The organism is Actinomadura sp. B10D3 (genome assembly GCF_039871695.1).
In the GTDB taxonomy this organism is placed as follows: Bacteria; Actinomycetota; Actinomycetes; order Streptosporangiales; family Streptosporangiaceae; genus Spirillospora; species Spirillospora madurae.
Genome location: NZ_JBDPLY010000003.1, coordinates 112,715 through 168,435, shown reverse-complemented (window position 1 = coordinate 168,435; position 55,721 = coordinate 112,715). Strand labels below are relative to the sequence as shown.

At 73.6% G+C, this 55,721-nt stretch carries 54 protein-coding genes and 1 riboswitch (2 of these 55 running past the window's edge); of the genes, 15 read left to right on the top strand and 39 right to left on the bottom strand.

Going from position 1 to position 55,721, the window contains the following annotated elements:
• Positions 1-229 carry the 5' portion of an FAD-dependent oxidoreductase gene (locus ABGB11_RS06900; protein ID WP_347629970.1) on the bottom strand. 989 nt of this gene lie to the left of the window's left edge, so the window shows 229 of its 1,218 coding nt (coding positions 1-229); it begins with the start codon at positions 227-229; the stop codon falls past the left edge of the window.
• A 94-nt stretch (positions 230-323) separates the two neighbouring features.
• Positions 324-436: riboswitch (TPP riboswitch) on the top strand.
• On the opposite strand from ABGB11_RS06900, the gene thiO reads away from it, so the two are divergent.
• The 6 genes from thiO to ABGB11_RS06870 all read left to right on the top strand — a co-directional run bounded on the left by thiO (position 426) and on the right by ABGB11_RS06870 (position 6,465).
• Positions 426-1,553: a glycine oxidase ThiO gene (gene thiO / locus ABGB11_RS06895; protein WP_347629968.1), complete on the top strand. Its 1,128-nt coding sequence runs from the start codon at positions 426-428 to the stop codon at positions 1,551-1,553. (Overlaps the previous riboswitch by 11 nt.)
• Positions 1,550-1,750 carry a sulfur carrier protein ThiS gene (gene thiS / locus ABGB11_RS06890; protein WP_347629966.1) on the top strand — a complete coding sequence of 67 codons (201 nt, stop codon included), beginning with the start codon at positions 1,550-1,552 and terminating at the stop codon, positions 1,748-1,750. Before thiO ends, thiS begins: the two co-directional genes overlap by 4 nt.
• A 2-nt stretch (positions 1,751-1,752) precedes the next feature.
• Positions 1,753-2,532, top strand: a complete 780-nt coding sequence (locus ABGB11_RS06885; protein ID WP_347629964.1) for a thiazole synthase — start codon at positions 1,753-1,755, stop codon at positions 2,530-2,532.
• Between the two features lie 145 nt (positions 2,533-2,677).
• Positions 2,678-3,646: a DMT family transporter gene (locus ABGB11_RS06880; protein ID WP_347629962.1), complete on the top strand. Its 969-nt coding sequence runs from the start codon at positions 2,678-2,680 to the stop codon at positions 3,644-3,646.
• A 36-nt stretch (positions 3,647-3,682) separates the two neighbouring features.
• Positions 3,683-5,596 (top strand): Stk1 family PASTA domain-containing Ser/Thr kinase, encoded by a 1,914-nt coding sequence (pknB, locus tag ABGB11_RS06875; RefSeq protein WP_347629960.1) that lies wholly within the window; start codon positions 3,683-3,685, stop codon positions 5,594-5,596.
• Positions 5,597-5,616: 20 nt separating this feature from the next.
• Positions 5,617-6,465, top strand: coding sequence for a deoxyribonuclease IV (locus ABGB11_RS06870; protein ID WP_347629959.1), 849 nt, complete (start codon positions 5,617-5,619; stop codon positions 6,463-6,465).
• 628 nt (positions 6,466-7,093) lie between these two features.
• On the opposite strand, the gene ABGB11_RS06865 is transcribed toward ABGB11_RS06870, so the two are convergent.
• The 5 genes from ABGB11_RS06865 to ABGB11_RS06845 all read right to left on the bottom strand — a co-directional run bounded on the left by ABGB11_RS06865 (position 7,094) and on the right by ABGB11_RS06845 (position 12,157).
• Positions 7,094-8,806 (bottom strand): cation acetate symporter, encoded by a 1,713-nt coding sequence (locus ABGB11_RS06865; RefSeq protein ID WP_347629957.1) that lies wholly within the window; start codon positions 8,804-8,806, stop codon positions 7,094-7,096.
• The gene (locus tag ABGB11_RS06860; RefSeq protein WP_347629955.1) at positions 8,803-9,216 is read right to left on the bottom strand and encodes a hypothetical protein; all 414 of its coding nucleotides are present in this window, start codon (positions 9,214-9,216) and stop codon (positions 8,803-8,805) included. The genes ABGB11_RS06865 and ABGB11_RS06860 overlap by 4 nt, the downstream gene beginning before the upstream one ends.
• Entirely contained in the window at positions 9,206-10,003 is a 798-nt protein-coding gene (locus tag ABGB11_RS06855; RefSeq protein ID WP_347629953.1) for a LytTR family DNA-binding domain-containing protein, read from the bottom strand. Before ABGB11_RS06855 ends, ABGB11_RS06860 begins: the two co-directional genes overlap by 11 nt.
• A gap of 79 nt (positions 10,004-10,082) precedes the next feature.
• Positions 10,083-11,432, bottom strand: a complete 1,350-nt coding sequence (locus ABGB11_RS06850) for a histidine kinase (RefSeq protein WP_347629951.1) — start codon at positions 11,430-11,432, stop codon at positions 10,083-10,085.
• 101 nt (positions 11,433-11,533) lie between these two features.
• Entirely contained in the window at positions 11,534-12,157 is a 624-nt protein-coding gene (locus ABGB11_RS06845; protein WP_347629949.1) for a sulfite oxidase-like oxidoreductase, read from the bottom strand.
• Positions 12,158-12,414: 257 nt separating this feature from the next.
• Here ABGB11_RS06845 and aroF point away from each other — a divergent pair, with 257 nt between their 5' ends.
• From aroF to ABGB11_RS06830, 3 genes are all read left to right on the top strand, one after another.
• Positions 12,415-13,461: a 3-deoxy-7-phosphoheptulonate synthase gene (gene aroF / locus ABGB11_RS06840; protein ID WP_347629947.1), complete on the top strand. Its 1,047-nt coding sequence runs from the start codon at positions 12,415-12,417 to the stop codon at positions 13,459-13,461.
• Positions 13,462-13,698: 237 nt separating this feature from the next.
• Positions 13,699-14,637, top strand: a complete 939-nt coding sequence (locus tag ABGB11_RS06835) for an EamA family transporter (RefSeq protein WP_347629945.1) — start codon at positions 13,699-13,701, stop codon at positions 14,635-14,637.
• Between the two features lie 53 nt (positions 14,638-14,690).
• Positions 14,691-15,584 carry a DUF5954 family protein gene (locus ABGB11_RS06830; RefSeq protein WP_347629943.1) on the top strand — a complete coding sequence of 298 codons (894 nt, stop codon included), beginning with the start codon at positions 14,691-14,693 and terminating at the stop codon, positions 15,582-15,584.
• Between the two features lie 42 nt (positions 15,585-15,626).
• On the opposite strand, the gene thiI is transcribed toward ABGB11_RS06830, so the two are convergent.
• The 8 genes from thiI to ABGB11_RS06790 all read right to left on the bottom strand — a co-directional run bounded on the left by thiI (position 15,627) and on the right by ABGB11_RS06790 (position 23,172).
• Positions 15,627-16,859, bottom strand: coding sequence for a tRNA uracil 4-sulfurtransferase ThiI (gene thiI, locus ABGB11_RS06825; protein ID WP_347629941.1), 1,233 nt, complete (start codon positions 16,857-16,859; stop codon positions 15,627-15,629).
• 118 nt (positions 16,860-16,977) lie between these two features.
• Positions 16,978-18,003, bottom strand: coding sequence for a 6-phosphofructokinase (locus ABGB11_RS06820; RefSeq protein WP_347629939.1), 1,026 nt, complete (start codon positions 18,001-18,003; stop codon positions 16,978-16,980).
• A 170-nt stretch (positions 18,004-18,173) separates the two neighbouring features.
• Positions 18,174-18,623 carry a hypothetical protein gene (locus tag ABGB11_RS06815; RefSeq protein ID WP_347629937.1) on the bottom strand — a complete coding sequence of 150 codons (450 nt, stop codon included), beginning with the start codon at positions 18,621-18,623 and terminating at the stop codon, positions 18,174-18,176.
• On the bottom strand, positions 18,620-19,447 hold the full coding sequence (locus tag ABGB11_RS06810) for a DUF692 domain-containing protein (protein WP_347629935.1): 828 nt from the start codon (positions 19,445-19,447) through the stop codon (positions 18,620-18,622). Before ABGB11_RS06810 ends, ABGB11_RS06815 begins: the two co-directional genes overlap by 4 nt.
• Positions 19,434-20,420, bottom strand: coding sequence for a TIGR04222 domain-containing membrane protein (locus ABGB11_RS06805; protein ID WP_347629933.1), 987 nt, complete (start codon positions 20,418-20,420; stop codon positions 19,434-19,436). The genes ABGB11_RS06810 and ABGB11_RS06805 overlap by 14 nt, the downstream gene beginning before the upstream one ends.
• Positions 20,421-20,492: 72 nt before the next feature.
• The gene (locus tag ABGB11_RS06800; RefSeq protein ID WP_347630539.1) at positions 20,493-21,131 is read right to left on the bottom strand and encodes a response regulator transcription factor; all 639 of its coding nucleotides are present in this window, start codon (positions 21,129-21,131) and stop codon (positions 20,493-20,495) included.
• 33 nt (positions 21,132-21,164) lie between these two features.
• On the bottom strand, positions 21,165-22,367 hold the full coding sequence (locus ABGB11_RS06795; protein WP_347629931.1) for a DUF5931 domain-containing protein: 1,203 nt from the start codon (positions 22,365-22,367) through the stop codon (positions 21,165-21,167).
• Between the two features lie 70 nt (positions 22,368-22,437).
• The gene (locus ABGB11_RS06790; protein ID WP_347630537.1) at positions 22,438-23,172 is read right to left on the bottom strand and encodes a lysophospholipid acyltransferase family protein; all 735 of its coding nucleotides are present in this window, start codon (positions 23,170-23,172) and stop codon (positions 22,438-22,440) included.
• 369 nt (positions 23,173-23,541) lie between these two features.
• Between ABGB11_RS06790 and ABGB11_RS06785 the strand changes: the two genes are divergently transcribed.
• Entirely contained in the window at positions 23,542-24,414 is an 873-nt protein-coding gene (locus tag ABGB11_RS06785; RefSeq protein ID WP_347629929.1) for a hypothetical protein, read from the top strand.
• Here ABGB11_RS06785 and ABGB11_RS06780 read toward each other — a convergent pair whose 3' ends face one another.
• The 6 genes from ABGB11_RS06780 to ABGB11_RS06755 all read right to left on the bottom strand — a co-directional run bounded on the left by ABGB11_RS06780 (position 24,415) and on the right by ABGB11_RS06755 (position 28,740).
• A complete protein-coding gene (locus tag ABGB11_RS06780) occupies positions 24,415-25,116 on the bottom strand; it encodes an endonuclease/exonuclease/phosphatase family protein (RefSeq protein ID WP_347629927.1) in 702 nt (233 codons plus the stop codon).
• 2 nt (positions 25,117-25,118) lie between these two features.
• Positions 25,119-26,087: an ROK family glucokinase gene (locus ABGB11_RS06775; protein WP_347629925.1), complete on the bottom strand. Its 969-nt coding sequence runs from the start codon at positions 26,085-26,087 to the stop codon at positions 25,119-25,121.
• Positions 26,088-26,140: 53 nt separating this feature from the next.
• Entirely contained in the window at positions 26,141-26,650 is a 510-nt protein-coding gene (locus ABGB11_RS06770) for a hypothetical protein (protein WP_347629923.1), read from the bottom strand.
• A 72-nt stretch (positions 26,651-26,722) separates the two neighbouring features.
• On the bottom strand, positions 26,723-27,157 hold the full coding sequence (locus ABGB11_RS06765) for an SRPBCC family protein (protein WP_347629921.1): 435 nt from the start codon (positions 27,155-27,157) through the stop codon (positions 26,723-26,725).
• Between the two features lie 61 nt (positions 27,158-27,218).
• Entirely contained in the window at positions 27,219-27,986 is a 768-nt protein-coding gene (locus tag ABGB11_RS06760; protein ID WP_347629919.1) for a metallophosphoesterase, read from the bottom strand.
• A 58-nt stretch (positions 27,987-28,044) separates the two neighbouring features.
• A complete protein-coding gene (locus tag ABGB11_RS06755) occupies positions 28,045-28,740 on the bottom strand; it encodes a copper homeostasis protein CutC (protein ID WP_347629917.1) in 696 nt (231 codons plus the stop codon).
• Between the two features lie 204 nt (positions 28,741-28,944).
• Here ABGB11_RS06755 and ABGB11_RS06750 point away from each other — a divergent pair, with 204 nt between their 5' ends.
• On the top strand, positions 28,945-30,735 hold the full coding sequence (locus tag ABGB11_RS06750) for a long-chain fatty acid--CoA ligase (RefSeq protein WP_347629915.1): 1,791 nt from the start codon (positions 28,945-28,947) through the stop codon (positions 30,733-30,735).
• Here ABGB11_RS06750 and ABGB11_RS06745 read toward each other — a convergent pair.
• The 12 genes from ABGB11_RS06745 to ABGB11_RS06690 form a co-directional block, all read right to left on the bottom strand.
• Positions 30,723-31,397, bottom strand: a complete 675-nt coding sequence (locus ABGB11_RS06745; RefSeq protein ID WP_347629913.1) for an NAD(P)H-binding protein — start codon at positions 31,395-31,397, stop codon at positions 30,723-30,725. The genes ABGB11_RS06750 and ABGB11_RS06745 overlap by 13 nt on opposite strands.
• Positions 31,398-31,470: 73 nt before the next feature.
• On the bottom strand, positions 31,471-32,910 hold the full coding sequence (locus tag ABGB11_RS06740; RefSeq protein WP_347629911.1) for a DUF1996 domain-containing protein: 1,440 nt from the start codon (positions 32,908-32,910) through the stop codon (positions 31,471-31,473).
• Positions 32,911-32,940: 30 nt separating this feature from the next.
• Entirely contained in the window at positions 32,941-33,573 is a 633-nt protein-coding gene (locus tag ABGB11_RS06735) for a DUF4142 domain-containing protein (RefSeq protein ID WP_347629909.1), read from the bottom strand.
• Positions 33,574-33,701: 128 nt separating this feature from the next.
• A complete protein-coding gene (locus ABGB11_RS06730; RefSeq protein ID WP_347629907.1) occupies positions 33,702-35,213 on the bottom strand; it encodes a ferredoxin in 1,512 nt (503 codons plus the stop codon).
• Positions 35,210-36,199, bottom strand: a complete 990-nt coding sequence (locus ABGB11_RS06725; protein WP_347629905.1) for a hypothetical protein — start codon at positions 36,197-36,199, stop codon at positions 35,210-35,212. The genes ABGB11_RS06730 and ABGB11_RS06725 overlap by 4 nt, the downstream gene beginning before the upstream one ends.
• 16 nt (positions 36,200-36,215) lie before the next feature.
• Complete coding sequence (locus ABGB11_RS06720) at positions 36,216-38,177, bottom strand: peptidoglycan DD-metalloendopeptidase family protein (RefSeq protein ID WP_347629903.1); 1,962 nt, start codon at positions 38,175-38,177, stop codon at positions 36,216-36,218.
• Between the two features lie 471 nt (positions 38,178-38,648).
• Complete coding sequence (locus ABGB11_RS06715; RefSeq protein ID WP_347629901.1) at positions 38,649-40,178, bottom strand: penicillin-binding transpeptidase domain-containing protein; 1,530 nt, start codon at positions 40,176-40,178, stop codon at positions 38,649-38,651.
• A gap of 808 nt (positions 40,179-40,986) precedes the next feature.
• Positions 40,987-42,111 (bottom strand): glycosyltransferase family 4 protein, encoded by a 1,125-nt coding sequence (locus tag ABGB11_RS06710; protein WP_347629899.1) that lies wholly within the window; start codon positions 42,109-42,111, stop codon positions 40,987-40,989.
• 62 nt (positions 42,112-42,173) lie between these two features.
• Complete coding sequence (locus ABGB11_RS06705) at positions 42,174-43,808, bottom strand: ubiquinol-cytochrome c reductase cytochrome b subunit (RefSeq protein ID WP_347629897.1); 1,635 nt, start codon at positions 43,806-43,808, stop codon at positions 42,174-42,176.
• On the bottom strand, positions 43,805-44,923 hold the full coding sequence (locus tag ABGB11_RS06700; RefSeq protein ID WP_347629895.1) for a Rieske 2Fe-2S domain-containing protein: 1,119 nt from the start codon (positions 44,921-44,923) through the stop codon (positions 43,805-43,807). The genes ABGB11_RS06705 and ABGB11_RS06700 overlap by 4 nt, the downstream gene beginning before the upstream one ends.
• On the bottom strand, positions 44,920-45,831 hold the full coding sequence (locus tag ABGB11_RS06695) for a c-type cytochrome (RefSeq protein WP_347629893.1): 912 nt from the start codon (positions 45,829-45,831) through the stop codon (positions 44,920-44,922). Before ABGB11_RS06695 ends, ABGB11_RS06700 begins: the two co-directional genes overlap by 4 nt.
• 40 nt (positions 45,832-45,871) lie before the next feature.
• Positions 45,872-46,528, bottom strand: coding sequence for a heme-copper oxidase subunit III (locus ABGB11_RS06690; RefSeq protein WP_347629891.1), 657 nt, complete (start codon positions 46,526-46,528; stop codon positions 45,872-45,874).
• 92 nt (positions 46,529-46,620) lie between these two features.
• Here ABGB11_RS06690 and ABGB11_RS06685 point away from each other — a divergent pair, with 92 nt between their 5' ends.
• Positions 46,621-47,043 (top strand): hypothetical protein, encoded by a 423-nt coding sequence (locus tag ABGB11_RS06685; RefSeq protein ID WP_347629889.1) that lies wholly within the window; start codon positions 46,621-46,623, stop codon positions 47,041-47,043.
• A 56-nt stretch (positions 47,044-47,099) separates the two neighbouring features.
• The gene (gene trpD / locus ABGB11_RS06680) at positions 47,100-48,149 is read left to right on the top strand and encodes an anthranilate phosphoribosyltransferase (protein WP_347629887.1); all 1,050 of its coding nucleotides are present in this window, start codon (positions 47,100-47,102) and stop codon (positions 48,147-48,149) included.
• Positions 48,150-48,192: 43 nt separating this feature from the next.
• Here the strand turns inward: trpD and ABGB11_RS06675 are convergent, their stop codons facing one another.
• From ABGB11_RS06675 to ABGB11_RS06660, 4 genes are read right to left on the bottom strand one after another with little or no spacing between them, the layout of a single operon-like run.
• On the bottom strand, positions 48,193-49,002 hold the full coding sequence (locus tag ABGB11_RS06675) for an ABC transporter permease (RefSeq protein WP_347629885.1): 810 nt from the start codon (positions 49,000-49,002) through the stop codon (positions 48,193-48,195).
• Positions 49,002-49,916 carry an ABC transporter permease gene (locus ABGB11_RS06670; protein ID WP_347629883.1) on the bottom strand — a complete coding sequence of 305 codons (915 nt, stop codon included), beginning with the start codon at positions 49,914-49,916 and terminating at the stop codon, positions 49,002-49,004. Before ABGB11_RS06670 ends, ABGB11_RS06675 begins: the two co-directional genes overlap by 1 nt.
• Complete coding sequence (locus tag ABGB11_RS06665; RefSeq protein WP_347629881.1) at positions 49,913-51,121, bottom strand: ABC transporter substrate-binding protein; 1,209 nt, start codon at positions 51,119-51,121, stop codon at positions 49,913-49,915. Before ABGB11_RS06665 ends, ABGB11_RS06670 begins: the two co-directional genes overlap by 4 nt.
• A gap of 45 nt (positions 51,122-51,166) precedes the next feature.
• On the bottom strand, positions 51,167-52,204 hold the full coding sequence (locus tag ABGB11_RS06660; protein ID WP_347629879.1) for an ABC transporter ATP-binding protein: 1,038 nt from the start codon (positions 52,202-52,204) through the stop codon (positions 51,167-51,169).
• Positions 52,205-52,282: 78 nt separating this feature from the next.
• Between ABGB11_RS06660 and ABGB11_RS06655 the strand changes: the two genes are divergently transcribed.
• The gene (locus ABGB11_RS06655) at positions 52,283-52,999 is read left to right on the top strand and encodes an FCD domain-containing protein (protein WP_347629877.1); all 717 of its coding nucleotides are present in this window, start codon (positions 52,283-52,285) and stop codon (positions 52,997-52,999) included.
• A 15-nt stretch (positions 53,000-53,014) separates the two neighbouring features.
• Positions 53,015-53,710: a hypothetical protein gene (locus ABGB11_RS06650; protein ID WP_347629875.1), complete on the top strand. Its 696-nt coding sequence runs from the start codon at positions 53,015-53,017 to the stop codon at positions 53,708-53,710.
• A gap of 19 nt (positions 53,711-53,729) precedes the next feature.
• Here the strand turns inward: ABGB11_RS06650 and ABGB11_RS06645 are convergent, their stop codons facing one another.
• The 3 genes in view from ABGB11_RS06645 to ABGB11_RS06635 are tightly spaced (at most 53 nt apart) and all read right to left on the bottom strand, a layout consistent with a single transcriptional unit that may run on beyond the window.
• Positions 53,730-54,017 carry an Lrp/AsnC ligand binding domain-containing protein gene (locus ABGB11_RS06645; RefSeq protein ID WP_021597607.1) on the bottom strand — a complete coding sequence of 96 codons (288 nt, stop codon included), beginning with the start codon at positions 54,015-54,017 and terminating at the stop codon, positions 53,730-53,732.
• A gap of 53 nt (positions 54,018-54,070) precedes the next feature.
• Positions 54,071-54,820 carry a rhomboid family intramembrane serine protease gene (locus ABGB11_RS06640; protein ID WP_347629872.1) on the bottom strand — a complete coding sequence of 250 codons (750 nt, stop codon included), beginning with the start codon at positions 54,818-54,820 and terminating at the stop codon, positions 54,071-54,073.
• A gap of 4 nt (positions 54,821-54,824) precedes the next feature.
• Positions 54,825-55,721 carry the end of a DEDD exonuclease domain-containing protein gene (locus ABGB11_RS06635; RefSeq protein ID WP_347629870.1) on the bottom strand. Its footprint extends 924 nt past the window's final position, so the window shows 897 of its 1,821 coding nt (coding positions 925-1,821); its start codon lies beyond the right edge, outside the window; its stop codon occupies positions 54,825-54,827.

Here is a 55,721-nt window from a genome sequence, read left to right as displayed (position 1 = left end):
TGGCGCGCTCGCCGAGCAGCAGCTCGCAGCGCAGCGCGTCCCAGTCGGCGTCGACCGTCGTGTCGTCGGAGTCGCCCGCGAGGACGGCCTTCGACAGCGGCGGCCGGTCGTAGGGGCGGTGCCGCTCCGCCGAGACGAGGGTGAGCGCGCCCTCGTAGCCCCTGCTCCTCAGGGCCTCCACGGCGCGCACGCCGGCCAGCCCGCCACCCACGACGATGACCCTCTGCATGAAGGCAACCCTAACCGGCGCCGGATTCCGGGTGGACACCTGTCCAGGCGAAGGCGCGCGGCCTCAAGGTCGTAAGGTAGGAGGCGGACACAAGAGCACAGACCGCGGGAGTCCGGTACGACCGGGCTGAGAGGGCGGCTGAACGGGCCGCCGACCGCCAGACCTGATCCGGATCATGCCGGCGAAGGGAGCGCGTATGGAGATCGTCATCATCGGCGCCGGGGTCATCGGCCTCGCCACGGCCTGGCGGGCCGCCGCGGGCGGCGCCGCCGTCACCCTGGTCGACCCCGAACCCGCCGGAGGCGCCTCGTCGGTGGCCGCCGGGATGCTCACCCCGGTCAGCGAGCTGACCTACGGTGAAGAACCATTGCTGCGGCTCGGCCTCGCGTCCCGCGACCGCTACGGCGCGTTCGTCGCCGAACTGGAGGAGCAGACGGGCCTGGAGACCGGCTACCGCGCCGACGGAATCATCGAGGTCGCGTTCGGCCCCGACGACCTGGCCTACCTCGACGACCTCCGCCGCTTCCAGGAGAGCCTCGGCATCCCCGTCGAGACCCTGTCCGGCCGGGAGTGCCGGCGGGCGGAGCCGATGCTCGCGCCCGGCGTGCGCGGGGGGCTGCTCGCCCCCGAGGACGGCTCGATCGACCCGCGCCGCCTCACCCCGGCGCTGCTGGCCGCGGGCGAGCGGCTCGGCGTCCGGCTCGTCCTGCGGCGGGCGGCCGGGATCGTGATCGAGCACGACGCGGCGACCGGGGTGCGGCTGGACGACGGGACGGTCCTCCGCGCGGACCGGGTGCTGCTGGCCGCGGGCCCGTGGTCGGACGGCCTCGACGGCCTGCCTCCCGGGACCGTTCCACCCGTCCGCCCGGTGAAGGGGCAGGTGATCCGGCTCCGCGGCCGCACCCCGTTCCTCCGGCGGTCCACCCGCGGGCTCGTGAAGGGCTCGTCGGTGTACCTCGTCCCGCGCGCCGACGGCGAGGTCGTCCTCGGCGCCACGCAGGAGGAGCTGGGCTTCGACACGCGCGTGACCGCCGGCGGGCTCTGGGAGCTGCTGCGGGACGCCCGGGAGCTGCTGCCCGGCATCACCGAGCTGGAGTTCGCCGAGGTCTCCGCCGGGCTGCGTCCCGGCTCCCCCGACAACGCGCCCGTGATGGGCCCGACCGCGCTGCCCGGCCTCTTCGTGGGGACGGGGCACTTCCGCAACGGCGTCCTGCTCACCCCGGTGAGCGCCGACATCCTGTCCGCGATGCTGCTGGACCGGCCCGTCCCCGAGGTCGCCGGGCCGTTCGCCCCCGACCGCTTCTCCCCCGAGGTGACCGCATGAAGGTGATCGTCAACGGTGAGCCGCGCGAGCTGCCCGACGGCGCGAGCGTGGCCGAGGTCGTCGCGACCGTCACCGCCGCCGCGACCGGCGTGGCGGCGGCGCTGAACGACGAGGTCGTCCGGCGCGCCGAATGGGAGGCGACCGCGCTGCGCGACTCCGACCGCATCGAAGTGCTGACCGCCGTGCAGGGAGGCTGACCATGGCGACGACCACCGACCCGCTCGTCATCGCGGGCACCGAGCTCGGCTCCCGGCTGATCATGGGCACCGGGGGCGCGCCCAGCATGCAGGTGCTGCGAGAGGCGCTCACCGCGTCCGGGACGGAGCTGACCACGGTCGCGATGCGGCGGGTGGACCCGTCCGCGCGCGGCTCGGTGCTGGACGTCCTGTCGGACTGCGGGATCCGGGTCCTGCCGAACACGGCGGGCTGCTTCACCGCCGGGGAGGCCGTCCTGACGGCCAAGCTCGCCCGCGAGGCACTCGGCACGACCTGGGTGAAGCTCGAAGTGATCGCGGACGAGCACACGCTGCTGCCCGACCCGATCGAGCTGGTGGAGGCCGCCGAGCAGCTCGTCGCCGACGGGTTCACCGTGCTGCCGTACACCAGCGACGACCCGGTCCTCGCGCAGCGCCTGGAGCAGATCGGCTGCGCCGCGGTGATGCCGCTCGGCTCCCCCATCGGCTCCGGCCTCGGCATCCGCAACCCGCACAACATCGAGCTGATCGTCGAGCGGGCGGGCGTGCCGGTGATCCTGGACGCGGGGCTCGGCACCGCGTCCGACGCCGCTCTGGCCATGGAGCTCGGCTGCGACGCCGTGCTCCTCGCGACGGCCGTGACCCGCGCGCGACACCCGGCTCGGATGGCCGCCGCGATGCGGCACGCGGTGGAGGCCGGGCGCCTCGCCCGGCTGGCCGGCCGGATCCCGAAGCGCCGCTACGCCCAGGCGTCCTCCCCCTTCGACGGGCTCGCCACCTCTTAGAAACGCTAAAGGTTCCCCTGTAGAAGTATTCGCTGGACCTGAACACTCCGCACCGTGAGACTGGGCCCGTCCACCGGTGGCCGTGCCGCAACCCGGCAGGTCGCTTCGGTGTTCATGGAAACGACCCGAACCTAAGGTGCGAGACATGCAGCAGGAAAGCGGACGCGTCGACAAGCTCGCGATGGCGGCCGCCACGATCACGGTGGTGTGCTGGGCGTCGGCGTTCGTCGCGATCCGCAGCGCGGGCGCCGAGTACAGCCCAGGCGCCCTTGCCCTCGGCCGGCTCCTCGCCGGGTCGGTGGTGCTGGGCTCGCTCCTGCTCATCCGGCGCGAAGGGCTGCCGCCCAGGGGCGCGTGGCCCGGCATCGTCACGGCGGGCATCCTGTGGTTCGGCGCCTACATGGTCGCCCTGAACTGGGGCGAGCAGCTGGTGGACGCGGGAACCGCCGCCCTCGTCGTCAACAGCGGGCCGATCCTCATCGCGCTCCTCGGCGGCTGGCTGCTGAACGAGGGCCTGCCGCCCCGGCTGCTGGCCGGCATGGCCGTCTCCTTCGCCGGCGCCGCCGTGGTCGGGCTGTCGATGTCCGGCGAGGGGCGCTCGTCCGTCGGCGGGGTGCTGCTGTGCGTGTTCGCCGCCGTCGCCTATGCGGCGGGCGTCGTGAGCCAGAAGCCCTCGCTGCGGCACGCCTCGCCGCTGCAGTTCACCACGTTCGCGTGCGCCATCGGCGCGGTGGCCTGCCTGCCGTTCTCCGGGCAGCTGGTCTCCGAGGCCGCGCACGCCCCGGCCGGCGCCACCCTCAACATGATCTATCTGGGCGTCTTCCCGACCGCGATCGCGTTCACGACCTGGGGGTACGCCCTCGCCCGCACGTCCGCCGGGAAGATGGGCGCCACCACCTACGCCTCCCCCGCCCTCGTCGTCGTGATGTCGTGGCTGTTCCTCGGCGAGGTCCCCGGCCTGATCACGCTGGCCGGAGGCGTCCTGTGCCTCGCCGGCGTGGCCGTCTCCCGCAGCACCCGCTCCCTGCGCCGCCGCGTCCCGGCCGTCACCCCGGAACCGGCCGTCCCGGCGGCGTCAGCCTCGGGGCTCATCGATGCTCATACTCGCGAGTGATGAGAACCTCGCCGATTCGGCCGTAAACTCGCACCGATGGACGCGACGGTTGCCGATCCACTCGTCGGGCGCGTGCTCGACGGGCGCTACCGCATTGAGTCCCGCATCGCACGCGGTGGCATGGCCACGGTCTACGTGGCGCGCGACGTCCGGCTCGACCGGACCGTCGCGATCAAGGTGATGCATGCCGGGCTCGCCTCCGACGAGGACTTCGTCGCCCGCTTCATCGGCGAGGCCAAGGCCGCGGCGGCGCTGTCCCACCCGAACGTCGTCGCGGTCTACGACCAGCGCACCGACGGCGAGCACACCTTCCTGGTCATGGAGTACGTCGCGGGCCACACGCTCCGCGACGCGCTGAACTCGCTCGGCCGGCTCGGGCCGCGCGCCGCGCTGGAGATCATGATGCCGGTGCTGGCCGCCCTCGGCGCCGCGCACCGCGCCGGGCTCGTGCACCGCGACGTCAAGCCCGAGAACGTGCTGATCACCGAGGACGGCCAGGTCAAGGTCGCCGACTTCGGCCTCGCCCGGGCCGAGACCGCGAGCAAGATGACCAAGACCGGCATGATCATCGGGACGGTCGGCTACCTGGCCCCCGAGCAGGTGCTGGCCGGCAGCGCCGACGTCCGCTCCGACGTGTACGCGGCCGGGATCATGCTGTTCGAGCTGGTCACCGGGCACCTGCCCCACCAGGGCGACACGCCGCTCGCCGTCGCCTACAAGCACGTGAACGAGATCGTCCCGCCGCCGTCCAGCGTCGTCCCTGCCCTGCCCCCGCAGGTGGACGCCCTGGTCACCGACGCGACGAGCCACGACCCGGCGCGCCGCCCGCAGGACGCGAACCAGTACCACGCCGAGGTCGCCGAGGTGTTCGGCGGCCTGCCCCGCGACTTCGACCGGCGCGTCGAGGAGGCCTCGCGCAACCCCACCAGCGTGTTCGAGGCACCGGCCCAGGGGCGCACCGCCGTCCTCGACGCGACCACGCTGCCGGCCGAAGCACCTCGGCGCACCCGCACCGACCGCGCCATCGGGGTGCTGACCGGCCGGTACGTCCTGGTCGCCATCGGCACGCTCGCCGCGGTGATCCTCGGCTGGGCGGTCTGGTACCAGACGTCCGGCCAGTACGAGCACGTCCCGTCGTCGATCATCGGGATGAAGGTCGCCGACGCCCGCGACCAGCTGGAGTCCTCCGGCCTGGAGGTGCGGACCGCCAAGGCGGTCTACGACGACCGCGTCCACAAGGGAGGCGTCGCCAAGTCCGACCCGCCCGCGGGCGCCCGCATCGCCAAGGGCGAGCCGGTCACGCTGACACCCTCGAAGGGCATCACGCCGATCGAGGTGCCGGACGTCCGGAACAAGACCCTCCCGGACGCCACGAAGACCCTGGAGGACAAGGGCTTCAAGGTGGGCCGGACGAGCAGGAGCCCGTCGCAGACGGTCGCCAAGGACAAGGTCATCAGCACCGACCCCGACGCGGGCGAGAAGCAGTCCCCCGACGACCCGGTCGCCGTCGTCGTCTCCACCGGCATGTCGATGCCCGACCTCGTCGGCGAGAACGGCGACGCCGCCGCCAACCAGCTGCGCTCGATGGGCCTGGACGTCACCGTCCAGAAGAGGCAGGTGGACGGCAAGGAGCCGAACACGGTGGTCGAGCAGGCCCCCGCCGAGGGGACCGGCGTCTCCCGCGGCGACGACGTCACCATCGTCGTCAACAAGCGCGACTGCATCGTCGACGCGGGCCCCTTCCAGTTCGGCTGCGACGACGGCGAGGAGAAGAAGGTCCCCGTCCCGGACATGACGGGCCGCAGCGTGGACGACGCGAAACGCGCCCTGGAGGACTCCGGCTTCCGGGTCACCGTGGCGGGCTTCGGTGGCGACCGGGTCCGGTTCCAGTCCCCGAACAGCGGCGAGGCGCCGCGCGGCTCCACCGTCACGATTTTCCGGGGCCCCTGACCGGCTAGGCTGAACCGGCCATGACCTCACCGAAGAGCCCCGTCGGGGCGCATGTTCCCGTGGCCGGCGGCCTCGCCACCGGCGGCCTGAAGTACGCCGCCGAGATCGGCGCCGAGGCGATCCAGGTCTTCGTCGCCAACCCGCGCGGCTGGGCCCTCCCGGAGGGCAAGCCCGCCGAGGACGCGAAGCTCCTGGCGCAGGACGTCCCCGTCTACGTCCACGCCCCGTACCTGGTGAACTTCGGCTCCCCCACGCCCGAGACCCTGGCCAAGTCCATCGCCACGGTCCGCCATTCCCTCACCCGGGGCCGCGCCATCGGCGCCCGCGGCGTCGTCGTCCACACCGGTTCCGCGGTGACCCAGACCTACGACGCGGCCATGGCGCAGATCCACGAGCACGTCCTCCCCCTCCTCGAAGAGATCCCCGAGGACGGTCCCGACCTCCTCCTGGAGCCCATGGCCGGCCAGAACAACATGCTCTGCGCCAAGGTCCAGGACCTCGGCCCCTTCTTCGAGAAGCTCGAAGACCACCCGAAGCTCGGCGTCTGCTTCGACACCTGCCACGCCTTCGCCGCGGGCCACGACCTGGCCGCCCCCGGCGGCGTCAAGGACACCCTCGACGCCCTCGTGGCCACCGTGGGCGAGGGCCGCCTCAAACTGATCCACGCCAACGACAGCAAGGACGCCTGCGCCTCCGGCCGGGACCGCCACGAGAACATCGGCGCCGGCCGGATAGGCGAACCGCCGTTCGCCGACCTCTTCCGCCACCCCGCCGCGGCCGGCCTCCCCTTCATCATCGAAACCCCGGGCCGGGCCCCCGCCCCCCACGCCGAAGACATACAAACCCTGAAACACCTACGCGACACCTGAGATCGCGAAGCCAGGTTCGAGCGAAGTAAGAACAAGATCGCGAAGCGAGCCGCAAGGCGAGCCGAAGCAGATCGAAAAACCCGCACCCGCGCGCCAACCGGCACCCACTACTCCGCCGACCCAAGCCACCACCGCGACCACACGACAACCTGGGGACCGCGATCGCGTCCGAAGGCAGGTTCAAGCGAAGCGAGAACCTGATCGCGCAGCGAGCCGCTAGGCGAGTCGGAGCGATGCCAGCGATCGCCCGCTTTTGTCGACGATGGAGGGCGCCCAGCGCCCGAAGGAGGAGAAAAAGCAATAAATACGAGCTCGGGCGCCGCTGGACAACCCCCCGACTGTTCAGCGACGCCCGAGCCACAGGCCGCCGGATCCCACCCCCCCGGTACGGGATCCCGCGACTCACGATCCGGGTTGAACCGGATCTCCGGATTTGCTCTTGTGGGAGGGTTCGCGGCCGGGGGCCGCCCGCCCCTCCGGAGCGGTGTGTCATTGAGAACACTAGAGGGGTGATTCCACGGTTGGACCCCTGGGAAGCACAAGGCTCGGTAAACGGTGCGTAGTCATAGACATGCGTAGCGTAGTCACGCGGTGAGCGGTCGGTTCGGGGGGACGAGCGGTCTCCCGCTCAGTGCGCGGCGGCGTCCTCGGGGAGGTGCAGTTTCCTCAGGGCGCGGTCGGTGCCGCGGGGGACGCGGTGGCGGGTCAGCAGGGACACCGCGACCATGGCGGTGAAGGCGGCCGGGACGACGATCAGGGCGGGCGCGGTGAGCAGGGCGGCCGTCCAGCCCGTTCCGGCGCCGTGCAGCAGGCGGACGATGCCCGCGGTGACGGCGGCGCCGGCGCCGAGGAGGAGTCCGGTGGCGGCGCCGGCGGCGGTGAGGCCGCGCCACCAGATGCCGAGGACGAGCAGCGGGCACAGGGTGCACGCGGAGACGCAGAGCGCGGTGGTGACGAGGGCGGCCGCGCTCTGCGGGCCGATCCTCGGCAGGAGGACGAGCGGTGCGCCGAGCGCGAGGACGACGCCGGCGCGGAAGGCGGTGGCGCCGCTGCGGCGGCGGACGCCCTGCGCGATCGTCCCGGCGATGGCGACGGCGAGCCCGCAGGACGTGGAGATGAACGCGGCGAAGGCGCCGGCCGTGATGAGGCCGGTGAGCAGGGCGCCGGCCGGTCCGGGGGCCATCCGCTGCGGGAGCAGGAGGACGGCCGCGTCGGTGTCGCCGGTCATCAGCAGTTCGGGCGCGTAGATGCGCCCGAGTGCCGCGTAGACGGTGGGGAAGACGTAGAACAGCGCGAGGAGGACCGGGATGAGGGCGGCCGTCCGGCGGGCGGCGCTCCCGCAGCCGTTGGTGTAGAAGCGCATCAGGATGTGGGGCAGGCCCATGGTGCCGAGCAGGACGCCGAGGAGCGCCGAGTAGGTGCCGAACAGCTCGTGGTCCTCGTCGCGGCCGAACGGGGTCGCCCACGCGTCGTGGGCTTGCAGGGGCAGGCGGTCGGCATGGGGCACGGCCGCGCCCTCCGGGAAGACCACCTCGGTCTCGCGGCCGATGGTGTGCGGGCCCTCGGTGAGGGAGACGGCCTCGCCGCGGCGGCGGACGCCGTCCAGCCGGCCCTGCGCGGTGACGGTGACCGGCACGGGGACGGTCACCGCGACGTCGGTGCGCACGTGGACGCGGGTCGTCCGGTCGAACCGCGGCGGGCCGTCGCCGACGGGGGTGGGGGCGCCGTGCAGCTTCCAGGCGCCGAGCAGCGCCGCCGCGGAGACGGCGACGACGGCCAGCTTCACCCAGAACTGGACGGCCTGGACGGAGGTGATGCTGCGCATCCCGCCGCCGGAGCCGACGAGCGGGAACGTGACCGCGACCACGACGGCCCAGCCGGCCCAGACCGGGGCACCGGTCAGCACGCGCAGGGTGACGCCCGCCCCCTGGAACTGCGGCAGGAGGTAGAACCAGCCGATGCAGCAGACGCAGCACGTGACGATGCGCCGCACGGCCGGGGAGCCGAGCCGCCACTCGGCGAAGTCGGAGACGGTGTAGGCGCCGGACCGGCGCAGCGGCGCCGACACGAACGCCAGGAGCAGGACGTACCCGGCGGTCGCCGCGACCGGGAGCCACAGCATGTCGGCGCCGTAGGCGAGCACCAGCCCCGCGGTGCCGAGGAACGCGGCGGCGGAGATGTACTCGCCGCCGACCGCGGAGGCGTTCCACCAGGGGCTGACGCCCCGCGAGGCGACCCGCAGGTCGGAGGTGGTGCAGGCCGAGCGGCGGGCGTGCGCGCCGAGGAGGGCGGTCATGCCGAGCAGGGCGGTGAGCGCCGCCGCCGCGGCCGCCGCGGTCACCGCCGTCCCGCCGTCCCGGTGAGCTCGCGTTCGGCGCGTTCGGCCCGTCTCAGCTGCCGGAACGCCACCGCGACCCACACCGGCTGGATGCCGAGCGCGAGGACGGCGCAGGACAGCGGAACGCCGCCCACGCGCGCCCGCGCGACCGCCGGGACGAGCGCGAGCAGCGCGGGCAGCCCCGTCACCACGGCCATGACGATCGCGGCGGTGCCGAGGGCGATCCGCAGCTGGGCGCGGATCAGGGCGCGCGCCTCCGCCTCCCCCGGCCGCGGGGCGGGCGGGGCGCACGGCCGGCCGGGATGGGACGGCTCGCCCGGGTCGGACCCGGGCGGTTCGGAGCCGGTCGCGGGGGCGTCCGGCGGCGCGGCGCCGGACGTCTCGGCGATCACGGCGCGGCGCTCATCGGCCATCGCGGGCCTCCCCCGCCGGGGCGCCGTCCTCGCCCGGCTGGTGGAACCGGCGGACCAGCAGGTCGCGCACCTCGCGGGTGTGGCGGCGACTGACCTGCAGCAGCTCGTCCCCGATCTGGACGGCCGCGCGGCCCCCGTCGAAGCGCAGCTCGGTGATGTGCGCGGACGCGACCAGCGTGCTGCGGTGGATGCGGATGAACCCGGCGCCCTCCCACCGCTTCGTCAGCACCGACAGCGGCATCCGCACGAGGTAGCCGCCGTCGGCGGTGTGCAGCCGGACGTAGTCGCCCTGCGCCTCGACGTGCGTGACCGTCCGGCGGGAGACGAGCCGGGTGCGCCCGCCGAGCTCGACGGGGATCATCTCGTCGGCGGGGTCGAGTCCGGCGTCCTCGGCGTGTGGGGCCGGGCGGTGCGCGGCCGCCGCCACCCGGCGGACCGACTCGGCGAGCCGCTCCGGCCGGACGGGCTTCAGCAGGTAGTCGAGCGCGCCCAGCTCGTAGGCGGTGACGGCGCAGTCGTCGTGCGCGGTCACGAACACCACGTGCGGCGGCGCGGCGAAGCCGGTGAGGAGCCGGGTGAAGTCGAGCCCGTCGAGGCCCGGCATGCGGATGTCCAGGAACACGGCGTCGAGGTGCTCTCCCTCCACGAGCATGCGGCTGAGGTCGCGCAGCGCGGACGAGGCGTCCCCCGCGCCAGTGACCCGCCCGATCCGGGAGTCCCTGCGCAGCAGGTACGTCAGCTCCTCCAGGGCGGGGCGTTCATCGTCGACCGCGAGGACGTGAAGCATGGGGGTGACTTTGCCGCGATTACCGTCTGTCCGCAATCGATTCCATGAAGTGAGTTCCGTACCGCCCGCGCGGCGGGCGTCAATCCGGGAACACGCCCGGACGATATTTCGGGATACGCAGATTGACCTTGGTCCCGGCGCCGAGAGCGGTCTCGACGGTGAGCCCGTACTCGTCGCCGTAGACCTGGCGCATGCGCTCGTCGACGTTCGCGAGCCCGATCCCGGGGCCGCCGTCCTGCCGGGCCCGGGTCGCCACGCTGCCCCAGCCGGTCGGGCCGGGACGGCCGAGCGGCGCGGAGAGGATCTCCTGGAGCCGCTCGGGGTCCATGCCGACCCCGTCGTCCTCGACGCTGATCGCGGCCTCGGCACCGGAGTCGCGGGCCACGATGGAGATGTGGAACGCCTCGCGCTCCCCCGCCATGCCGTGCCGGATGGCGTTCTCCACGAGCGGCTGGAGGGCGAGGAACGGGACGGCGACCGGCAGCACCTCCGGCGCGATCTCGACCCGGCAGCGCAGCCGGTCGCCGAACCTTGCCCGCTCCAGCAGCAGGTAGCGGTCGAGGGAGCGCAGCTCGTCGGCGAGGGTGGTGAAGTCGCGGGGGTTGCGGAAGGAGTAGCGGGCGAAGTCGGCGAAGTCCAGCAGCAGCCCGCGGGCCCGGTCGGGGTCGGTGCGGACGAACGAGGCGATCGTGGTCAGCGAGTTGTAGACGAAGTGCGGGGAGATCTGCGCGCGCAGCGCCCGCCGCTCGGCCTCCGCGAGCCGGACCCGGGCGGAGTCGAGCCCGGCCAGCTCCAGCTGCCCGGTGACGAGCCGGGCGGCCTCGCCGACCGCGCGGACGCGCGCCGCCGACGGGCCGTCCCAGTACGCGGCGAGCGCCCCCTCGACGCGTCCCTCGACGGTGAGCGGGGCGACCATCGCCGCCCGGACGCGGCACCGCGCGGAACCGCAGCCGAGCACCTCCGGCGCGATCACGCGGGGCCGGGCCGACGCGAGGACGGGCAGGACGTGCCCGACGGCGTCGGCGGCGTGGGCGGCGCGGCCCGCGCCGTCCCAGGCCAGCAGCCGGGGCGCGGCCCGCCCCGCGCCCTCGCCGGAGCCCGCGCCCTCGCCGGTCGCCGCGCCCTCATCGGAGCCCGCGCCGCCGTCCGGGACGGCAGCCGGCGCGCGCACCGCGACCAGCGCGACCGCCTCGGCGCAGAGCAGCACGCGGAGGCGCCGGGCCGCCGGGCGCGCCGCGTTCTCCGTCAGCCCGGCGCGCAGGGACGGGGCGGCGCGCGCCACCAGGTGCAGCGCGGCGAACGCCGCCGCCTCGCCCGGGTCGGCGTGCGCGCGGCGCGGCGGGGGGAGCCGGCGGCGCAGCGCCCCGACCCCGGCGGCACCGGCGGCCGTGGCGCACGCGACGGCGTCCGCGACGGACGGTATGACCATGGCAACGTACGGTAACGGCTGCCGCCCGCCCAGGTGCGGTCGTTGCTCATTTACGAAGGTCTCGGATGGGCCACGGCCCGCGCCCCCGGCGGGGGCTCACGTCACAGCGGCGGAGACTCGCCCTCGTCCTCCTGGTAGGAGTAGCGCTGCTCGTGCCACGGGTCGGCGACGTTGTGGTAGCCGCGCTCCTCCCAGAAGCCGCGCCGGTCCTTCACCAGGTACTCGACGCCGCGGACCCATTTCACGCTCTTCCACGCGTACAGGTGCGGGACGACGATCCGGACGGGGAAGCCGTGGTCGGGGCTGAGGCGCTCGCCGTCGCGGTGGGTGGCGAACATCGTCCCGTCGGCGAGGAAGTCGCTCATCCGGATGTTGGCGCTGTAGCCGTACTCGGCCCAGACCATCACGTGCGTCACGTCCGGCGCGGGCGGTGCCATCTCCACGAACGCCGTGCCCGGGACGCCCTCCCACTCGTTGTCCGGGATCGTGAACTTGGTGACGCAGTGGAAGTCGGCGACCGACCGCATCCTCGGCAGGGCGTCGAACTCGTCCCAGGTCCAGCGGTGCTGCTCCCCCGACTCGGTCGCGCCGAAGACCCGGAAGTCCCAGTCCTTGGGACGGAACTTCGGCACGGGGCCGTAGTGCAGGACGGGCCAGCCCCGGGGGACGTACTGGCCGGGCGGCAGATCGCGCGGCCGCGGTGCGGGCTGTTCGGGGTCGCTCATGACGCGGCCATCCTGCCATCCGGAGTGAGCTGAGCCATATCCGGGGGTGCGTGCGGGCCCCCGTCCCGGCGATCGGCTACGCTGAACCCGTGCGCAACGTCGTGTATCTGTTTTGGTTCGACCAGCCCGGGCGGCTGGTCTGCCAGACGCTGCGCTGACAGACCACAGGCGAAAGCCCCGGGCCGGCCGGCCCGGGGCTTTCGTCGTCCCAGGGGCCGGAGCCGGGTTCCCGGGCGTAGAGGAGAGGCAGCACACCCATGGTCGTCGTCATGGCCCCGGAGGCCAGCGAAGCGGATATCAAGGCCGTCGTCTCACTGGTCGAGACGGCAGGGGGTGACGCCTTCGTCAGCCGCGGCGTGGAACGGACCATCGTCGGGCTGGTCGGCGACGTCCAGCAGTTCGGCACGCTGAACCTGCGCGGCATGCGGGGCGTCAGCGACGTCATCCGCATCTCGGCGCCGCACAAGCTGGTGAGCCGCGAGAACCACGCCGAGCGCTCGGTCGTCCGGGTCGGCGGCGTGCCGATCGGCCCCGGCACCATGACGCTGATCGCCGGCCCGTGCGCGGTGGAGACCCCCGAGCAGACCCTCGGCGCCGCGCAGATGGCGCAGGCCGCGGGTGCGACGCTGCTGCGCGGCGGCGCGTTCAAGCCGCGGACGTCGCCGTACGCGTTCCAGGGGCTCGGCGAGGCCGGGCTGCGCATCCTCGCCGACGTCCGCGCGGAGACCGGCATGCCGATCGTCACCGAGGTCGTGGACGCCGCCGACGTCGAGCTCGTCGCGTCCTACGCGGACATGCTGCAGATCGGCACCCGCAACGCGCAGAACTTCGCGCTGCTGCAGGCCGCGGGCGAGTCCGGCAAGCCGGTCATGCTGAAGCGCGGGATGAGCGGGACGATCGAGGAGTGGCTGATGGCCGCCGAGTACGTCGCGCAGCGGGGCAACCTCGACATCGTGCTGTGCGAGCGGGGCATCCGCACGTTCGAGCGGGCGACCCGCAACACCCTGGACATCTCCGCGGTGCCGGTGGCGCAGCGCCTCTCCCACCTGCCGGTCATCGTGGACCCGTCCCACTCGGGCGGCAGCCGCGACCTCGTCCTGCCGCTGACCCGCGCCGCCATCGCGGTCGGCGCCGACGGCGTGATCATCGACGTGCACCCGCACCCGGAGACCGCGCTGTGCGACGGACCGCAGGCCCTGGTGGACGGCGATCTGCGCGAGCTGGCGAAGGTGGTCCGCGACCTGCCCCCGCTCGTCGGCCGCACCCTCACCCAGGCCGAGAACTCGGACGCCGTCCCCGCCTGATCCGCGGTTCATTGTGGGGGGCCGACCCCCCACACCCCCCGGCAAGATCAGCGAGGCGGTATCGTCCCTTCCATGGCTTACTGGGCACCTGATTGCGGGCCGCCGCGCTCCTGACGGGGCGCGGCGACCGCGACTCTGCCGACGACCGGCACGGCCCGGCGCGAACCGCGCCCGGCCGTGTCGTCCTGCGCCCCGAATCCGGAGCCCCCTTCCGATTCGAGCCCAGGAGCCTTCTCCGTGTCACAGCGCACGTCCCTTCGGCATGCGTCCGAAGAGCACGCTTCCTCCCGTAACCGGCGCGGCGGCGCCGACGTCCTGCTCGCGGCGTCCCTGTGGGGGACGACCGGGACCGTCCGCACCTTCGCCGACGGCGCGTCCCCGTACTCGATCGCGGCGATCCGCATCGTCGTCGGCGGCCTCATGCTGCTCGCGCTCGCCGCGTCGAGGCGCCGCGGCGCCGGGCTGCGCCGGCTGCTGCGCGAGCGCCGCAACCTGCCGCTCATCGGGCTGGGCGCGGTCGCGATCAGCGTGTACCAGACGGCCTTCTTCGTCGCCGCCGGGCGGACCGGCGTGGCGGTCGGCACCGTCGTCACGATCGGCGGCGCGCCCGTCTTCGCCGGCCTGATCGGGCTGGCCGTCCGGCGGTCCGCGCCGGGAGGCCGCTGGATGCTCGCGACCGCCGGCGCCGTGGCGGGGTGCGCCCTGCTCGTGGGCGGCGGCCGGGACGCGGGCGCCGAGCCGCTCGGCATCGCGCTGGCCCTGCTGTCCGGGTTGTCGTACGCGGTGTACGCGACGGTGGCGTCCGTCCTCATCACCCGGGGCGAGGAGGACCGGGCCGTGGCCGGAGCGCTGTTCGGCACCGCGGCCGTCCCGCTCTTCGCGGTGCTGCTGGCCGGCTCGACGAGCTGGCTGGCGACGGGGACGGGCGCGCTCATCGCGCTCTACCTCGGCGTCATCACGACGGGCGGCGGCTACCTGCTGTTCGCCCGGGGCCTGCGCACGACCCCCGCCACCACGGCGACGACGCTGACCCTGGCGGAGCCGGCGGTGGCGGCGGTGCTCGGCACCGCCGTGCTGGACGAGCGTCTCGGCGGCCCGGCGCAGGCCGGTCTCGTGCTGCTCGCAGCGAGCCTGGTGGTCCTCGTCGCGCCCGTCCGATGGAAAACGCGGCGGTAACGAATTGGTCTGAACCATTGGCCGGGCCGGGCGCGGCGGGGATGATGGCCGGCATGACAACGGGCGATGGTGACGCCGGGGGGCGGCTGTTCCCGGAGGATCTGGACGGTGTCGACCCGGTCGCCGCCGTGATGCTGGCGGACGCGTGCCGAGCCGCGTCCGCCTACCCGGAGCCGGTGGTGGTCGGCGCGCTGTTCACGGCGGCCGAGCGCGTCCCCGGCGGCTGGCAGATCGTGTGCCCGTGCGACCCGCTGCCGCAGGGCGCGCGGGAGCTGCTGGCCGTCCATCTGGAGGACCTCGCCGCGCTGTGCGGCGGCGCCGAGGCGCGCGTCCTGCTCGACGCGGCCCGGACGCTGCAGCGCGCACCGTCCGACGACGTCGTCGCGGGCGCGCGCCGGTTCCGGATCGTGCGGATCGAGCAGCTGGTCCGCACGGGCCCGGACGGCCCGGAGCCGCCCCGCCCGACGGACCTGGACCCGCTGCCCGCCCGCCGCGTCCCGCCCGGCCGCCCGTACGAGCTGCTGCCCGACGACGACCCGGCGGCCGGCGGCGCGGCGGCCGAGCTGCTCCACCGGGTGCTGGAGGCGGCCGCCGGCGCCGAGCCGCCCGGCGCGTTCCTCACCCCGGTCGCGCTGGCGCCGGTCTTCACGGTCGCCGAGCGCGGCGAGAAGCGCTGGCGCCCCGTGGGGCGGCTGTACGACGCGCCGCAGCAGGCCCGCGACTCGCTGGTCACCTACTTCCGGCACGTGGTGCCGGCGGTGGAGAGCCCCGCCGCGACGGACCTCGAACGCTTCGCGGAGGCGGCGGAGCTGATGGAGGCCGAGACCCGCCGCAACGGCATCGCCGTCGCGGGCCGCCGCTTCCGCATCGTCCGCATCGAGCGCATCACCCTGATGGGCCACGACGGCCCCGAGGCCCCGCGCGCGTCGGACTTCGACGCCCGCTGATCTTGCCGCGGGCGTGGGGGCGCCCCCCACGATGAACCGTGGTCAGGCGGGCTGGTCGGCGTAGGCCGGGCGGTGCTCCTGGACGGACTCGGCGAGCTGGTCGGCGAGTTCGCCGACGTCGAGGCGCTTCTCGATGCGGTGCAGGTCGTCGATCTTGGCGCGGGTCTCGGCGCGGCGGGGCGCGAGGACGGTGCAGCAGTCCTCGTCGGGCAGCTCGGAGATCGACAGGGTGCGGATGCGGCGGGCCTGGTCCATGATCTCGATCTTGTCCATGCCGACGAGCGGGCGCAGGATGGGCAGCTCGACGGCGTCGTCCAGCGCGGTGATGTTGGCGAGGGTCTGGCTGGACACCTGGCCGAGCGCGTCACCGGTGATCAGCGCGGAGCCGCGCAGGCGGCGGGCGAGCACCTCGCCGGTGCGCAGCATCAGCCGGCGCTGCGCGATCACCGCGAGCCGGTCGGCGCCGGACGACTTGATCTGCTGCTGCGCCTTGCCGAACGGCACGACGAACAGCCGCGACCCGCCCTGGAACTTGTCCAGCTCGCGGACCAGCGCGTACGCCTTGTAGATCGACTCGGGGCCGGTGAACGGCATGCCGGAGAAGTGCAGGTAGTCCACGCGCAGGCCGCGCCGCATCATCCGGTACGCGGCGACGGGCGAGTCGATGCCGCCGGACATCAGCACGAGGGCGCGGCCGCTCATCCCGACCGGCAGGCCGCCCTGGCCCGGCAGGCCGCCGGAGTAGACGAACACCTCGTCCCGGTCGACCTCGATCGACAGGGTGTGCTCGGGGTCCTTGAGCCGGACGGGCTGGCCGTAGCGGGCGGTGAGGAGCGCGCCGACGTGCCGGTCCAGCTCGGTGGACGTCATCGGGAAGCGCTTGTCGCGGCGGCGGGACCGGACGGCGAACGTCCCGGTGCGGCCGTCCATCAGCTCCAGGGCGGCGCGCTCGACGCTGGGGAGGTCCTTGCCGACCCGCCAGGCGCGGTGCGCCCACACGATGCCCATGACGTCGGTGATCCGCTGCGCGACCCGCTCCATGGTGGCGAGGTCGGCATCGTGCTTGCGGACGATGAACACGCCGTGGCGGCGGACGACGTCGACCCGGGCGATGGGGCGGACGGCGTTGCGCACGTTGTCGGCGAGGCGGCGTTCGAACTGCTCGCGGTTCTTGCCCTTGAGGACGACCTCACCGAGCTTGAGCAGCACACACGGCTCGCCGTCCACCGGCGACTGCTCCCGGACGTCCGCCGGCGCGGTGTCGAGCGTGGTCATGCGTGGTCCTCCTGGCGGGAACAAGTCGGGGTCGAAGCCAGTGTCGCCCAAAAACGGCGACACCGCGAACGGGTAACGGCGCGCGCGAGGCGCGGCATTCCCGCCAGGAGGGCCGCGGTCAGCCGAAGAAGACCTCGGACTCGGAGTAGCGCTCCAGCGGGACGGTCTTCAGCTCCTTGGTCGCCTGGTCGAGCCCGACGCGGACGATGTCGGTGCCCTGCAGCGCGACCATCTTGCCGTAGTCGCCGTCCTTGACCGCGTCGATGGCCTGGAGGCCGAAGCGGGTGGCGAGGACGCGGTCGAACGCGGTGGGCGTGCCGCCGCGCTGGATGTGCCCGAGCACGGTGGCGCGGGCCTCCTTGCCGGTGCGCTTCTCGATCTCGTCGGCGAGGGCCTGGCCGATGCCGCCGAGCCGGACGTGCCCGAACGCGTCGCGCTCGCCGGTCTGCAACTGCATCTGCCCGTCGACCGGGTGGGCGCCCTCGGACACCACGATGATCGGCGCGTACCGGGTCTTGAACCGGCTCTCCACGTACTGGCAGACCTTCTCGATGTCGAAGGGCCGCTCGGGGATCAGGATGACGTTGGCGCCGGCGGCCATCCCGACGTGCAGCGCGATCCAGCCCGCGTGCCGGCCCATGACCTCGCAGATCAGCGCGCGGTGATGGCTCTCGGCGGTGGTGTGCAGCCGGTCGACGGCCTCCATGCCGATGTTCACCGCGGTGTCGAACCCGAAGGTGTAGTCGGTCGCGTTCAGGTCGTTGTCGATCGTCTTCGGGACGCCGACGACGTTGACGCCGTTGCCGTACAGCTCGCGCGCGACGCCGAGGGTGTCCTCGCCGCCGATGGCGATCAGCGCGTCCACGCCGAGCCCGGCGAGGTTGTCCTTGATCCGCTCGATGCCGCCCTCGACCTTGACCGGGTTGGTCCGGGACGAGCCGAGGATCGTCCCGCCGCGCGGCAGGATCCCGCGCACGGCCTGGACGTCGAGGGCCACGGTGTCGCCTTCGAGGGGACCGCGCCAGCCGGCCCGGAAGCCGACGAACTCGAAGCCGTACTCCTGCACGCCCTTCCGGACGACCGCGCGGATCACCGCGTTCAGCCCGGGGCAGTCGCCGCCACCGGTCAACACTCCGACGCGCATGCCGCCACCTTCTCCAGCCACCGGTCTCCTCCCTCGATCGACATGCTCAGACTAGCCGCCGGCATGCGGCGGCGCGGGTTTTCGCCGGGTGTCCCGGCGCGCCGCCATTGGTCTAGACCATAGCCCGTCCGCGGGGTGCCCGGCACACCCTTCGGCCGCACCGCCGGAGGTCAGCCCCGCGAACCCCCGCGGAACGTCCGGACCCGCCCCCGGAACTGCACCGCCACTCCCCCGCCGACCCTCCGGACGGCCGCCCGGCGCGGGCGCGGCGGGGAAGCGCCGTCGTACGACCACCGGATCTCGGCGAGATCGAGTTCCCGCGCCGCGTCCCCGGAGAGGCCGCCGCGGCGCGACCGCGCGAAGTCGAAGCCGTCCCGGAAGGACCCCTGAGTGGGCCGCTCGGCCGCCCAGCGCGCGAAGACGGCCTTCCAGGACGTCCCGTACGAGCCTGCCAGCGCGGGCCAGGAGCGGGCCACCTCCCCCGCCCGCTTGAGCAGGATCCCGTGCGCGGCCGCCCGGACCGCACCGGCGTCGAACCCGGCCGGCATCGGCCCGCCGGCCGTCATCGCCCGCACGAGCGCCTCCTGCGCCGCCGCCAGGTCCGCGTCGAAGCCGCTCATGTGACCGCCCGCGCCCCGGAGGCGGCGGCGATGGCGTCCAGTTCGGCCTGGAGCTCGCCGGCGGGCGGGTAGCGGCCGTCGCGCTCCAGCAGGAGGCCGGGCGGGCGGTGCCGGGCGCACAGCTCGCCGATCAGGTCCAGGACCTCCGGCGGGACGGCGGCGGCGTGCGTGTCGTGGTAGCGCCCGCCTTCCTCCGACCCGCCCGCGACGTGGCAGTACGCGATGCGGTCGAGGGGCAGCCGGTCGAGGAGGGCGGCGGGGTCCTCGCCGCGGTTGCGCGCGTTGGCGTACACGTTGGCGACGTCCAGCAGGAGGAGGGCACCGGTCCGTTCCAGTAGTTCGGTGAGGAAGTCGCCCTCGGTGTACTCGGCGTCCGGCCAGTCGAAGAGCGTGGCGATGGGCTCGACGGCCAGCGGGACGGGCATCTCGGCCTGCGTCCGGCGGATGTTGGCGGTGAGCGCGTCCAGCGCCGCCCGGGTGCGCGGCACCGGCAGCAGGTGCCCGGCCTCGATGCCGCCGGCCCGCACGAACGCGATGTGCTCGCTCACCAGCGGCGCGCCGAGCGCCTCCGCGCAGGCGGCCAGGTGCGCGACCCGCTCCGCGGCGACCGGCCCGGCCCCGCCCAGCGACAGCTTCACCCCGTGCGGGACGATCCGCACCCCGCGGTCGCGCAGCGCGAGCAGGTCGGGCGCCGGATGCGCCGGGTGCACGGACTCGGCGATCACCTCGGTGAAGCGCAGCCCGGGCAGCGCGCCGACGAACCCGGCGATCTCCGGCCGCCACCCGATCCCCACGCCGAGATCCGGCAGGTCAGCCGCCGCCACCGCAGCCTCCTCCCCCTCCGCCGCCTCCACAGCCCCCGCCTCCTCCGCCGCCGCAGCCGCTCCCGCCGCCGCACGAGCCGCCCCCGCCGCAGGACGACGAGGAGCACACCGAGGCGGTGGAGGAGCAGGACGAGCCCGAGTACCCGCCCGAGGTGGCCGCGACGCCGGTCAGCTCCAGGTACCGGCCGAGCCCGGCGGTCTGCGCGAACATCGGGTCGAACGCCATCAGCGCGGCCGTGCCGAACAGCGCGACGCCCATCAGCACCGACGGCGCGGCGAGCCCGACGTACACCGGCGTGAGCGCGGGGTCGAGGTGCGGATTGGCCTCCTTGATCCGGTCGACGGCGCGCGCCCCCTCCTCGGTCCGCTCGTCGCCTGATCCGAGGGCGGCGCCTCCCGCGATGGCGAGGCCGAGCAGCGCCGCGATGGGGAGGAGGACGCCCGGGAACCCGCCGAACACGCCGGTCACGACGAAGCTCCCGAAACCGATCAGCATCCATCCGTAGAAGACCGCCGAGAAGATCCGCAGCCGGCGCCGCGCGGCCTCCGGGACCACCATGCCCTGCGCGACCAGGCCGTCGCGGAGCTGGTCGAGCGCGGCGCGGACGCCGGCGTCGGCGGTGAGGCGGGCGAGCGTCGGGGCCCCGCCGCCGACGATCGCCGCGTAGACCGCCGCGTCCAGCGGCTTGCCCGCGGCCCGCGGACCGTCGCCGGCCGGCCCGGTCGCCACCAGCCCGCCGTCGGCGTAGGCGTCGACCGCCCGGTCGAGCCGCAGCGCCGTCACCGACGCGGCGATCGCGTGCCGCCCGCCGCCGTGCAGGTAGGCGACCTCGTACGGGTGCAGCTCCCGGCCCGGGGGCCCGCCCCGGACCAGCTCGGCCCGCATCCTCCGCAGGATCGCCAGCAGCACGATGCCGACCAGGATGTGGGCCGCGAGGAACCCGAGTTCGAGGCCCCAGATTTCGTCCATCATGGCGCGCTCCCGTTCCGACGAACGTTCCCACGATCAGACGCCCGCGCGGCCGTGCGGGTTCATCGCGGCCCGCTACTCCTCGTCGTCGAGGCCCTTCTCGATGGCGTAGCGGACGAGTTCGACCCGGTTGTGGAGCTGGAGCTTGCCGAGGGTGTTCTGCACGTGGTTCTGCACCGTCCGGTGGGAAAGGACGAGGCGCTGCGCGATCTGCTTGTACGTCAGGCCCTTCGCGACGAGCCGCAGCACCTCGGTCTCGCGCTCGGTCAGCCGGGGGGCGTCGTCGTCCTCGCGGGCGGGCGCGGCGGCGAGGCGGCGGTACTCGCCGAGGACGAGCCCGGCGAGCCCGGGGGTGAAGACGGCGTCGCCCTCGCCGGTCCGCCGGACGGCGTCCAGGAACTCCTCGCGGGCGGCGGACTTGAGCAGGTAGCCGGTGGCGCCCGCCTTGACCGCCTCCAGGACGTCCTGCTGCTCGCCGCTCGCCGACAGCACCAGCACCCGGACGGGCGGGTCGGCCGCGGCGAGGCGGCGGGTCACCTCGACCCCGCCGATGTCGGGGAGCTGCAGGTCGACGACGGCGACCTGCGGGCGCGCCGCGGCGGAGACGCGGACGGCGGCGCGGCCCTCCCCGACCGCCGCGACCACCTCGTGGCCGGCCTCGGCGAGGTCGCGGGCCACCGCCTCGCGCCACATCGGATGGTCGTCCACGACCATGACCCGGAGGGGAACGTCGCTCACGGTCACACCCTAGGCCGGGACCGGCGGGCGCGGCACCGTCATCTCGATCTCGGTCCCCTCGCCCACCGCGGTGAAGACCGTCACCGTGCCGCCGAGGTCGGCGATCCGGCCCCGGATGGACTGGGCGACGCCGAGCCGCCCGCCCGCCGCCGCCTGCTCCAGCCGCCCGGCGGGCATCCCCGGCCCGTCGTCGCGGACGCTGACCGTGACCTCGCCGGCGCCGTCCTCCAGCAGCACCCACGCGCGGGCGCCCTCGCCGCAGTGCCGGCGGACGTTGTCCAGCGCCGCCGCCACCGCCGCCTCGATCTCGCGGGCGGCGTGCGCGGGCAGCCGGACCTGCGTCGCGGGCGTCGACACCGTGACGGACGTGGACGCGTGCCCGGTCAGCAGCGGGCGCAGGTCGGTGTCCGGCCCCGGTGCCGCCCCCGACCGCGCGGGCGCGGTCGGCGCCGCCGCGGGACCGGAGCCGATGAGGGACCGCAGCGCCGCCTCCTGCTCGCCCGCCAGCCGGCCCAGCTCGGCCGCCTCCCCGCCGAGCTCGCCGCCGCGGCGCTGCACCATCGCCAGCACCTGCAGCACCGAGTCGTGGATGCGGCGGGCCAGCCGCTCCCGCTCCCGGGTGGCCGACTCCAGCTCGACGGCCCGCGCCAGCCGCGCCTCCGCGTCCAGCGCCAGCCGGACGACGTGCCCGACGACGAGCCCGGCGAGGAACAGCAGCACGATCCCGTTGAACGTGGTGGTGCCGATGCCGCCGCTCGTCCCGGCGAACACGTGCACCAGCAGGTTCGCGAGGGCGAGGACGAGCGCCGCGGCGATCCCGCGCCGCCGCCCGCCCGCGACCGCCCACGTCAGCACCGCCGCCGCCACCCATGAGACCGGCAGCGTCGGCCGGCCGGCCGCGATGTTGGCCGGCGTCTCCACCCACGCCGTCGCCACCACGCACGCCGCCGCGACCGCGAGATCCGCGGCCAGCAGCGGCCGCCCGCGGCGGCGCGGGTCGCTGAAGGCGAAGACGGCGTAGCCCGTCCACACCACCATCACGGCGAGGACCGCCCAGCCGCCGAGCGGGTGCGCGTACTCGCCGGAGTTCATCGCGATCACGACGGCCGCGTAGCACAGGGCGAGCCCGCGGTAGACCGCCACGGCCCGCCACAGCGCCGTCTCCAGGCCCATCAGCCCGGGCACGGACGCCCCCCGATCCGCTCCGCTCATCCCGACTCCCTCCGGGGTAGCCCCCACCCCCGGTTCACTCTCGCTCCCTCAGCCTCGGTCGCTCGGTCGCTCAGACGCGATCGCTCAAACCCCCGTCGTCCTCCTCCGGCCGTACCTCCTTGCCGGACATCTCCGCCTTCACCTCGGCGGCGTACCGGTCCACGTACTCCTGGCCGGACAGCTCCCTGATCGCCTGCATGATCTCGTCGGTGATCTCGCGGAGCACCTTGCGGTCGTCCTCCTGCCCGTAGTAGCGGGAGAAGTCCATCGGCTCGCCGAACCGGACACCGGGCCGGACGCCGGGCCGCGGGTACGGCTTGCCGGGCGGCATCAGCGCGAACGTGTTGATCATCGCCATCGGGATCACCGGGACGCGGGACTTCAGGGCCAGCCGCGCCACCCCGGTCTTGCCGCGGTACAGCCGCTCGTCGGGGGCCCGGGTGCCCTCCGGATAGATGCCGAGCAGCTTGCCCTCGCCGAGGATCCGCAGCCCGGTCTGCAGCGCCGCCTCCGCCGCGTCGCCGCCGGTCCGGTCGACCGGCACCACGCCCACGCCGGTGAAGAAGCCCTTGCTGATCAGGCCCTTGATCCCCCGGCCGGTGAAGTACTCGCCCTTGCCGATGAAGTAGATCGGCCGCATCAGCGGCAGCGGCCCGAAGAAGTGGTCGGCGAACGACAGGTGGTTGCTCACCATCAGCGCCGGGCCCCGCTTCGGTACGTTGCGCATCCCCCGGTTCCGCGGCCACCACACCAGGTACAGGATCGGGGACAGGACGATCCTCAGCAGGATCCAGAACCAGAGCATGCGGGCACCTTCCTCGGACCGGCCGCCCTGGGGGCGGGCGCGCTTCCGATCCTGGCCGACGGGGAGATGATGGGACATCTTCCCACTCCCCGTCCCACCTATCTACCGGCCGGTACCGCGCGGCGGAACCCGGCCGGGCCACGGCGGCGGGCCGGGAATGAACGTAGGCTCTGAACGGTAGAACTCAATCGGGTGCGCCCGGGGGCTTGTCCCGGGCGGCGCAGCGAATACCGTGGGACACACGTTTCGGGGTGTCCGGGAGTGCCTCCGCAGGCGGAGCGCGACCGGACACCACATGTCAATGGGGGGAGCGGAGGCCGTCATGCCGGTGCTGTCGGTCACGCCGGAGTCGTCGAAGGAGCCGGCCCCGTGAATCGCCGTGGCAATGGACTGTCAGCGGAGACCTACGCCCCACTGGTCGACCTCGCGCCGCATCTGGCGGACGCGATGCTGGCGGCCCTCGGCGAGGCGGGCGTCGCGGCCTACGCGGCGTCGCCCTCCGGCCTCCCGGAGCTCCCCGAGCCGGCCGCCGAGCCGGTCGCCGGCGACGTCCTCGACCGGCTGTACGTCGACGTCGACATGAAGCCCGCGGCCGAGGGCATCCTGCGCGTCCACCTCGCCCGGCTGCGCGAGGCGTCCGCCCGCGGCGCGGACGACCGCCCCGACACCGAGCGCTCCGACGCCGACCGTCCCGACGCCGACCGCACCGACCCTGCCGAGCGCACCGAGACCGACCTGGCCGACCCTGGCGGCACCACCGCCCGGCTGCCGGACGGCGCGGCGGGCGGCGCCGCCGAGCGCGACGAGGACGCCATCTGGGCCGAGATCGTCGCCGGGTTCGACGACGTCCCCGAGGGCGACGACGTGCCGTGGCCGGACGAGGAGAACCTCCGCGAGCCCGACCCCCGGGACGAGGGCGAGGACCGGACCGGGCGCCTCCCCCGCGCCCGGGTGATCAAGCCGGCCGACGAGGTGCCGGAGTTCCCGCCGGAGGAGGACCTGGAGGGTCACTACGTCCCGCCCCCTCCCCCGCCGCTGCCGTCCGCGGACCCGCTCACCAAGGGCGCCTGGATCGCGCTGATCGGCGGCCCGCTCTACCTGCTGGTCACGGTCATCCTCGACTGGGAGGTCCCCGGCTGGGCCGCGTTCCTCGCCGTGGCGGCCTTCATCGGCGGCTTCGTCACCCTCGTCCTGCGCATGGGCGACGAGCCCCGCGACCCCGACGACGGCGCCGTCGTCTGATCAGTCCGGGCCGGGGATCCGCAGGTCCGCCACCAGGGGCCGGTGGTCGGTCGCGAGGACGTAGTCGTCCCCGCCGGGCGGCACCCCGCACCCGATGATCTCCACCTCGGGGTCGGCGAAGACCGCGTCGATGCGGCGGCGCGGGTTCCGGGCGGAGAAGGTGAGCTCCTCGCCCGCCGGGCGGACCGCGTAGGCGTCCCGGAGACGCCGGGTGAGCCGCGACCACGACTCGCCGCCCGGTTCCTCGTTGACGTCGCCCGCGAGGACCACGGGGGCGCCGTGGCGCTCGCGGGCGCGGTCCAGATGGGCGAGGATCTCGTCGACGTGCCGCAGGCGCGGGCCGTCCCGCAGGTCCAGGTGGGTGCTCGCGGCGATGAGCCGCCGCCCGCCGATCTCCAGGACCGCGACGGCGAGGGCCCGGCGGTGCAGGTCCGGGTCCGGGGTGAGCAGGTGGAACTCGCGGGCGACGCGCCGGACGCGCGGCGCGGCCAGGACGGCGAGCCCGCAGGCCCGCCGCCCGGCCGCGATCCGCAGCCCGCAGGCGCCGGCGAGGCGGCGGCGCCGGAGCCGCCAGCCCCAGAAGCGCGGGACCTCCTGGAGGCACACCGCGTCCGGTCCGATCGCGCGGACGACGCGGGCCACCGCGGCCCGGTCGTCGCGCAGCGACCGGATGTTGTAGCTCAGCAGCCGGACGGGCGCCACGCCTAGACGATCACGTCCTGCAGGGGGCGGACGCGGGCCAGGTCCGCGGCGCCGACGATGCCCGCCGCGGAGCCCAGCTCGGCGATGCGGATGTCGGGCAGCGGGCGGTGGCCGCGGCCGGTGAGGGCGTCCTCGAACGCGGAGCGGATCGGGTCGAGCAGCAGGTCGCCGGCGTCCGACAGGCCGCCGCCGATGATGAAGGCGCCCGGGTCGAGGATCGCGCTGAGGTCGGCCAGGCCCTGGCCCGCCCAGTGCGCGATCGTCCGGAAGCACTCCAGCGCCGCCTTGTCGCCCTCCCGGGCCGCCTGCGACACCTCGGGGCCGCTGATGCCCTCGGGGCGGCCGTCGCCGAGCTCCAGCAGGCGCCCCGCCATCGCGGGCGCCACCCGCGCCAGGTCGCGCGCCTCGTGCACGAGGGCGTTGCCGCTGGCGTACTGCTCCCAGCAGCCGCGGTTGCCGCAGCCGCAGCGGCGCCCGTCCGGGACGACCCGGAAGTGGCCCATCTCGGCGCCGATCCCGAACCGGCCCCGGTACAGCTCGCCGTTGATGATGATGCCGCCGCCGATGCCGGTGCCGAGCGCCACCAGCACGAGGAAGTTCTCCCCCCGGCCGGCGCCGAACCGGGCCTCGCCCCACGCGGTGGCGTTGCCGTCGTTCTCCACCACGACCGGCAGCCCGACGAGGCTCTCCACCTTCTCCTTGATCGGCTCGTCGCGCCAGGCCAGGTTCGGCGCGAACAGCACGGTGGAGCGGGTCTCGTCGACGAAGCCCGCCGTGCCGAGCCCGACCGCCGACACCTCCTCGTACTTGCCCTTCAGCAGGTCGACGACCTCGGCGATGGTCTCGGCGGTCTCCTTCGGGTTCGTCGAAGGCGTCGGCCGGCGGACCTTCTCCAGGATCGTCCCCCGGTCGTCGACGACCCCGGCGGCCACCTTCGTGCCGCCCACATCCACGCCGATGGTCAGGGCCATGTAACGCTTCCTCCTCCTCGCGCCGCCCCGGCCGGGGGCGGCTACCCGAGCCACTACCCGATGTCGATGGGGCCGCCGCCCGTGGCGGCCGACCACGGATCGCCCGGCTCCGGGCGTCCCGACCGCTCGGACGTACCCGCCCGCGCGCCCGGCGACGCCTCCGCGGGCGACGGAGGCGGGTCCTCCGCCGCGCCGGCGCGCCCGCCGCGCGGGCGCGTCCGGTCGAACGCGCCCATCACGTCCAGGGCGGCGGCGAGCAGCGACTCCCCGGCCTCCCGCAGGTGGCGGGCCACGTCGCCGCCGGACTCCCGCTTCATCGCGATGGCCCGGCAGACCGGGCAGTCGCGGCACTCCGGCGCGCCGGTGGCGATGTGCGGTCCCCGCGACGGCTCACCGCCGGTCCGCGCGGCGGTGTCCTCGCGTGTGGCACGGTCCCACACGTCGTCCGCGGGCTCGTCCCGCGGCGCGCGCCCGTCCCCGCCGCCGGCTCCGCTCACCCGCTTGATCAGCGCGTCGAAAAGCTTGGCGGCCTCGTCGAGGACGTCGCCCGGTCGGTCGCTCATGGCTCCATCTTCCATCCGTTTTCGGCGTGAACGGTAGCGCCTCCGCGCCGCGCCCGCGCACCGGTGGGGCGGTCAGCTCTCGATGTGCCGCTTGAGGCCCTTGAGGGCGGAGTCGATGATGCGCTTCTCGCCCTTGCGCTTCACCATGCCGATCATGGGGACGCGGACGTCCACGGCGAGCTCGTAGGTCACCTCGGTGGCGCCGTCCTCCTCCGCCAGGCCGTAGGTGCCGTGCAGGCCGGTGACGACCGTGCCCGGCTCCACCAGCTCCCAGGTCACCCGGTCGTCGCCCTCCCAGGTGTAGGCGAGCCCGACGGTGTCGCTGAACGGGCCGCCGTCGAACGTCAGCCGCGCGCGCACGGCGCGGCCGTCCTCGCCCGTCTCCTGCACGGTGAACTCGCGGATGCCGCTCGCCCACTCCGGGTACGCCTCCAGATCGGCGATCACCGCCATGATCTCGGCCTTCCCCGCCTTCACCGTGATGGAGGAACTCGTGCGGTCCGCCATCTGCGTCTCCCTCCGGCTCGCGCACGGGCCCGGCGGGCCCGGTGTCGTAACGAAGGTATCCCTACACCGTCAGGACGTACGGCACCCCGCGCGCGCGGAAGTGGCCGACGTTCACGCATTCGGTGCGGCCGATGCGCATCCGGCTCTGCAGCGGCTGGTGGACGTGGCCGAACAGCACGTACTTCGGCTGCGTCCGGTGGACGGCCTCCAGGATCGCCTCGCTGCCCCGCTCGAACCGGCGCGCCACCGTGTCGTAGAGCAGCTCCGGGACAGCGGGCGGGATGTGGCAGCACAGCACGTCCACCTCGCCGACGGCGGCGACCTTGGCGGCGAAGGTCACGTCGTCCAGCTCGTAGGGGGTGCGGTACTCGGTGCGCAGCCCGCCGCCGACGAACCCGAACCGCAGCCCGCCGATCTCCGTCGTCTCGCCGTCCAGGACGTGGTGGCCGTCGCGCAGGTGCGCGCCCCACATGCGCGGCACGTCGACGTTGCCGTAGGTCAGGTACGCCGGGGTGGGCATGGCCGCGAACAGCTCCGCGTACTGCCGGTCGACGGCGCGTTCGATGTGCGGCCAGGCGTCGCCCTCGAGCGAGGCCCAGAGGCCCTTGGAGAACGCGCGGGCCTCCTCGAAGCGCTTCTCGGTCCGCAGCGCGATGAAGCGGTCGGCGTTCTCCTGGCCGAACAGGTCGGCGAAGATGCCCTGCCCGTGGTCCTGGTAGTCCACGAACAGGATCAGGTCGCCCAGGCAGACGAGCGCGTCCGCGCCGTCCGCCGCACCCGCCAGCGCGTCCGCGCGCCCGTGGACGTCGCTCACCACGTGGATCCTCATGAACCGACTGTAATAGGGCGTACCACCCGGGAGAACGGGCGGCTCAGGCTGTGCTCGTTCAGGCGGTGGCCGCCGCCACGAGCGCGCGCCACTCCCGCACCAGGGCCGCGTCGACCGGGGCGTCCCAGTCGCCGTCCGGGCGCACGGCCGTGCCCACGTGGAACGCGGTGACGCCCGCCGCGGCGAGCAGGGCGACGTGCTTGCGGCGCAGGCCGCCGCCAGCCATGATCATTTCGGCCGCGGCGGGGTCCTCGGCGGCGCGCCGGGCGAGCACGCCGACCCCGGCGTCCACCCCGCGCGGCGACCCGGCCGTGAGCACCGTGTCGAGGCCGCCGCCGAGGTCGCGGACGACCCGCCACGCCTGGGCGGGGTCGGCGGCGTGGTCCAGCGCCCGGTGGAACGTCCAGGGCAGCGGGGCGGTCTCGGCGGCGAGCTTGCTCGTGGCGCCGGTGTCGACCTGCCCGGCGGAGTCGAGGAAGCCGAGCACGAACCCGTCCGCGCCCGCCTCGGCGAGCCCGGCGGCGGCGCGGCGGAGCCGGTCCAGCTCGGCGCCGGTGGTGCGGAACCCCGCGTTGGCGCGCAGCATCACCCGCATCGGCAGGGGCGTGGCGTCGCGGATCGCCGCGACGAGGTCGGGGTCGGGGGTGAGGCCGTCCGCGGCCATGTCGGCGACGACCTCGATCCGGTCGGCGCCGCCGTCCCGCGCCGCCCCGGCGTCGGCCACGGTCAGCGCGATCACTTCGAGCAGTGACATGGCGTTCCCCCGAACGGCGTCCGTTGTGCGACCGGAGACCAGCGTAGGCGACCCGGCGCCGCGCGCCAGGGGCGACGGCCGGTCTTTGCCGTGCCGTTAACCCGCGGTTGCGGGGGCGGAATTCCTACTCGTGGGTATCATGCGGCAACGGAGAAGTCTGCGTTCTTCCCCGCCGACCACGAAGATCGACTACAGGAGTGGGCCGTGCGCGAGTTCAGCGTCCCCGCGATGGTGGAGGTCCCCGACTCCGCCACACTGACCGACGCGCCCTTCACCCGGGCGGCCGAGGAGCCCGGCAGGATCGTAGCGCGCCGCAACCGCGGCGGCGCCTGGAGCGCCGTCACCGCGGCCGAGTTCGCGGCCGAGGCCGCCGGCGTCGCCAAGGGGCTCGTCGCCGCCGGCGTCGAACCCGGCGACCGGGTGGGCCTGCTGTCGAAGACCCGGTACGAGTGGACGGTCCTCGACTACGCGATCTGGGCGGCGGGCGCGGTCTCCGTCCCCATCTACGAGACGTCCTCCGCCGAGCAGATCGAGTGGATCGTCGGCGACTCCGGGACCAAGGCCGTCTTCGCCGAGACCGCCGAGCACGTCGCGACCGTCAAGGGCCTGCGGGACAGGCTTCCGGCGCTCGCGCACGTGTGGGGCATCGACGCCGGCGCCGTGGACGAGGTCACCGAACTCGGCGCGGACGTCGGCGACGACGTGATCGAGGAGCGCCGCGGCTCCCGCAACGCGTCCGACCTCGCGACGCTCATCTACACCTCCGGCACCACCGGGCGCCCCAAGGGCTGCGAGATCACGCACGGGAACCTCGTGTCGACCGCCCGCAACGCCGTGCAGGGCGCCATCGCCGAGGTCGCCGTGGAGGGCAGCTCCACGCTGCTGTTCCTGCCGCTCGCGCACGTCTTCGCCCGGCTGATCGAGGTCGCCACCATCGAGGGCGGCATCGTCCTCGGGCACAGCGACATCCCGAACCTGCTGCCTGACCTCGCGTCCTTCCAGCCGACGTTCCTGCTCGCCGTCCCGCGCGTGTTCGAGAAGGTCTACAACGGCGCCGAGCAGAAGGCCGCGGCGGACGGCAAGAGCAAGATCTTCAAGGCGGCGGCCGGCACCGCGGTGGCCTACAGCCGGGCGCTGGACGCCGGCGGGCCCGGGATCGGCCTCAAGCTCAAGCACAAGGTCTTCGACGTGCTGGTCTACGGCAAGCTGCGCGCGGCCGTCGGCGGCAAGGTGGAGTACGCGGTCTCCGGCGGCGCCGCGCTCGGCGAGCGCCTCGGGCACTTCTTCCGCGGCGTGGGGATCACGATCCTGGAGGGGTACGGCCTCACCGAGACGACCGCGCCCGCCAGCGTCAACCGGCCCACCGCCCTCAAGATCGGCACGGTCGGCCGGCCGATCCCCGGCGTCGACCTGCGCATCGCCGAGGACGGCGAGGTGCTCGTCCGGGGCGTCAACGTCCTGCGCGGCTACTGGAACAACGAGGCCGCCACCAAGGAGGCCATCGAGGACGGCTGGTTCCACACCGGCGACCTCGGCTCCCTGGCCGACGACGGCTTCCTGAGGATCACCGGGCGCAAGAAGGAGATCCTGGTCACCGCGGCGGGCAAGAACGTCGCGCCCGCCCCGCTGGAGGACAGGCTCCGCGCGCACCCGCTGATCAGCCAGTGCCTCGTCGTGGGCGACGGCCGCAAGTTCATCAGCGCCCTCGTCACCCTGGACGAGGAGGCGCTCGGGCCGTGGAAGGACCGGCACGGCAAGCCCGCCGCCATGACGGTGGACGAGCTGCGCCGCGACGCCGACCTCGTCGCCGAGATCGACGCCGCGGTCGCCGACGCCAACCTGTCCGTCAGCCACGCCGAGGCGATCAAGAAGTACGTCGTCCTCGGCGTCGACTTCACCGAGGAGGCCGGGCACATGACGCCGAGCCTGAAGGTGAAGCGCAACGTCGTGATGAAGGAGTTCGCCGGCGAGATCGAGGAGCTCTACTCCGCCTGACCTCCGCGCAGGGCGGCCACGGCCTCGGCGACCGGGGTCGTGCCGCCCAGCAGGTCCAGGGTGCGGCGGCGGACGTCGCGGGCGTCGAGCAGCGCCGCGATGACCGCCGCCACGTCGTCGCGGGCGACCGGGCCGTGCCCGATCGGCGGCTCGGCCAGCGTCACCAGGCCGGTGCCCGGGTCGTCGGTGAGGCGGCCCGGGCGCAGGATCAGCCAGTCCAGGGCGGTGCGGCGCCTGAGATCGTCCTCGGCCTCGCCCTTGGCCCTGATGTAGGCCGCCCAGACCTCGCCGCGGCCCGGCGCCGGCGGCTCGCCGGCGCCCATCGCGGAGATCTGCACGAGGTCGCGGACGCCCGCCCGCTCGGCGGCGTCCGCCGTCAGCACCGCCGCGGCCCGGTCGACGGTGTCCTTGCGCGCCGCGCCGCTGCCGGGCCCCGCGCCCGCGGCGAACACGACCGCGTCGGCGCCGGCCAGGTGCCCGGCGACGGTGTCCGCGTCCGCGGACTCCAGGTCGCACACGACCGGCCGGGCCCCGGCGTCCCGGACGTCGCCGGCGTGGCCCGGATTGCGGATGAGGCTCCGCACGGTGTCCCCCCGTGCGGCGAGCAGCCGGGACAGCCGCAGTGCGATCTTCCCGTGCCCGCCCGCGATCACGATGTCCATGTCGCGATCGTAGGACGCCGGAGACCCGGACGCGCGCGCGGCCCGCGTCCGGGTCCCGGACTCGTGCGGTGGGTCAGCGGCGGTAGCGCGGCCGCTTGATCTTGGTGCCGGACCGGGTGCCGGCGCCGCGGTTGATGGCGTTGACCGCCTTCTGCATGAGCGCCTCGTCCATCACGTTGATGAGGTCGCCGTGGTCGGTCACCGGGTCGTGGCCCGACTCGGGGAAGCTGTCCAGCGCGAACTTCAGCGGCTCGGCGGGCACGTCGTACGCCAGCGTCATCCGCAGCTGCGGGACCGCCTTGGTGCCCTGCGGGCAGGCGCCCGTGCGCGGGTCCGTGAACTTGATGTGGTCACGGTGGTTGGCGCTGTCGGTGTTCTGCCCGTCCCAGCAGCTCGGGAAGTTCAGCACGCGCAGGACCTGGCTGCCCTCGGGGCAGAGCGGGTACTTGTCGGTGAACGCCCGGTTCTCGAAGCCGGTGCAGGTCCAGCTCGCGTGGGCGTTCGCCAGCCCGTTCGTCACGGCCTTGGCGTCACCGGTGGCGACCCGGATGAACCGCGGCATCGCGACGACCTTGCTGCGCGCGTTGCCGAAGTACTGGAGTTTCACGCTGGACGGGGTGACGATGCTGCCGATGTTGCCGTCCGCGGTGCTCTGCTCGGCGCGGTCGGAGTCGTCCTGGCCGTCGCGGAGCCGGATCACCGGCCAGAAGTAGGCCGACTTGTCGCCGTTGGTGCAGGTCGTTCCCGCCGCGGCGAAGGTCTCGTCGGTCGAGAAGGCGTTCGTGTCGAGGTTGCCGACGTAGTCGTGGATGTGGTGAGCACCGTTCACCACGCCGGGCGCCGCGAGCACGTTGTCGGGGTTGCTGTGGGCCTGGCCCTCGTTCACGCCGCAGTTGGACGCGAACACGCCCGTGGAGGCCTGCCGGCTCGGGCGGGGCTGCCGGACGCGCGGCGCCTTGCGGATGCTGACGTACTGGTCCGCGCGCAGCTCGGGGTTCGGCGGCGCCTCGTTCCCGCCGCCCTGCTCGCCGCCCTGGCCGTTGCCCTGACCGTCACCCTGGCCATCGCCTTGGCCGTCGCCCTGGCCGCCGTTCTGGCCGTCGCCCTGGCCGCCGTTCTGGCCGTCGCCCTGACCGCCGTCCTGGCCGTCGCCCTGGTCACCGTCCATGGGGGGCGGGCTCTCCTGCTCGCCGCCGCCGTTCTGGCCGCCGTCCTGACCGCCGCCGCCCGCCGGGGGCTCGCCGGTCTGGCCGCCGTCGCCGCCCTGGCCGCCGCCCGCGGGGGGTGCGCTGGTCTGGCCCCCGCCCTGCGGGTCCTGCGGGTCGCCCGGCAGGTTGGGGGCGCCGGCGTTCTTGCCGCCGGCGGGCTGGGCGGGGTAGGCGGCACCGGCCGCCTGGGTGGTCGCGGGGGCGTAGGGCTGCTGCGCCGCGGAGCCGGGGGTCTGCTGACAGGCCGTCGCGACCAGAGCGAGCGCCGGGATCATCGCGGCGAAGGCCTTTTGCTTTCGTACCATCTGGAAGTGCTCCCTTTACGGGGTGGTAGGTCAGTGCAGGGCACGCCTGGGTACCAGGCCCGTGCTCTCCAGTAGCGACATATGCGTGTTGACGAACTTCAGGCACCGCTCTGCGTACGCGCGGATCTCGCTGTTCTCGGTCTGCGCGCGAACCTTGGCGATGACGGTGAAGACCGCTCCGTGCGCGGCGCGCAACCGCAACACGAATGTCTTGTCATAGTCGGCGCCGTACTTTCCCGACATCTCCCTCAGCCAGCTCTTCTGGCTGCCGTTGGGCTCGTTGGGAAGGAGCACGCCGAGCTTCTGCGCCTCGGCGCGGGTGTCGGCGTCCAGCTGCATGTGCTGGCGCATGATGATCTCGCCGACCTCCTTGACGCGGGGGCTGGAGCCGCGCTGCGAGGCCTGCTGACCGGCGGGAATCTCCCACAGGCCGGCCTGCCTCACCTTGACCAGCAGCTGCCGGTCCAGGGTGCTCAGCTTCCCCCAGCGGGTGTTGACGGTGCCGCCCAGATTCGCCGCGCCACTGGCGGGCACGCCGACCGGATTCATGACGACGGCGAAGGCCGCCACAACGGCCGCCACGGCCGCGAGAATCAGCAGAAGGCGCCCCGCGCCGAAACGCGGGAGCCTGCGCTTCTCAGCGCTGCCGTAGGATTTCCTCAAGGGAATTCAGTCCTCCTTTCGAGGCTCTCTCGACGGACCCGGCGCGGGTTTTGCCGTTGATACGCACCGCACCGTCCGGAAGGTTCAGCGTTGTCCGGCGGATTTTCAATTTTCTGGACATCCGGAAATCACCGGCGCGATGATGCTCCGGGTACACCCTCGATGACGCGCAGTGCCAATGCGGGGCACATCGCCACCGCCTTCTGCACGTCCTTCTCCATCCACGACGGGATCTCGGTGCCGAGCACCACGGGGAAGCCGTAGCGGTCGAGCTGGATCAGCTCCGGGATGAGGTAGGCGCACAGCCCGTGCCCGTCGCACCGGCTCCAGTCGATCGCCACCCGCCCCTCCGAGCCGTCCGGCACCGGGAGCGGCAGCACGCCGTAGGTCGACAGGCCGCAGCCGCCGCCCCACCGGTGCGCGTCGATCTCGGCGCCGAACGCCTCCATCGCCGACAGGACGAACTTCGCCGTCCCGTCCGGGTGGGTGCAGGCGCCGCGGCCGCGGCCGACGCTCGCGGCGCGGCGGACGTCCTCCACCGTCCCGGCCCCCTCGGTGAGGGCGTTCAGCGCCCGGACGACGTCGGGCAGCCCGAGCCGGCACGGCCCGCACTGCCCGGCGGACTGCGCGGCGAGGTACGAGGCGATCCGGGTGACCTCGCCGAGCGGGCAGGTGCCCTGGGTGAGCGGCAGGATGATGCCGGCGCCGACCGTCCCGGCGACGCGCCGCATCCCGGAGCGCGACAGCACGGCCCGCGACACCCCGGCCGGGTCCAGCCACATCCCGTGGTAACCGCCGACGAGCACGCCCGGGGACGGCGGCACCTCGCAGTGGTCGAGGACGGCCCGCAGCGGCGTGCCGAGCGGCGCCTCGACGACCTGGGTCCCGCCGATCGTGAGCAGGGTGGTACCCGGCTCCTCCTCGGTCCCGGCCGAGGCGTACAGGTCGGGGCCAAGCGAGACCAGCACCGCCAGCTGCGCGAACGTCTCGGTGTTGGACAGCAGCGTCGGGAAGCCGTCCACCCCGGAGTCGGAGGCGCGGACCTTGACACCCGGCGGGATCGGCGTCTCCCCGTTGATCGCGCGGATCACCGCGCCGCTCTCCCCGGAGATGAACCGCTCGGTCAGCCGGACGACCCGGGCCGGCATCCGCCGCTCGCTGATCGCGGCGCGGACCGACCGGGCCGCCTCGTCGCTCTCCACGGCCAGCACGATCCGCTGGGTGCCGAGCGCGTTCGCGGCGATCTGGGCGCCGTCGAGGACCAGGTGCGGGGCCCGGCCCAGCAGGACCTTGTCCTTGGAACTGCCGGGCTCGCCCTCCGCGCCGTTCACCACGACGACGACGTCCTCGCTGGAGCCGCGCTCGTTGCCCTTCTCGCCCGGCAGCAGCGCGGTCTGGTCCGCGGTCGGGTAGTTGACCCGCGCCGCGACCGCCATCAGCTTGCGCGCGAACGGGAACCCGGCGCCGCCGCGCCCGCGCAGGTCGACCTGCTCCGCCATGCGGACCAGGTCCTCCAGCACCGGCGCGCGCAGCTTGCCGTGCACGGCCAGGTGCCGGTCGAGGTCGAGACGGTCGAACCGGTCGAACCCCAGCGTCAGCCGGGGTCCGCCGATGTTCGAGACGGTGACGGTCGAGGTCATCGGATGACCTCGGTGTCACCCGGCCCTGTCACGGGCATGCCGCGGGGGTCGGACACGGTCCGGCGCGGGTCGTCGAACCCGCGGGAGCCGTAGTCGCGCGGGTCGGCGAAGTCGCGGTCGAAGTCGCGGTCGAAGTCGCGGTCGCCGTAGTCGCGCGGGTCGCCGAGGTCGCGGGGGTCGTCCAGGCCGCGCGGGTCGCCGAACCCGTCCCGGGCCTCGGCCGCCCGGCCGCGCGCCATCGCGGCGACGCGCCCCTCCTCGTGCTCGCGCGCCGCCATCGCGCGCCGGTCGCGGCGCCGGCCGGCGCCGTCGGGCCGCGTGAACGCGTCGACCTCGTCGCCGGCCATGTGCACGTCCCGCGGCTTGATCACCACGACCATCCGGGTGATCAGGGCCAGCACGACGAACACCACGCTCATCACGTAGCTGAGCACCACCCACGGCGCCGCCGCCCGGCCGGTGATCAGGCCGTGCACGATCGCGAACGGCCACGAGATGTAGGCGAGCGCGTGCATCGACCGCCACACCCAGGCCTTGCCCCTGAACGCGAACCGCGCCCGCATCAGACCGGTGATCACGATCAGGAACATCAGGTCGAACGCGATCGTGCCGAGGCCGACCGCGCCGCCGTCCGGGACGACGATCTGCACCGGAAGGGCGAGGCCGTTCATCACCTTCACCGTGACGTGCGCGACCAGCATCGCCGTCGCGACGACCGCGGAGGCGCGGTGCAGCGCCTGCGCGAGCACCCGGTGGCGGATCTTCAGGATGAGCCGCTCGGTCGCCAGCAGCCCGCTCATCACGGCGGTGGTCAGGGCGACGAGGGCGAAGACGCCGGCGTAGAAGTTGAGGAAGTACTGCACGTTCGCGACCGCGACGGCGCCCTGCGGGGTCGCCGCGCCGACGAGGACCACGACCGCACCGGCGAGCACCACGCGCAGCACCCAGCTGGGCACCGCGGGATCATCACTGTTGCGAATTCGCACCGCTCGGACTCCTCTTCTAGGTTGCGGCCGGCGCCGGGGCGCCGGCCGATCCGGCGCCGTCCTTCGGCGTCGCGCCGGGGGACGGCGATGACGACGGAGAGTCGTCCGCGGCGGGGACCGGGCCGAGGTTGGCCAGCAGGCCCCCGGTGAGCACCTGCAGGACGCCGCGTTCGGCGAAGCCGAGCAGCGGGTTCGCCCGCTCCTGGAACGTCCAGCCGCCGATCACGGCGCCGGCCAGCGGGACCGCCTCGGCGCCGCGGCGCAGCCCGAACCCGACCTGGGCACGGGGCGCCTCCGCGCCGCCGCAGGGCCGGCCGGTGCCGGTGCTGCCGAGCGCGTCGCCCCGCTTGACGACGCTGCCGTCGCGCAGCCGGGGCACGTTCCGCAGGTGGTAGTAGGTGGTCGCGAGGCCGCTCGGGTGGATCACCATGACCAGCGCGCCGGCCTTGCTGGAGCAGAACCGGTAGAGGCGGCCGGTGCCGGCCGCGACGACCCGCCCGTCGCCGCCCGAGAACGCCACCGCCCCCAGCGGGCGGGCCGAGCCCTCCGCCGTCGTCATCGACCAGGCGTCGCCGACCTTCCACGGCAGCATCAGCCTGTCGCCGGCGCGCGTTCCGTTGACGAGGGTGGTGGCCTGGGTCGCGGTGAGCGCCCCGTACTTGTTCAGCAGCCGCGCCTCCGACGGCGACATGAGCTTCGCGGGGGCGGCGCCGAGCAGCCCGCCGAACGCCCGGCCGCCGCCCGACAGCCCGACCTGCCACTCCTTGCCGGTCCAGTGGGCGGCGTAGAAGGCGACCTCGGGGTTGGCGGTGCTGGACGCCGGGACGGGGATCGCGCTCGTGCCGAGCACCCACGTCTTGTCGGCGGTGGTCCGGATGGCGTCCACGAGCGGCGCGGCCGTCGGCGCGGCGCCGTAGGCCTGCCGCGCGGCGGCGCCCCGCTGCGCCAGGGTCAGCTTCCGGACCTCGGCGGCGAGCACCTTGAGGTCGGGTCCCGCCGGCGGGGCGGCCGCACCGCCGCCGCCCGGCTGCTGCGGGGCCGGCTGCTGCGGCTGGGCGGCGCCGCCCGAGCCGCCCTGCTTCGGCGGCTTGATCTGGCGCTGCGAGCCCACGGCTCCGGACGAGCCGCCGAGGGGGCCGCCGTCCAGCAGGGCCCGCTCGGCGATGCCGAGCAGGGACAGCCCGACGGCGGTGGACAGCACGATCGCGCCGATGCTCAGCCGGTCGGTGGGCCGCCGGCCGCGGCGCGGCGTGGCCTTCGGGCCGGGACGCGGCGTCGACGGGCGGCGCCGCGGCTCCGGGCGCGCCGGCTGCCGCAGATCGGACCGCCGGTCCGGGCGGCGCTGGGCGCGCGGCCGCTCGGGCCTGCGGGCCCGCCCGCCGCGCTGGGGGAACTCACGGGACCGGTCGCGCTCGGGCCGCCCCGCCCGGCCGCCGAATCCCTCGGTGCGCGCGTCGAAGCCCTTCGTACGCGCGTCGAACTGCTCCGTGCGCGCGTCGGAACGCCCGGCCCGGAGGTCGGACCGCTCCGCCCGGGGAGCAGGCCGCTCCCGCCGGGGGTCCGGCCGTTCCGGGCGCGGGGCGGGCCGCCGGTTCCGCTCGCCGAACGGCTCGGCACCTGCCGCCTGCCCGTTGCGCGCGCCGAACCGGTCCGTGCGCGCGTCGTCGCGCTGTGCGGGCGGCTCAGGCCACCGCGCACGCTCCCGCGGACGCTCGTCGCGCTCGCTGGACCGCGGCGCGCGAGACCTGCCCCCGCGCCGCTTCGGTTCACGCCGTTTCGATTCGCGCCGGGACGCCTTGCGTCCCCGCTCGGACCAGTCCGGCTGCTCCGACCACCAGGACCCTTCGGGCCACTGGGGGTCCTCGGACAGGAGCCCCTGCTTGGGCTCCCGCCTCGCGGACGGGCGCGCGGGCGTCTCCGCCCACGGTGAAGCATGCGTAGAGCTCCGGGACGCATGCCCGTAATCGCGTCGCGCCATGCCCTCTCCTGTGGAGGAGACGGAGAGCTCGCGAACGCCGTTTCGGCTCCGCACCGCCGGGCTTGCGCCCGGCGGCGGGTCCCGCTTGAGACATTGCCGGGATCACGGTGCCGGAGCCCGCTCGCTCCCACCGCGATCCCTGGACGGATTCTCTCGAACCCGCCCGATCACTCCGGGAGCATACGCCCCAGGAGCCACTCGGATGACCGTTGCCGCCAAATTTCTGCGATTCCTTCTGCGCGGCGGTTCTGCTCTGCACTGCTGTACGCGCCGAAGGCACGGGACGTTCACGCGCCCGGGCAATGGATTGCACGGCCGCCATTCCTGCGGAGAAATGCGCGACTACCTGCGACATCGCGATCGCGCTCAAATCAATCCCGGAACGGTCCACGGCGTCCGGGCACATCGGACGCCGCCTCCTCCACCCGCCAGGTGGGGGGCGAGAGAAGATCTCGCCGGGGCCGCACCCGGTCAGCCGGCCGCCTTCAGGAAGCGGGCGGCGAGCGGGGCCGCCACCTTCGGGCCCGAGCCTCCGGCCGAGACGAAGACCGCGAACGCGACGCCGGCCCGGTAACCGATGAACCAGGCGTGACTCCCGCCGCCGAACTCGGCGGTCCCGGTCTTGCCCGCCACCGCGTCCGGCAGCCCGGCAGACGCCGCGGTGCCCTCGATGACGACCGCCCGCATCATCGCGCGGAGCGCGGGCGTCCCGGGCACCGGGCGCGGCCGTTCTCCCCCGCCCTCGCCGATCAGTTTCTCCGGCAGGATCCTCGGCGCACGCCGGGAACCGTCCGCCACGGCGGCGGCCACCGTCGCCATCAGCAGCGGGCTGGCCTGGACGCGGCCCTGCCCGATCGCCGCCTCGGCCAGTTCCGCGCCGCTCCGCGGATCCGGGAAGCCGCCCCGCGCGGCCCCGACGCCCGGGGCGATCGGGGCGCCGAACCCGAAGCGGCGGGCGCTCGCCGCCAGCTTCGCCGCACCGAGACGCTCCACGGCGAGCCGGGCGAACGTCGTGTTGCAGGACGCGGCGAGGGCGCCGCGCAGTGTCGTGCGCCCGAGCGCGTGGTCGTCGTCGTTGCGGATCGTGCGCTGCGCGGTGACCACCGAGGCGGGGCAGTCGGCGCCGGTACCGGCACCCGCCCCGTCCGCGACGAGCGCGCCCGCGGTGACGACCTTGAACGTCGAGCCGGGCGGGTAGAGACCGGTGAACGCGCCGAGCCCGCCCAGTTCGTCCGCGACCGCGAGGATCTCCCCGCTGGACGGCCGGACCGCCACGATCGCGGCCTGGCCGGACGCGGCGGCGACCGCCTTCTCCGCCGCCGCCTGCAGCGACCGGTCCAGGGTGGTCCGGACGGTCCGGGTCTTCTTCACGCCGAACACCTTCACCAGCCGCAGCGGCCTGTTACCGTCGCGCAGCTCAACGGCCCACCCGGTCTGGTCCGCGTCCTCGTCCAGGTTCGCGATGATCTCCGCGAGGTAGGGGGCGAGCAGGCCGTCCTCGGGCAGCGCTCCGCCGTCCCGCGCGGCCGGCCTGGCGGCGGCGACGCGCACCTGGCCGAGCGACCACGCCCCCTTCCCCTTCAGCCCCGGGTAGAGCGTGGACGGCGACCACAGCACCCGCCACCGGCCGCCCACCCGGCCGAGTCGCAGCACCGACCGGAACGACCAGTCGCCGTGGTCGGCCAGCGAGCGCGTCACCGTGAACTCCGCCGTCGCCGCGTCCCGCCCGGACGCGACGACGGGGCGCGGCTCCAGCGCGATCCCGTTGACCCGCAGCCCGCGGGACAGCGCCCGGTGCTGCGCGGCGAAGTCGGCCGGCGGGCCGGCCACGAGCTCGCGCATGTCTTCCAGGTCGCCGTCCCGCCAGGCGCCGAAGTAGGCGGCGGCCACCTCCGCCGCGGTGGCGTTCCTGCTCCGCCGCAGCAGCCGGCCGGCCGTCAGGCCCGCCACCAGCACGACCGCCAGCACCCCCGCCAGCACCACGAGACCCCGCGAGCGCATGCGTCCTCCTCCACCCGCCCACCCGGAGGTCGATCCTTTCAGCGTCCGATTGCTCCGTACATGCACGACTTGCCGGTTTCCCTGGCCGGAACCGGAAGGCGGCTTAGCGATGGATGATCCGCCCCTTAAACGCGCCTAAAGGGGGGTGCCGTCCCGCCGGACGGGCCCTAACGTCGACAACGTCAACGACCGAGGACGCAGCAGCGGCAGGAGGTGGCCCCGATGACACGATCACCGCGACAAGGGATCAGCCCAGGGGGCCGGACAGGCCTCCCGCGCGTCCCCGGTCGGGCACCGTCGAGGGCCGAGCCCCAGCGGTGCCGGATGCCGGGGCCGTGCCCCGCGCTCCCGACCACACGGACACGATCCGACCCGGCCGGCCCACGCGGCGCGCCCATCTCCAGGTTCTCCCCCACAGGGGCGCCGGGCCGCTCGGCGGCGCATCACACTCGCCCCACCTCGGCAGGGGCGTCCGCGTGGAACCGGTCTCCGGGGGCGGGGCTGTGTCTCCGGCGTTGGTTTGGGTTGGGGCGCCTGGGGCGCCCCAACCCAAACCAACGCGTGCGATCGCTGCATCGCTCCGACTCGCCTTGCGGCTCGCTGCGCGATCAGGGTCTCGCTCCGCTCGACCCTGCCTTCGGACGCGATCGCGACCATTGAGGTCGTCGCGTGGTTGCTATATCGGCTGATGTAGTCGCGGACGGACCGTACCGGTCGGTGCGTTAGTTCCGGCCCTATTGACCGCCGGTTTCGGGGCGGGGACCTGCCTACGGCGCGGGGGCGGGTCCTTGTCCCGGAGCCGGTGAATTCACGTGAGCAGTTCTTCCAGGCGGCTCGCCTGGATCTCCCAGCGCCATTCGCGTTCGACCCACGCGCGGCCCTTTTCGCCCATTGCGCGGGCGTGGTCGGGGTTGGTGAGCAGGGCCGACACGGATTCGGCGATGTGCCGGACGGAGCGGCCGTCGACGACCATTCCCGTTTCGCCGTCCAGGACGGCGTCGGGGGCGCCGCCCGAGTCGCCCGCCACCACCGGCAGGCCGGTCGCCGACGCCTCCAGGTAGACGATGCCGAGGCCCTCGACGTCGAGGCCGCGGCGGCGGGTGCGGCACGGCATCGCGAAGACGTCGCCCGCGTCGAAGTGCGCCGGCAACTCCTCCCAGGGCACGCCTCCGGTGAAGACGACCGAGCGTGACACGTCGAGGGACTCCGCCAGGCGTTCCAGGTCGCGGCGGTACGGGCCGCCGCCCACGAGAAGGAGTGCGGCGTCCGGTACCTCGCGGAGGATGTGCGGCCACGCGTGGATCAGGGCGTCCTGGCCTTTGCGCGGCACCAGGCGGGACACGCAGACCACTGTCGGGCGGTCGGCCAGGCCGTGCCGGGCGCGGACGTCCGCACCGCCGGCGCCCGGGTGGAAGAGCTTCTCGTCCACGCCGGGGGCGAGGCGCGCCATCCGCGCCACCGCGTCCTGCGGCAGGACGCGCGCCATCCGGGACCTCGTGTACTCGCCCAGGTAGGTCAGGACGTCCAGGTTGTCTCCGATGCGCCCGAGCACGGTCCGCGCCACTGGCAGCGTCGCCCAGGCCGCCTCGTGGCCGTGGGTGATGCCGACGAGGCGGTCCGCGCCGCGGCGGCGCAGGGCCGGGGCCAGGAGGCCCAGCGGCGCCGCCGCGCCGAACACGACCGCGTCGCAGCGCTCCGCGCGCAGCACGTCCGCCGCCCGGCGCAGCACCCCCGGCTCCGGCAGCATCAGGGAGCCCGGGTGCCGGACGACCGGGAACGGCTGCGCCGCGTCGAACTCCGCGGCGCCCTTCCAGGCGGGGGCGTAGACGACCACCGAACCGGGCGGGCGGCGCACGGCGAGGCCGTGCACGAACGCCTGGATGCCGCCGGGGCGGGGCGGGAAGTCGTTGGTGACGATCAGCGTCCGGGTCATGGTCCGGCCAGCATACGGAAGGGCCCGCCACCGCCGGTGCGGTGACGGGCCCTCGCCGGTCGTCAGTGCCTGATCTCGTGCGACGTCGCGCCGCTCTCGATCTCCCTGTGCTCCTCGTGGCCGTTCCCGTGCTCCTCGACCGGAACGTCGTCGAAGGTCCAGGCGCGGTTGAGCCGCGAGCGCAGGTGCCCGAGCGGGCCCTTGGCGCCGGGCGCCGGGATCCCGGCGGCGTCGCGCGCCGGGGCCTCCGGCCGGGTGTTCTCCTTGGAGAGGATGACGACCTTCTCCTCCTCGCGCGGCGCCTCGTGCCGCTCGGAGAACCTGCCGTCCGGCGACATCATGATCACGCCGCTCTCCACGCCGTGCCCGATGGCGTCCGCGTCCTTGCGCTGCAGTCCCAGGCAGATGCGCTTGGTGATGACGAACGCCAGGAACGGCCCGACGAAGAACACCACCCGGAAGAACCACGTCGTCGCGAACAGCGAGACGTGGAACCTCTCCGCGAGGACGTCGTTCGCGCCGGCGAGCCACAGCAGGCCGTAGAAGGTGACCGCCGCCATGCCGGTCGCCGTGCGGACCGGGGCGTTGCGCGGCCGGGTGTTGACGTGGTGGTGCCGCTTGTCGCCGGTCACCCACTGCTCGACGAACGGCCAGGCCGCCGCGCCGCCGAACACGATGCCGAGCGGCACCAGCGCCGGGATCAGCACGTTGAGGCTCAGCGTGTGGCCCCAGGCGGTGATCTCCCAGTTCGGCATGATGCGCAGCGCCCCTTCGAGGACGCCCATGTACCAGTCGGGCTGGGAGCCCGAGGAGATCGCGCCGGGGTCGTACGGGCCGAACAGCCAGATCGGGTTGATCTGGGCGAACGCGCCGAGCAGCGCCAGGACGCCGAACGTGAACAGGAAGTAGGCGCCCGTCTTGGCCATGAAGACCGGGTAGAACGGGTAGCCGTACACCTGCTGCTCGGTCTGGTTCTTCACCGGCATCGCCGTGTGCTTCTGCACCCACATGATCATCATGTGCGCGGTGACCATGCCGAGGATCAGCCCCGGGATCAGCAGGATGTGCAGCACGTACAGGCGGGGCACGATGTCCTGGCCGGGGAACTCGCCGCCGAACAGGAACATGTAGATGTAGGTGCCGACGACCGGGATCGACTCGGCCACGCCCTGCGTGATGCGCAGCCCGGTACCGGAGAGCAGGTCGTCGGGCAGCGAGTACCCGAACAGGCCCTCCAGCATGCCGAGCGTGAACATGCCGATGCCGATCAGCCAGTTCAGCTCGCGCGGCTTGCGGTAGGCGCCGGTGAAGAACACCCGCAGCATGTGCGCCAGGATCGACGCCATGAACAGGATCGCGGCCCAGTGGTGGATCTGCCGCATCAGCAGGCCGCCGCGCACGTCGAAGCTGATGTGCAGCGTCGAGGCGTAGGCCTCCGACATCTTCACGCCCTGGAGCTTCGTGTACGAGCCGTCGTACACGACCTCCATCATGCTCGGCTTGAACCAGAACGTCAGGAACGTTCCGGTCAGCAGCAGGATGATGAAGGAGTACAGGGCGATCTCGCCCAGCATGAAGGACCAGTGGTCCGGAAAGACCTTCTTCATGTTCCGCTTGAAGAAGGTGGTGGAGCCGAGGCGGTCGTCGAGGAACGTCAGCGGAGCCTCGACCGCCTTCGGAGCTGTCGCCTCGCTCATCCGCGCTCCCAGAAGCTCGGGCCGACCGGTTCGTGGTAGTCGCTCGTCGCGACGATGTACCCGTCCTCGACGGCCAGCGGCAGCTGCGGCAGCGGCCGGGCGGCCGGGCCGAAGATGACCTTCGCCGCGTCGGTGGCGTCGAACGTGGACTGGTGGCACGGGCACAGGATGTGGTGCGTGGTCTGCTCGTACAGGGCCGCGGGGCAGCCGACGTGCGTGCACACCTTGGAGTAGGCGACGATCCCGTTGATGTGCCAGTTCTCCCGGCCCTTGGCCGGCTTGAACTGCTCCTGCGGGACGTTGATCAGGATCGTGACGGCCTTGGCGTTCTGCGTCAGCACCTGCTCCTCGGGAACGTCGTGCTCGATCCCCTCCGGCAGCACGGTGATCATGCTGCCGGGCGTGGAGAAGTCGCTGACCCGCAGCGGCCTGTTGGTGCCGTCCACCACCAGGCGGACGCCCTTCTTGCCCTCCGCCTGCGCCTTCTTGACGGCCTCGCCCCAGAAGGTGTGGCGGAGCCGCTTCTCCGGCAGCGGGCCGAGGTCGCGCAGCAGCACCAGCGGGGCCAGCCCGAGCGGCGCGGCGGCGAGCAGCAGCGTGCGGCGCAGCAGCGGCCGCTTGGTGATGCCGCTGTCCTCGGCGCCCTCCAGGAAGTCCTCGGTGAAGCCGGCCCTGGTCTCCTCGTCGGCGGCCATCTCGTGCCGCTCCTGGACGATGGGCTTGCTGGTCATCAGCCGGCGCACCCAGATGGTGACGCCGATCGCCATCGCGAGGAACGACAGGGCCATCGTCCCGCCGAGCCAGAAGTTGGACTCGCGGGCGCGCACCACGCCGTGCATGCCGCCGTCGCGGCCGCTCCAGCCGATGAAGTAGGCGATGAACGCCACGCTCGCGGCGAACGCGATCAGGAAGAGCGTCGCGACGATCCGCTCGGCGCGCTTGGCCGACTCCTCGTCGAGCTGCTCCCCCACGCCCGCGGGCGCCGAGATGTCGTCCTCGGCGAGGAGCGCCTTCTCCCTCGCCGGGGACGGCGTGCCGATCACGCGTTCGCGCCGGCCGCCGTCCTCCTCGCCGGAGCCGGGGCGGCCCGCGGTGTCCTTGTTGTCGTCGCTCATGACTTCTTCAGCTTCTTCGGCTTCTTCGCGGTGATCCACATGGCCGCCAGGACCAGCAGGCCGATCCCGACCAGCCACCCGGCCAGGCCCTCGCTCACCGGGCCGATCCGGCCGAGGCCGTTGCCGCCCGGGTTCGGCTCCTCGCGCGTCTGGACCAGGTAGGCGATGATCGCCTGCTTGTCCTTCGGCGTGAGCGTGGTGTCGTTGAACACCGGCATCGCCTGCGGGCCGGTCAGCATGGCCTCGTACATCTGGGTGGGCGTGACGTCGTCCCCGGACAGCGGGGGTGCGTACTTGCCGCCGGTCAGGGCGCCGCCCTGGCCGGTGAAGTTGTGGCACTGGGCGCAGTTGGTGCGGAACAGCTTCCCGCCGAGCGCGACGTCGCCGGTCTCGGGGTCGACGGCCGACGCCGGGGGGACCTCGGGGCCGCCGCCGAGCGAGGCGACGTAGGCGCGCAGGTCGGCGAGGTTCTTCTCCGCCTCCGCCTTCTGCCGCTCGGCCTCCGCCCGCTCCTTCGGGTCCTCGTAGTCGGTCTTGATCGAGGTGTTGAAGGCGGGGACCGGCTCCTTGCGCGGAATCTGCGCGCCAGGGTTCGCCGCGGGCATGCGGCCCGTGCTGACCTGGAAGTCGACGGCCGCGGCGCCCACGCCGATGAGGCTGGGGGCGACCGGGTTGCCCTTGGCGTCCTTGGTGCCCTCACCGTTCAGCCCGTGGCAGCTCGCGCAGTTCTTGTTGAACAGCTCCTGGCCGTGCTTCAAGTCCTGCGCCGCCTGGGCGGCGCCCTGCGCCTCGGCGCGGTCGGTATTCGGCGAGAAGCCGGCGTAGATCACGCCGATCGCCGCCAGGGCCGCCAGCACGACGGCGTAGCCCGCCCACGGGCGCCGTCGCCATGCGGTGATCCTTTTCACGGAAATCCCCGTTCGGGTCATGTCGTGTCGGTCGGGTGGGTCAGAGGTCGAGCAGGTAAACGACCGAGAACAGGCCGATCCACACCACGTCGACGAAGTGCCAGTAGTAGGAGACGACGATCGCGCTCGTCGCCTGCTCGTGCGTCCACCTCTTGGCGGCGTAGGTGCGCCCGAGGAGGAACAGGAAGGCGACGAGGCCGCCGATGACGTGCAGGCCGTGGAACCCGGTGGCCAGGTAGAAGACCGAGCCGTAGGCCGAGGACGAGAAGGTCAGGCCGTCGTGGACGACCAGGTTGTAGTACTCGAACCCCTGCCCTGCGACGAAGTAGGCGCCCATGAGGAACGAGAGCACATACCACTCCCGCAGTCCCCAGCGCCTCCAGTTCAGCAGCGCGCCGTCGCGGCCGACCTTTCCGGCCTCGGCCTTGAACACGCCCATCTGGCAGGTCACCGAGGACAGCACCAGGATGGTCGTGTTGACGGCGGACAGCGGCAGGTCCAGCGGGGCGCCCGGCCACGCGTCGTGGCCGGACTGGCCGATCGTCACAGAGCGGATCGTGAAGAACATCGCGAACAGCGCCGCGAAGAACATCAGCTCGGACGACAGCCAAACGATCGTCCCCACGCTGACCAGATTGGGACGGTTCGCCCGTGCGTGAGGTGTTGTCTCTATCGCGGATGCTGTCACGGGCAGCATTATTGCGCCCCCATCCCGTGAGTGACGCATGACCCCCCTCCTAGAGTTCCCCGCGCGTGTCCGCGGGCGCCCGACCCGGTACCCTCACGTCCATGAGCAGCGCCCCGGAGACCCCGATGAGGGTCCTCGTCTACAGCGACGACGCGAACACCCGCGCACAGATCCGGATGGCGGTCGGCCGCCGCCCCGCCGCCGACCTCCCGAAGGTCGAGTTCGAGGAGTGCGCGACGCAGCCGGCCGTGGTCGAGCGGCTCGACCGCGGCGGCATCGACGTGCTGGTCGTGGACGGCGAGGCGCAGCCCGCGGGCGGCCTCGGCGTGTGCCGGCAGGCCAAGGACGAGGTGTACGACTGCCCGCCCGTCCTCGCGATCATCGGCCGCCGCGACGACGGCTGGCTCGCCACCTGGTCCCGGGCGGACGCGGTCGTGAGCCTGCCCATCGACCCGATGGCCCTCGCGAACGCGGTGGCCGGCCTGATGCGCCGGCGCCTGGAGAACCGCCTCCCGGCCCTGTAGCCGCAGGCCCTCGGCAGCAGCCAACCCGGACGATCCGCCCGACCCGGTAGGGACCCATGGACGCGCGCACCACCTGGCCCGCACTGCTCACCGCCCTCGTGTCGGGCGAATCGCTGTCCAGCGAGGAGACCTCCTGGGCCATGAACAGCATCATGGCCGGGGAGGCCACCGACGCGCAGATCGCGGGCTTCGCGGTCGCGCTGCGCGCCAAGGGCGAGACGGTGGAGGAGGTCACCGGCCTCGCCGAGGGCATGATGGACAACGCCACCCGCATCGCCGTGCCGGGGCCGATCGCCGACCTCGTCGGGACGGGCGGCGACCGCGCCCACACCGTCAACGTCTCCACGATGGCCGCGGTGGTCGCGGCGGCGGCGGGCGTCCGGGTCGTCAAGCACGGCAACCGGGCCGCGTCGTCCTCGTGCGGCGCCGCCGACCTGCTGGAGCACCTCGGCGTCGCCATCGACCTGCCTCCGGAGGCCACCGCGCGGGTCGCCGAGGAGGTCGGCATCACCTTCTGCTTCGCGCCGCTGTACCACCCGGCGCTCAAGTACGCCTCGCGCACCCGCAGCGAGCTCGGCACGCCCACGGTCTTCAACTTCCTCGGGCCGCTGACGAACCCGGCGCGTCCCGGCTCCCAGGCCGTCGGGGTGTTCCACCCGCGGATGGCGGGCGTGATGGCGGGCGTGTTCGCGGCGCGCGGCTGCTCGTCCCTGGTGTTCCGCGGCGACGACGGGCTGGACGAGCTGACCACGACCGGCACCTCGACGGTGTGGGTCGTCCGCGACGGGACGGCCACGGAGACGACGTTCGACCCGGCCGACCTCGGCATCCCGCCGGCGAAGCCGGAGGACCTGCGCGGCGCCGACGCGGCCTTCAACGGGCGGGTGGCGCGCGAGACGTTCGCCGGGCGGCCGGGGCCCGTCCGCGACATGGTCCTGCTGAACGCCGCCGCCCTCATCACCGCCTACGACGGCACGCCGGCCCCGGACGAGCTGACCGCGCGGCTGCGCGGCTCCTGCGAGCGCGCCGCCGCCGCGGTCGACTCCGGCTCCGCCGGCACCCTCCTGGACCGCTGGGTCGACGCCAGCCAGAGCCTCCGCCCCTGACTCCGACCCCAGCCACTGACCAGGGGGTCGCCCCCTGGGGAGATCACGCGACGCCGCGGGCTCCTGATGACAGGCGCTGGGCGATGTAGATCGGGACGACCGAGAGCACGATCAGGGCCGCCGCCAGGACGTTGACGACCGGCGCCTGGTTCGGGCGGAACAGGTTGCTGAAGATCCAGATCGGCAGGGTCTGCGCGCCCGGCCCGGCGGTGAACGTGGTCACGATGATCTCGTCGAAGGACAGCGCGAACGACAGCAGGCCGCCGGCGAGCATCGCCGAGCGCAGCGCCGGGAGCGTCACGTACCGGAACGTCTGGAACGTGTCGGCGCCGAGGTCGGCGGACGCCTCCTCCAGGCTGGTGCCGGTCCGCCGCAGCCGCGCGAGCACGTTGTTGTAGATGGTCACGACGCAGAACGTCGCGTGCCCGACGATGACGGTGAACAGGCCGAGGCCGATGCCGAGCGGCTGGAGCACGACCTGGAAGGCGTTGCTCAGCGCGATGCCGGTGACGATGCCGGGCAACGCGATCGGCAGGACGACCACCAGCGACACCGTCTCGCGCCCGAAGAACCGGTAGCGCGACACCGCGAACGCCGCCATCGTGCCGAGGACGAGGGCGATGGCCGTCGCGCCGAGCCCGGCCTTGACGCTGGTGAGGACGGCCTGCCGGGCGCCCTCGTTGTCCAGCGCCTGCGACCACCAGCGCCCGGTGATCCCGGTGGGCGGCCAGCCGAACGTCCGGTCGGCGTTGACGGAGTTGATCAGCACGACCAGCAGCGGCACGTAGATGACGGCGAGACCGAGGGCCATCAGGGCGCGCAGCGCGGCGCGCGCGGCCGGCGAGAAGATCATCACAGCTCCCTGAGCGCGCCGGTGCGGCGGGCCGCGGCGAGGTAGCCGAGCATCACCACCACCGGGATCGTGGCGACCGCGGCGGCGAACGGCAGGTTGTTGGCGGCGCCGATGTTGTCGTAGACGACGTTGCCGAGCAGCTGGCTCCGGCCGCCGACGATCTTCACGGTGATGTAGTCGCCGAGCGACAGCGAGAACGTGAAGATCGACCCGGCCACCAGCGACGGGAAGACCAGCGGCAGCATGACGGACCGGAACGTGCGCAGCGGCCGGGCGCCGAGGTCGCCGGACGCGTCCAGCAGCGAGTCCGGCAGCCGCTCCAGGCCCGTGTAGACGGGCAGGATCATGTACGGCAGCCAGAGGTAGGACAGGACGAGCACGGTCGCCGGGAGGCCGTATCCGGGGCTGGAGAGCCCGAACGGCCCGAGCACCTCGTCGACGAGGCCGCCCTGCGACAGCATCACCCGCCACGCGTAGGCCTTCACGAGGTAGGCGGCCCACAGCGGGGCCAGGATCGCGATCATCAGGTAGGGGCGGTGCCGCGGCTTGGCGACCTTGGCCATGTACAGCGCCATCGGGAAGCCGATCACGGCGTCGATGGCGGTCACGGCGACCGCGACGCCGAGGCTGCGCAGCGCGACCGTCCGGTAGACCGGCTCGTCCAGGAGGGTCTGGAAGTTGGCGAGGGTGAACTGCCGGACGACCTCGCCGGTGAAGACGTCGGTCGACCAGAACGCGGTCAGGAAGATCGCGGCGAGGGCGCCGAGGTAGACGACGACCAGCCAGGCGAGCGGCGCCGACAGCAGCAGCGACAGCCGCAGCCGCGGCCGGCGGTGCAGCAGGGCCGCCGCCCGGCGCCGGAGTGCCGGCGCCGGGCGGCCGTCCGCACCGCCCTTGCGGGCGGTGGCGGTCATCCCTTGATCGTGGTCCACGCCTGGGTCCACTTGGAGTAGTCGACGCACGTGACGTTCTTGCGCCCGTCGAGGCACTGCGCGATCGGCGTCGTCCAGAAGTGCACCTTGGAGAAGTAGGTCTCGTCGGTGGCGTGGAAGATCTTGCAGTGGTCCTTGGCCGCGGTCTCCCCGCAGGCCTTGGCGTTGGCCGGCGCCTCACCGAACCACTCGGCGACCTGCGCGTTCACCTTCGGCGAGACGATCCAGTCCAGCCACTTGTAGGCGCAGTTGGGGTGCTCGGCCTTCGCGCCGACCATCCAGGTGTCCGACCAGCCGGTGGAGCCCTCCTTGGGCAGCGTCACCTTGACCGGCGCCTTCTCGGCCTCGGCGAGGTTGGCGATGACCTGCCACGTCGTCCCGAGGACGGAGTCGCCGCTCTTGAACGCCTGGACCTCCTTGGTGTAGTCCGACCAGTACTCCCCGATCAGCCCCTTCTGGGTCTTCAGCAGCGCGACGGCCGCGTCGAACTGCTTCTGGTCGAGCGCGTACGGGTTCTTGATGCCGAGCTCGGGCTTGGTCGCCATCAGGTAGAGGGCGGCGTCGGCGATGTAGATGGGCGAGTCGTACGCGGTGACCTTGCCCTTGTACGGGGAGTTCGCGTCGAACACCGCGCCCCACGAGTCGGGCGCGGTCTTGACCTTGTCCGTGCGCCACATCAGCAGGTTGGCGCCCCGGCCATGCGGGATGCCGTAGGAGACGCCGTTGACCGAGTTCCACGGCTTCATCTTCAGACCCGCGAAGACGTCGGCGTAGTTCGGGACGAGCTTGGTGTTCACGGGCGCGACCGTGCCGGAGGCGATCAGCCGCAGGGAGGCGTCGCCGGAGGCGGAGACCGCGTCGTACTGGCCGGTCTTCATCAGCGTCACCATCTCGTCGGACGTCCCGGCGACCTTGGTGTTGACCTTGCAGCCGGTCTGCTTCTCGAACGGGGTGACCCAGTCCACCTTCGGGTCGTTCGAGCCGTCCTCGGCGTAGCCGGCCCAGGCGACCAGGTTGACCTGGCCCTCACCCTCGCCGAGCGACTGCTGCATCGGGACCTTGGGGACGGTGAAGCCGCCCTGCCCGGAACCGCTCGCCTTGTCGCCCGAGTCGCCGCCGCAGGCGGCGGCCGTCAGTCCGATCGCCAGCGTCGCCGCGGCGGCGAGCGCCATGCGCGTGGACCACATGGGGAACTCCTTATTTGGGGGGATTTGGAGGTTCTTGCAGGTGAATCAGGAAGCGGGCGCCGGCACGGTGCCGGCGCCCGACACGTGGAACTCGTGCGCCTCATGCCAGCCGACGCGGACGCGCGCGCCGCGGTGGCCCATCACGTCCATGGAGGAGGTGCGCAGGTTCTGCTGGAGCGCCGTGACCCGGTCCCCCGACTCCAGGTCGATGACGAACCGGGTCACGGCGCCCGCGTAGACGACCTCGGCGACGGTGCCGAACGCCTCCCGGTCCCCCGTGCCCGGCCCGCCCGGCAGCTCCGGCCCGCCGTCCGCGAGGCCGACGTGGATCTTCTCCGGCCGGACGCAGACGTCGCCGATGCGGTTGGACGTCCCGACGAAGCCCGCCACGAACTCGGTGGCGGGACGCTCGTAGACCTCGGCGGGGGTGCCGACCTGCTGGATCCGGCCGCGGTCGAGGACCGCGACACGGTCGCTGAGGGTCAGCGCCTCCTCCTGGTCGTGGGTGACGAACACGAACGTGATGCCGGCCCGCCGCTGGATGCTCTTCAGCTCGACCTGCATCTCCTCGCGCAGCTTCAGGTCGAGCGCGCCGAGCGGCTCGTCCAGAAGCAGCACCTTCGGCTCGTTCACCAGCGCGCGGGCGAGCGCGACCCGCTGGCGCTGGCCGCCCGACAGCTCGGCGGGACGGCGCGACCCCATGCCGCCGAGCCGGACGCTGTGCAGCGCCTCCAGCGCCCGTTCACGGCGCCTGGCCTTCGGCACCCGCCGCACCTTGAGGCCGTACTCGACGTTGCGGAGCACGTCCAGGTGCGGGAAGAGCGCGTAGTCCTGGAACACGGTGTTGACGTCGCGGTCGAACGGGGCGAGCCCCGTCACGTCCGCTCCGCCGAGCTCGATCGTCCCGGCGGTGGGCCGCTCGAAACCCGCGATGAGCCGTAGCACGGTCGTCTTCCCCGACCCCGACGGGCCGAGCATCGAGAAGAACTCGCCGTCCCCGATGTCGAGGTCGACGCCCGCCACCGCCTCGACGGCACCGAAGGTCTTGCGCAGATCGCGGATCCTCACCGCTGAAGCCGGCATGTCGGAAAACATATGGAGTCATAGGTTTAAGTTCAAGTGATGTTCCGGTATCACTGTGTGAATACCGGGAGGGGGCCCATGGACGGCGCGCACCTTGTCGTGTTCGCTCCCGTCGACAACACCGCACGGGTGCACGCGGTCGTACGGCGGCTCACCGACGCGATCGGGCTCGGCCTGCTCGGGGACGGCGAGCAGCTGCCGAGCGAGACCGACCTAGCGGCCTATCTCGGTGTATCAACGGTCACACTACGCGAAGCACTGATGGCCTTGCGTCAGCAGGGGCTCATCGAGACGCGCCGGGGGCGGGGCGGCGGCAGCTTCGTCCAGGCCCCTGCCAGGCCCTTCGACCTCGCGGAGAGGCTGCGTTCGCTCAGCGCTGAAGAGCTCCGCGACCTCGGCGACCACTACGCCGCGATCGCCGGGGCCGCCGCCCGCCTGGCCGCCGCCCGCTCGCTGCCCGGCGACGTCCGGCGGCTGCGCCGCACCCTGGACGAGATGGCGGGCACCGGGTCCGGCGACGGCATGTGCCGGCTGGACGGCCGGCTGCACCTGGAGATCGCGGCCGCGTCCCAGTCGGGCCGGCTCACCCGCGAGGAGATCCGGCTGCAGGCCGAGATCGGGCCGCTGGTCTGGGCCGTGCACGACCTGCCGGACCTGCGCGGCCGCGTCGACGCCGACCACGCCGGCCTCGTGGCCGCCATCGAGGGCGCCGACGAGGCCCGTGCCCGCGATGTAGCTGAAAGTCACGTCTTGAATGCGGTAGAACGTCTGATTGAACGACGGCTCGCACTCTGACCCCGAGGGGGACCCATGCCCGCCGAGCCACCGGCGATCGGCGCGGCGGCGGCACACGTCCGCGCGACCCTGGACGGCGTCTTCGAGACCGTGACCCACGTGCGCGACGCGACGGCCCGCTGCCTGGAGGACGTCCGGCGCACCGGCCGCGCCCCCGTCCGCGCCGACCTCGCCGAGCTGCGCCCGCTGCTGGCCGCGCACCTCGGGCTGCTCATCTGCGGCCTCGGCTTCATCGCCTCGCCCCATCTGCTCGCCGACGCCGCCTGGTACCTGGAGTGGTGGCAGACCGGCCCCTCGGGCGACCCCTCGCAGCTGCTGCGCGACCTGAACCCCGAGAGCAACGCCCTGTACGACTACACCGAGTGGGAGTGGTTCACCGGCCCGGAGAGCGGCGCCGAGCGGACCGTCTGCGGCCCCTACGTCGACTACCTGTGCAGCGACGAGTACGTCCTCACCCTGTCGGCGCCCGTGCACGTCGCGGGCGCGTTCGTCGGCGTCGCCGCGGCCGACGTGTTCGCCCGGACGTTCGAGAACGAGGTCGTCCCCGCGCTGCGCGAGATCCCCGCGCCCGCGTTCGTCGTCAACGCCCCCGGCCGCGTGATGGCGTCCAACACCGCGAGCTGGCCGCCCGGAGCCGTCTACCGGGAGAGCCCCGGCTACGCGGCCCGCCCGTGCAGCGCCGACGGCGTCGGACTCGTGATCGGGCGGTGAGCCGGCGGCGCGGCGCCGGCTAGTCGGCGTCGGGCAGGCCGAGGGAGAAGGCCTGCTCCAGGTCGTGCTGGGAGTAGGTGCGGAACGCGACGTGCGTCTCGGTGCCGACGATGCCGGGTACCTTGTTCAGCCGGCCCGGGATGATGTCGTTCAGCTCCTCGTGGCGGCGCACCCGGACCATCGCCATGAGGTCGTGGTCGCCGGTGATGGAGTAGACCTCGCTGACGCCGTCCAGCGCGGCGATCGTCTCGGCCACCTCGTGGATGCGCGCGACGTCGGCCTTGACGAACACGATCGCAGTGACCACTGCACCCTCCCTGGAGATCGGACCCTCCGACCCTACCGGGGGCGCGCCGCCGGTCAGCCGCGGCTGAGCGCGGCCAGGCGGCGGGCCGGGCCGGCGCGGCGGGCGAGGAGCGCGAACACCAGGCCGGCCACGAACCCGTAGATGTGCGCGGTGTAGGCGACGTTGCTCTCCTCGTCGCCCAGCGACAGCCACTGCAGGACGAACCAGTACCCGAGCACCACCCACACCGGCAGCCGGATGAAGATGATCGGCGGCACCCAGCTGACGACGCGCCCCCGCGGGTTGAGGATCACGTAGGCGCCCATCACCCCGGCGATCGCGCCGGACGCGCCGATCAGCGGGACGGTGGAGCCGGGCGAGGTCCACGCGAACCCGTAGACGGCGACGAGCCCGAACAGCAGGTAGCTGAGCAGGAAGCGCCATCGCCCGAGCCGGTCCTCGACGCCCATGCCCACGACGAACAGGAACACCAGGTTGCCCAGCAGGTGCAGCGCGCCGGAGTGCAGGAACATCGAGGTGAACGCCGCCGTCCAGGGCGCCTTGTCGTAGGACGCGGGCCCGCATTCCTGCACGACCTCCGACGGCAGGGGCTGCTTGTCGCCGGTGGTCAGCTCCTTCGGCACGGCGCCGTACTCGAAGGTGAAGTGCGTCGCCCTGCACTCGCGGACGGTGCCCCCGCCGTACCAGGCGGCGAAGTTGGACATCGGCGTGAGCAGGAAGACGACCACATTGACCGCGATCAGCAGGTACGTCACCCACGGGACGCGCCGGGCCGGCTGGCTGTCGTACAGAGGCAGTGCCACGTCGTCACCTTAGTGGGCGGCCGGCCCCGCGACGGGACGTGTCCCTCCGCTCGTAGCCGGTGTCGTAGGCCCGGTCGATCCACTCGCGCAGCCCCTCGGCGCCGTGCACGGGGCACGTCCACGGCCCATCGACCTCGACCAGACGGACGCCGGGCAGGTCGAGCCAGCGCAGCACGCACTCCATCTCCTCGGCGGTGGCGCCCGCCGACGGCGGCGCGCCGAGCGCGACGCCGCCGGGCGCCTCGCCCGACGGCGGGAACACCGTCTCGGCGGTCGCGATGAGCGCGTCGACGTAGGGGCGGGGGCGGGCGTGCGGCGGGACGGTCCCCGCCGCGGCGAGCCGGCCGTACCGCACGACCGACAGCTCCCACCCGCCGTCGAAGGCGGGGCGGGCCGCGACCAGCTCGGGGAGCCGGGCGAGCGCGGCGAGCCGCTGCCCGCGCGCGGCGGCGCGGACGAACGTGGCGAGCCGGTCGCGCTGGGCGGCGGCCTCCTCGTAGCGCAGCTCGGACGCGAGCCGGTCGATGCGGACCCGCGCGGCGGCCACCACGGGACGCACGTCGCCCTCCATGATCGCGCGGGCGGTCGCGGCGTGGACGGCGTAGGCGTCGGCGGACTCGCGGCCGTCGCACGGCGCGCCGCAGCGCCCGATCTCGGCGAGCGCGCACGCGCGCGTCCCCGCCGCCCCGGCTTTGCCGCGCTCGATCAGCCGGGGCGTCAGCCGCTGCGTGCACTGCCGCAGCGGGACGGCCTCGTGCAGCGCCGCGCGGGCCTCCTCGGCCTGCCGGCGCGAGGAGATCGGCCCGAGGTAGCGGGCGCCGTCGGCGCGGCACTCGCGGACGATGGACAGCCTGGGGAACGGCTCCACGGTCAGCTTGAGCCAGATCGCCCGCTCGGGGAA

Bases quoted from the DNA above. Each gene is read 5' to 3' on its own strand.
- thiO (WP_347629968.1), top strand. From the start codon at position 426: ATGGAGATCGTCATCATCGGCGCCGGGGTCATCGGCCTCGCCACGGCC.
- thiS (WP_347629966.1), top strand. From the start codon at position 1,550: ATGAAGGTGATCGTCAACGGTGAGCCGCGCGAGCTGCCCGACGGCGCG.
- ABGB11_RS06885 (WP_347629964.1), top strand. From the start codon at position 1,753: ATGGCGACGACCACCGACCCGCTCGTCATCGCGGGCACCGAGCTCGGC.
- ABGB11_RS06880 (WP_347629962.1), top strand. From the start codon at position 2,678: ATGCAGCAGGAAAGCGGACGCGTCGACAAGCTCGCGATGGCGGCCGCC.
- pknB (WP_347629960.1), top strand. From the start codon at position 3,683: ATGGACGCGACGGTTGCCGATCCACTCGTCGGGCGCGTGCTCGACGGG.
- ABGB11_RS06870 (WP_347629959.1), top strand. From the start codon at position 5,617: ATGACCTCACCGAAGAGCCCCGTCGGGGCGCATGTTCCCGTGGCCGGC.
- ABGB11_RS06860 (WP_347629955.1), bottom strand. From the start codon at position 9,216: ATGGCCGATGAGCGCCGCGCCGTGATCGCCGAGACGTCCGGCGCCGCG.
- ABGB11_RS06855 (WP_347629953.1), bottom strand. From the start codon at position 10,003: ATGCTTCACGTCCTCGCGGTCGACGATGAACGCCCCGCCCTGGAGGAG.
- ABGB11_RS06850 (WP_347629951.1), bottom strand. From the start codon at position 11,432: ATGGTCATACCGTCCGTCGCGGACGCCGTCGCGTGCGCCACGGCCGCC.
- ABGB11_RS06845 (WP_347629949.1), bottom strand. From the start codon at position 12,157: ATGAGCGACCCCGAACAGCCCGCACCGCGGCCGCGCGATCTGCCGCCC.
- aroF (WP_347629947.1), top strand. From the start codon at position 12,415: ATGGTCGTCGTCATGGCCCCGGAGGCCAGCGAAGCGGATATCAAGGCC.
- ABGB11_RS06830 (WP_347629943.1), top strand. From the start codon at position 14,691: ATGACAACGGGCGATGGTGACGCCGGGGGGCGGCTGTTCCCGGAGGAT.
- thiI (WP_347629941.1), bottom strand. From the start codon at position 16,859: ATGACCACGCTCGACACCGCGCCGGCGGACGTCCGGGAGCAGTCGCCG.
- ABGB11_RS06820 (WP_347629939.1), bottom strand. From the start codon at position 18,003: ATGCGCGTCGGAGTGTTGACCGGTGGCGGCGACTGCCCCGGGCTGAAC.
- ABGB11_RS06815 (WP_347629937.1), bottom strand. From the start codon at position 18,623: ATGAGCGGCTTCGACGCGGACCTGGCGGCGGCGCAGGAGGCGCTCGTG.
- ABGB11_RS06805 (WP_347629933.1), bottom strand. From the start codon at position 20,420: ATGATGGACGAAATCTGGGGCCTCGAACTCGGGTTCCTCGCGGCCCAC.
- ABGB11_RS06800 (WP_347630539.1), bottom strand. From the start codon at position 21,131: ATGGTCGTGGACGACCATCCGATGTGGCGCGAGGCGGTGGCCCGCGAC.
- ABGB11_RS06795 (WP_347629931.1), bottom strand. From the start codon at position 22,367: ATGAGCGGAGCGGATCGGGGGGCGTCCGTGCCCGGGCTGATGGGCCTG.
- ABGB11_RS06790 (WP_347630537.1), bottom strand. From the start codon at position 23,172: ATGCTCTGGTTCTGGATCCTGCTGAGGATCGTCCTGTCCCCGATCCTG.
- ABGB11_RS06775 (WP_347629925.1), bottom strand. From the start codon at position 26,087: ATGGCCCTGACCATCGGCGTGGATGTGGGCGGCACGAAGGTGGCCGCC.
- ABGB11_RS06770 (WP_347629923.1), bottom strand. From the start codon at position 26,650: ATGAGCGACCGACCGGGCGACGTCCTCGACGAGGCCGCCAAGCTTTTC.
- ABGB11_RS06765 (WP_347629921.1), bottom strand. From the start codon at position 27,157: ATGGCGGACCGCACGAGTTCCTCCATCACGGTGAAGGCGGGGAAGGCC.
- ABGB11_RS06760 (WP_347629919.1), bottom strand. From the start codon at position 27,986: ATGAGGATCCACGTGGTGAGCGACGTCCACGGGCGCGCGGACGCGCTG.
- ABGB11_RS06755 (WP_347629917.1), bottom strand. From the start codon at position 28,740: ATGTCACTGCTCGAAGTGATCGCGCTGACCGTGGCCGACGCCGGGGCG.
- ABGB11_RS06745 (WP_347629913.1), bottom strand. From the start codon at position 31,397: ATGGACATCGTGATCGCGGGCGGGCACGGGAAGATCGCACTGCGGCTG.
- ABGB11_RS06740 (WP_347629911.1), bottom strand. From the start codon at position 32,910: ATGGTACGAAAGCAAAAGGCCTTCGCCGCGATGATCCCGGCGCTCGCT.
- ABGB11_RS06730 (WP_347629907.1), bottom strand. From the start codon at position 35,213: ATGACCTCGACCGTCACCGTCTCGAACATCGGCGGACCCCGGCTGACG.
- ABGB11_RS06720 (WP_347629903.1), bottom strand. From the start codon at position 38,177: ATGGCGCGACGCGATTACGGGCATGCGTCCCGGAGCTCTACGCATGCT.
- ABGB11_RS06715 (WP_347629901.1), bottom strand. From the start codon at position 40,178: ATGCGCTCGCGGGGTCTCGTGGTGCTGGCGGGGGTGCTGGCGGTCGTG.
- ABGB11_RS06710 (WP_347629899.1), bottom strand. From the start codon at position 42,111: ATGACCCGGACGCTGATCGTCACCAACGACTTCCCGCCCCGCCCCGGC.
- ABGB11_RS06705 (WP_347629897.1), bottom strand. From the start codon at position 43,808: ATGAGCGAGGCGACAGCTCCGAAGGCGGTCGAGGCTCCGCTGACGTTC.
- ABGB11_RS06700 (WP_347629895.1), bottom strand. From the start codon at position 44,923: ATGAGCGACGACAACAAGGACACCGCGGGCCGCCCCGGCTCCGGCGAG.
- ABGB11_RS06690 (WP_347629891.1), bottom strand. From the start codon at position 46,528: ATGCTGCCCGTGACAGCATCCGCGATAGAGACAACACCTCACGCACGG.
- ABGB11_RS06685 (WP_347629889.1), top strand. From the start codon at position 46,621: ATGAGCAGCGCCCCGGAGACCCCGATGAGGGTCCTCGTCTACAGCGAC.
- trpD (WP_347629887.1), top strand. From the start codon at position 47,100: ATGGACGCGCGCACCACCTGGCCCGCACTGCTCACCGCCCTCGTGTCG.
- ABGB11_RS06675 (WP_347629885.1), bottom strand. From the start codon at position 49,002: ATGATCTTCTCGCCGGCCGCGCGCGCCGCGCTGCGCGCCCTGATGGCC.
- ABGB11_RS06670 (WP_347629883.1), bottom strand. From the start codon at position 49,916: ATGACCGCCACCGCCCGCAAGGGCGGTGCGGACGGCCGCCCGGCGCCG.
- ABGB11_RS06665 (WP_347629881.1), bottom strand. From the start codon at position 51,121: ATGTGGTCCACGCGCATGGCGCTCGCCGCCGCGGCGACGCTGGCGATC.
- ABGB11_RS06660 (WP_347629879.1), bottom strand. From the start codon at position 52,204: ATGCCGGCTTCAGCGGTGAGGATCCGCGATCTGCGCAAGACCTTCGGT.
- ABGB11_RS06655 (WP_347629877.1), top strand. From the start codon at position 52,283: ATGGACGGCGCGCACCTTGTCGTGTTCGCTCCCGTCGACAACACCGCA.
- ABGB11_RS06650 (WP_347629875.1), top strand. From the start codon at position 53,015: ATGCCCGCCGAGCCACCGGCGATCGGCGCGGCGGCGGCACACGTCCGC.